The organism is Streptomyces sp. NPDC050439, assembly GCF_040655335.1.
In the GTDB taxonomy this organism is placed as follows: Bacteria; Actinomycetota; Actinomycetes; order Streptomycetales; family Streptomycetaceae; genus Streptomyces.
Genome location: NZ_JBFAJT010000014.1, coordinates 86658 through 140775, shown reverse-complemented (window position 1 = coordinate 140775; position 54118 = coordinate 86658). Strand labels below are relative to the sequence as shown.

The 54118-nt window shown below is 69.6% G+C and carries 60 protein-coding genes (2 of these 60 only partly in view); 22 read left to right on the top strand and 38 right to left on the bottom strand.

Annotated features, from left to right (window positions below; genetic code table 11):
• The 12 genes from AB0I66_RS41150 to AB0I66_RS41095 form a co-directional block, all read right to left on the bottom strand.
• Nucleotides 1-272, bottom strand: partial view of an ABC transporter permease gene (locus AB0I66_RS41150; RefSeq protein WP_363213212.1) — the start only. It extends 547 nt beyond the left edge of the window; only the first 272 of its 819 coding nucleotides appear in the window; the start codon lies at nt 270-272; its stop codon lies beyond the left edge, outside the window.
• Entirely contained in the window at nt 269-1207 is a 939-nt protein-coding gene (locus tag AB0I66_RS41145) for an ATP-binding cassette domain-containing protein (protein WP_363213211.1), read from the bottom strand. The genes AB0I66_RS41150 and AB0I66_RS41145 overlap by 4 nt, the downstream gene beginning before the upstream one ends.
• A gap of 119 nt (nt 1208-1326) precedes the next feature.
• A complete protein-coding gene (locus AB0I66_RS41140; protein WP_363213210.1) occupies nt 1327-2871 on the bottom strand; it encodes a type IV secretory system conjugative DNA transfer family protein in 1545 nt (514 codons plus the stop codon).
• 3 nt (nt 2872-2874) lie between these two features.
• Nucleotides 2875-4299: an ATP-binding protein gene (locus AB0I66_RS41135; RefSeq protein WP_363213209.1), complete on the bottom strand. Its 1425-nt coding sequence runs from the start codon at nt 4297-4299 to the stop codon at nt 2875-2877.
• An 18-nt stretch (nt 4300-4317) separates the two neighbouring features.
• The gene (locus tag AB0I66_RS41130; protein WP_363213208.1) at nt 4318-5877 is read right to left on the bottom strand and encodes an SCO6880 family protein; all 1560 of its coding nucleotides are present in this window, start codon (nt 5875-5877) and stop codon (nt 4318-4320) included.
• The gene (locus AB0I66_RS41125) at nt 5874-7235 is read right to left on the bottom strand and encodes a hypothetical protein (RefSeq protein WP_363213207.1); all 1362 of its coding nucleotides are present in this window, start codon (nt 7233-7235) and stop codon (nt 5874-5876) included. Before AB0I66_RS41125 ends, AB0I66_RS41130 begins: the two co-directional genes overlap by 4 nt.
• Nucleotides 7225-8061 (bottom strand): hypothetical protein, encoded by an 837-nt coding sequence (locus AB0I66_RS41120; protein WP_363213206.1) that lies wholly within the window; start codon nt 8059-8061, stop codon nt 7225-7227. Before AB0I66_RS41120 ends, AB0I66_RS41125 begins: the two co-directional genes overlap by 11 nt.
• A gap of 196 nt (nt 8062-8257) precedes the next feature.
• Nucleotides 8258-8566, bottom strand: a complete 309-nt coding sequence (locus AB0I66_RS41115) for a hypothetical protein (RefSeq protein WP_160505898.1) — start codon at nt 8564-8566, stop codon at nt 8258-8260.
• 236 nt (nt 8567-8802) lie between these two features.
• Entirely contained in the window at nt 8803-10761 is a 1959-nt protein-coding gene (locus AB0I66_RS41110) for a tetratricopeptide repeat protein (protein WP_363213205.1), read from the bottom strand.
• Between the two features lie 332 nt (nt 10762-11093).
• On the bottom strand, nt 11094-11366 hold the full coding sequence (locus AB0I66_RS41105) for a hypothetical protein (protein ID WP_363213204.1): 273 nt from the start codon (nt 11364-11366) through the stop codon (nt 11094-11096).
• Between the two features lie 65 nt (nt 11367-11431).
• Nucleotides 11432-12052, bottom strand: coding sequence for a putative T7SS-secreted protein (locus AB0I66_RS41100; RefSeq protein WP_363213203.1), 621 nt, complete (start codon nt 12050-12052; stop codon nt 11432-11434).
• Nucleotides 12049-12375, bottom strand: coding sequence for a hypothetical protein (locus AB0I66_RS41095; protein ID WP_363213202.1), 327 nt, complete (start codon nt 12373-12375; stop codon nt 12049-12051). The genes AB0I66_RS41100 and AB0I66_RS41095 overlap by 4 nt, the downstream gene beginning before the upstream one ends.
• 319 nt (nt 12376-12694) lie before the next feature.
• On the opposite strand from AB0I66_RS41095, the gene AB0I66_RS41090 reads away from it, so the two are divergent.
• Nucleotides 12695-13330 (top strand): NAD(P)-binding domain-containing protein, encoded by a 636-nt coding sequence (locus AB0I66_RS41090; protein ID WP_363213201.1) that lies wholly within the window; start codon nt 12695-12697, stop codon nt 13328-13330.
• 34 nt (nt 13331-13364) lie between these two features.
• Here the strand turns inward: AB0I66_RS41090 and AB0I66_RS41085 are convergent, their stop codons facing one another.
• Entirely contained in the window at nt 13365-14063 is a 699-nt protein-coding gene (locus AB0I66_RS41085) for a DUF4232 domain-containing protein (RefSeq protein ID WP_363213200.1), read from the bottom strand.
• 454 nt (nt 14064-14517) lie between these two features.
• On the opposite strand from AB0I66_RS41085, the gene AB0I66_RS41080 reads away from it, so the two are divergent.
• Complete coding sequence (locus AB0I66_RS41080; protein WP_363213199.1) at nt 14518-15093, top strand: hypothetical protein; 576 nt, start codon at nt 14518-14520, stop codon at nt 15091-15093.
• Here AB0I66_RS41080 and AB0I66_RS41075 read toward each other — a convergent pair.
• From AB0I66_RS41075 to AB0I66_RS41060, 4 genes are all read right to left on the bottom strand, one after another.
• Nucleotides 15090-15446: a hypothetical protein gene (locus AB0I66_RS41075; RefSeq protein ID WP_363213198.1), complete on the bottom strand. Its 357-nt coding sequence runs from the start codon at nt 15444-15446 to the stop codon at nt 15090-15092. The two genes, AB0I66_RS41080 and AB0I66_RS41075, sit on opposite strands and share 4 nt — an antisense overlap.
• Nucleotides 15443-15706 (bottom strand): DUF397 domain-containing protein, encoded by a 264-nt coding sequence (locus AB0I66_RS41070; protein WP_363213197.1) that lies wholly within the window; start codon nt 15704-15706, stop codon nt 15443-15445. The genes AB0I66_RS41075 and AB0I66_RS41070 overlap by 4 nt, the downstream gene beginning before the upstream one ends.
• Nucleotides 15707-15851: 145 nt before the next feature.
• Nucleotides 15852-16040: a DUF397 domain-containing protein gene (locus AB0I66_RS41065; protein ID WP_363213196.1), complete on the bottom strand. Its 189-nt coding sequence runs from the start codon at nt 16038-16040 to the stop codon at nt 15852-15854.
• Between the two features lie 11 nt (nt 16041-16051).
• Complete coding sequence (locus tag AB0I66_RS41060; RefSeq protein ID WP_363213195.1) at nt 16052-16903, bottom strand: helix-turn-helix transcriptional regulator; 852 nt, start codon at nt 16901-16903, stop codon at nt 16052-16054.
• Nucleotides 16904-17111: 208 nt separating this feature from the next.
• Between AB0I66_RS41060 and AB0I66_RS41055 the strand changes: the two genes are divergently transcribed.
• From AB0I66_RS41055 to AB0I66_RS41045, 3 genes are all read left to right on the top strand, one after another.
• Entirely contained in the window at nt 17112-17570 is a 459-nt protein-coding gene (locus tag AB0I66_RS41055; protein ID WP_363213194.1) for an ATP-binding protein, read from the top strand.
• Between the two features lie 38 nt (nt 17571-17608).
• A complete protein-coding gene (locus tag AB0I66_RS41050) occupies nt 17609-18607 on the top strand; it encodes a bifunctional lytic transglycosylase/C40 family peptidase (RefSeq protein WP_363213222.1) in 999 nt (332 codons plus the stop codon).
• 199 nt (nt 18608-18806) lie between these two features.
• Nucleotides 18807-19505: a phosphatase PAP2 family protein gene (locus AB0I66_RS41045; protein ID WP_363213193.1), complete on the top strand. Its 699-nt coding sequence runs from the start codon at nt 18807-18809 to the stop codon at nt 19503-19505.
• A gap of 363 nt (nt 19506-19868) precedes the next feature.
• Here AB0I66_RS41045 and AB0I66_RS41040 read toward each other — a convergent pair whose 3' ends face one another.
• Both AB0I66_RS41040 and AB0I66_RS41035 read right to left on the bottom strand, forming a co-directional pair.
• Nucleotides 19869-21455 (bottom strand): FAD-binding oxidoreductase, encoded by a 1587-nt coding sequence (locus tag AB0I66_RS41040; protein WP_363213192.1) that lies wholly within the window; start codon nt 21453-21455, stop codon nt 19869-19871.
• Between the two features lie 111 nt (nt 21456-21566).
• Nucleotides 21567-21722: a hypothetical protein gene (locus AB0I66_RS41035; protein WP_363213191.1), complete on the bottom strand. Its 156-nt coding sequence runs from the start codon at nt 21720-21722 to the stop codon at nt 21567-21569.
• 119 nt (nt 21723-21841) lie between these two features.
• Here AB0I66_RS41035 and AB0I66_RS41030 point away from each other — a divergent pair, with 119 nt between their 5' ends.
• Nucleotides 21842-22663, top strand: a complete 822-nt coding sequence (locus tag AB0I66_RS41030) for a hypothetical protein (protein ID WP_363213190.1) — start codon at nt 21842-21844, stop codon at nt 22661-22663.
• Between the two features lie 120 nt (nt 22664-22783).
• Nucleotides 22784-22966, top strand: a complete 183-nt coding sequence (locus AB0I66_RS41025; RefSeq protein ID WP_363213189.1) for a hypothetical protein — start codon at nt 22784-22786, stop codon at nt 22964-22966.
• Between the two features lie 64 nt (nt 22967-23030).
• Here AB0I66_RS41025 and AB0I66_RS41020 read toward each other — a convergent pair whose 3' ends face one another.
• Nucleotides 23031-23384 (bottom strand): metal-sensitive transcriptional regulator, encoded by a 354-nt coding sequence (locus tag AB0I66_RS41020; RefSeq protein ID WP_363213188.1) that lies wholly within the window; start codon nt 23382-23384, stop codon nt 23031-23033.
• Nucleotides 23385-23607: 223 nt separating this feature from the next.
• Between AB0I66_RS41020 and AB0I66_RS41015 the strand changes: the two genes are divergently transcribed.
• A complete protein-coding gene (locus AB0I66_RS41015) occupies nt 23608-24228 on the top strand; it encodes a DUF47 family protein (RefSeq protein ID WP_363213187.1) in 621 nt (206 codons plus the stop codon).
• A 9-nt stretch (nt 24229-24237) separates the two neighbouring features.
• Complete coding sequence (locus AB0I66_RS41010) at nt 24238-25236, top strand: inorganic phosphate transporter (RefSeq protein WP_363213186.1); 999 nt, start codon at nt 24238-24240, stop codon at nt 25234-25236.
• A 138-nt stretch (nt 25237-25374) separates the two neighbouring features.
• On the opposite strand, the gene pstB is transcribed toward AB0I66_RS41010, so the two are convergent.
• From pstB to mshD, 11 genes are all read right to left on the bottom strand, one after another.
• Entirely contained in the window at nt 25375-26151 is a 777-nt protein-coding gene (pstB, locus tag AB0I66_RS41005; RefSeq protein ID WP_363213185.1) for a phosphate ABC transporter ATP-binding protein PstB, read from the bottom strand.
• Nucleotides 26152-26227: 76 nt separating this feature from the next.
• The gene (gene pstA / locus AB0I66_RS41000) at nt 26228-27277 is read right to left on the bottom strand and encodes a phosphate ABC transporter permease PstA (protein WP_363213184.1); all 1050 of its coding nucleotides are present in this window, start codon (nt 27275-27277) and stop codon (nt 26228-26230) included.
• Nucleotides 27274-28296 (bottom strand): phosphate ABC transporter permease subunit PstC, encoded by a 1023-nt coding sequence (gene pstC / locus AB0I66_RS40995; protein ID WP_363213183.1) that lies wholly within the window; start codon nt 28294-28296, stop codon nt 27274-27276. Before pstC ends, pstA begins: the two co-directional genes overlap by 4 nt.
• 117 nt (nt 28297-28413) lie before the next feature.
• Nucleotides 28414-29544, bottom strand: a complete 1131-nt coding sequence (gene pstS, locus AB0I66_RS40990) for a phosphate ABC transporter substrate-binding protein PstS (RefSeq protein ID WP_363213182.1) — start codon at nt 29542-29544, stop codon at nt 28414-28416.
• Between the two features lie 235 nt (nt 29545-29779).
• Nucleotides 29780-30202: an NUDIX hydrolase gene (locus AB0I66_RS40985; RefSeq protein ID WP_363213181.1), complete on the bottom strand. Its 423-nt coding sequence runs from the start codon at nt 30200-30202 to the stop codon at nt 29780-29782.
• Nucleotides 30199-31272, bottom strand: a complete 1074-nt coding sequence (locus AB0I66_RS40980) for a CHAD domain-containing protein (protein ID WP_363213180.1) — start codon at nt 31270-31272, stop codon at nt 30199-30201. Before AB0I66_RS40980 ends, AB0I66_RS40985 begins: the two co-directional genes overlap by 4 nt.
• Entirely contained in the window at nt 31253-33496 is a 2244-nt protein-coding gene (locus tag AB0I66_RS40975) for an RNA degradosome polyphosphate kinase (RefSeq protein ID WP_363213179.1), read from the bottom strand. The genes AB0I66_RS40980 and AB0I66_RS40975 overlap by 20 nt, the downstream gene beginning before the upstream one ends.
• A gap of 212 nt (nt 33497-33708) precedes the next feature.
• Complete coding sequence (locus AB0I66_RS40970; RefSeq protein ID WP_363213178.1) at nt 33709-34680, bottom strand: ABC transporter permease; 972 nt, start codon at nt 34678-34680, stop codon at nt 33709-33711.
• Entirely contained in the window at nt 34677-35582 is a 906-nt protein-coding gene (locus tag AB0I66_RS40965) for an ABC transporter ATP-binding protein (RefSeq protein ID WP_363213177.1), read from the bottom strand. Before AB0I66_RS40965 ends, AB0I66_RS40970 begins: the two co-directional genes overlap by 4 nt.
• The gene (locus tag AB0I66_RS40960; RefSeq protein WP_363213176.1) at nt 35579-36007 is read right to left on the bottom strand and encodes a GntR family transcriptional regulator; all 429 of its coding nucleotides are present in this window, start codon (nt 36005-36007) and stop codon (nt 35579-35581) included. The genes AB0I66_RS40965 and AB0I66_RS40960 overlap by 4 nt, the downstream gene beginning before the upstream one ends.
• 103 nt (nt 36008-36110) lie before the next feature.
• On the bottom strand, nt 36111-37034 hold the full coding sequence (gene mshD, locus AB0I66_RS40955; protein ID WP_363213175.1) for a mycothiol synthase: 924 nt from the start codon (nt 37032-37034) through the stop codon (nt 36111-36113).
• Nucleotides 37035-37328: 294 nt separating this feature from the next.
• Here mshD and AB0I66_RS40950 point away from each other — a divergent pair, with 294 nt between their 5' ends.
• On the top strand, nt 37329-39170 hold the full coding sequence (locus tag AB0I66_RS40950) for a bifunctional metallophosphatase/5'-nucleotidase (RefSeq protein WP_363213174.1): 1842 nt from the start codon (nt 37329-37331) through the stop codon (nt 39168-39170).
• Between the two features lie 97 nt (nt 39171-39267).
• Complete coding sequence (locus AB0I66_RS40945; RefSeq protein ID WP_363213173.1) at nt 39268-40578, top strand: DUF2993 domain-containing protein; 1311 nt, start codon at nt 39268-39270, stop codon at nt 40576-40578.
• 4 nt (nt 40579-40582) lie between these two features.
• On the opposite strand, the gene AB0I66_RS40940 is transcribed toward AB0I66_RS40945, so the two are convergent.
• The 6 genes from AB0I66_RS40940 to AB0I66_RS40915 form a co-directional block, all read right to left on the bottom strand.
• Nucleotides 40583-41956: a HAMP domain-containing sensor histidine kinase gene (locus AB0I66_RS40940; protein WP_363213221.1), complete on the bottom strand. Its 1374-nt coding sequence runs from the start codon at nt 41954-41956 to the stop codon at nt 40583-40585.
• A gap of 26 nt (nt 41957-41982) precedes the next feature.
• Nucleotides 41983-42723, bottom strand: a complete 741-nt coding sequence (locus AB0I66_RS40935; protein WP_363213172.1) for a response regulator transcription factor — start codon at nt 42721-42723, stop codon at nt 41983-41985.
• Between the two features lie 44 nt (nt 42724-42767).
• Nucleotides 42768-42995 (bottom strand): hypothetical protein, encoded by a 228-nt coding sequence (locus AB0I66_RS40930; RefSeq protein WP_363213171.1) that lies wholly within the window; start codon nt 42993-42995, stop codon nt 42768-42770.
• Nucleotides 42996-43031: 36 nt separating this feature from the next.
• Nucleotides 43032-44057 carry a trypsin-like peptidase domain-containing protein gene (locus AB0I66_RS40925; RefSeq protein ID WP_363213170.1) on the bottom strand — a complete coding sequence of 342 codons (1026 nt, stop codon included), beginning with the start codon at nt 44055-44057 and terminating at the stop codon, nt 43032-43034.
• 104 nt (nt 44058-44161) lie between these two features.
• Complete coding sequence (locus AB0I66_RS40920) at nt 44162-45184, bottom strand: LacI family DNA-binding transcriptional regulator (protein ID WP_363213169.1); 1023 nt, start codon at nt 45182-45184, stop codon at nt 44162-44164.
• Between the two features lie 23 nt (nt 45185-45207).
• Complete coding sequence (locus tag AB0I66_RS40915; protein ID WP_363213168.1) at nt 45208-46032, bottom strand: response regulator transcription factor; 825 nt, start codon at nt 46030-46032, stop codon at nt 45208-45210.
• 243 nt (nt 46033-46275) lie between these two features.
• Here AB0I66_RS40915 and AB0I66_RS40910 point away from each other — a divergent pair, with 243 nt between their 5' ends.
• The 8 genes from AB0I66_RS40910 (at nt 46276) to AB0I66_RS40875 (ending at nt 51503) form a co-directional block, all read left to right on the top strand.
• Nucleotides 46276-47142 (top strand): alpha/beta fold hydrolase, encoded by an 867-nt coding sequence (locus AB0I66_RS40910; RefSeq protein ID WP_363213167.1) that lies wholly within the window; start codon nt 46276-46278, stop codon nt 47140-47142.
• Nucleotides 47142-47396, top strand: a complete 255-nt coding sequence (locus tag AB0I66_RS40905) for a MoaD/ThiS family protein (RefSeq protein ID WP_160505846.1) — start codon at nt 47142-47144, stop codon at nt 47394-47396. The genes AB0I66_RS40910 and AB0I66_RS40905 overlap by 1 nt, the downstream gene beginning before the upstream one ends.
• An 8-nt stretch (nt 47397-47404) precedes the next feature.
• On the top strand, nt 47405-48637 hold the full coding sequence (locus AB0I66_RS40900) for a hypothetical protein (RefSeq protein WP_363213166.1): 1233 nt from the start codon (nt 47405-47407) through the stop codon (nt 48635-48637).
• 111 nt (nt 48638-48748) lie between these two features.
• On the top strand, nt 48749-49498 hold the full coding sequence (locus AB0I66_RS40895) for a DUF2993 domain-containing protein (RefSeq protein ID WP_363213165.1): 750 nt from the start codon (nt 48749-48751) through the stop codon (nt 49496-49498).
• 250 nt (nt 49499-49748) lie between these two features.
• Nucleotides 49749-49829, top strand: coding sequence for a putative leader peptide (locus AB0I66_RS40890; RefSeq protein WP_351007875.1), 81 nt, complete (start codon nt 49749-49751; stop codon nt 49827-49829).
• 158 nt (nt 49830-49987) lie between these two features.
• Nucleotides 49988-50833 (top strand): sulfurtransferase, encoded by an 846-nt coding sequence (locus AB0I66_RS40885; RefSeq protein ID WP_363213164.1) that lies wholly within the window; start codon nt 49988-49990, stop codon nt 50831-50833.
• A gap of 30 nt (nt 50834-50863) precedes the next feature.
• Complete coding sequence (locus AB0I66_RS40880; protein ID WP_160505842.1) at nt 50864-51151, top strand: DUF1416 domain-containing protein; 288 nt, start codon at nt 50864-50866, stop codon at nt 51149-51151.
• Nucleotides 51152-51242: 91 nt separating this feature from the next.
• The gene (locus tag AB0I66_RS40875) at nt 51243-51503 is read left to right on the top strand and encodes a DUF3099 domain-containing protein (protein ID WP_190083710.1); all 261 of its coding nucleotides are present in this window, start codon (nt 51243-51245) and stop codon (nt 51501-51503) included.
• Nucleotides 51504-51544: 41 nt separating this feature from the next.
• Here the strand turns inward: AB0I66_RS40875 and AB0I66_RS40870 are convergent, their stop codons facing one another.
• The gene (locus tag AB0I66_RS40870; protein ID WP_363213163.1) at nt 51545-51907 is read right to left on the bottom strand and encodes a DsrE family protein; all 363 of its coding nucleotides are present in this window, start codon (nt 51905-51907) and stop codon (nt 51545-51547) included.
• Nucleotides 51908-52190: 283 nt separating this feature from the next.
• On the opposite strand from AB0I66_RS40870, the gene AB0I66_RS40865 reads away from it, so the two are divergent.
• The 3 genes in view from AB0I66_RS40865 to AB0I66_RS40855 are tightly spaced (at most 34 nt apart) and all read left to right on the top strand, a layout consistent with a single transcriptional unit that may run on beyond the window.
• Nucleotides 52191-52763: an FABP family protein gene (locus tag AB0I66_RS40865; protein ID WP_363213162.1), complete on the top strand. Its 573-nt coding sequence runs from the start codon at nt 52191-52193 to the stop codon at nt 52761-52763.
• A 31-nt stretch (nt 52764-52794) separates the two neighbouring features.
• Nucleotides 52795-53244: a transcriptional repressor gene (locus AB0I66_RS40860; RefSeq protein ID WP_363213161.1), complete on the top strand. Its 450-nt coding sequence runs from the start codon at nt 52795-52797 to the stop codon at nt 53242-53244.
• Between the two features lie 34 nt (nt 53245-53278).
• Nucleotides 53279-54118, top strand: the 5' portion of a protein-coding gene (locus AB0I66_RS40855; RefSeq protein WP_363213160.1) for a folate-binding protein. The gene runs 126 nt beyond the window's last position; 840 of the gene's 966 nt are visible here — the first part of the coding sequence; its start codon is at nt 53279-53281; its stop codon lies beyond the right edge, outside the window.

Below are 54118 nucleotides of genomic sequence, written 5' to 3'. Positions count from 1 at the left end.
ACCGCGACGGCGACCTGGCCGATCTGGTTGCCGAGCAGGGCGTAGGTGACCGGGTCGATCTCGTCGCCGGAGTCGGGTGTGTAGGTGGCGCCGACGATCATGCCGAGGATGACGGTGAGGACGCTCGCGAGGCCGAGCATGATCCAGGTGGAGCGGAGCGTCCACAGCTTGTGCCACTCGGAGCGGAGGACGCCGCGTGAGGTGAGGCGGTAGGGGGCGGAGGAGGCGGTGGTCGTGGGGGAGGTCGTCGCGGTGTTCATGCCGCTGCTCATGCCGCTGCTCCTTCCGGGACGGTGGCTGCGGACACGGAGGCGACGTACTCGACCGATTCCCGCGTCAGGTCCATGAACGCCTGCTCCAACGAGGCGGCGTGCGGGGTCAGTTCGAAGAGCGGGATTCCGTGTCGCGCCGCCGTGCGGCCGATGTGTTCGCCGTCGGTGCCGCGTACGTCGAGGACACCCGGCATGTCACTCGTGATCTGTACGCCGGGCTGGGCGAGCAGGTCGCCCAGGAGTCCCGCCTCGGGCGTGACGACCTTGACGGAGCCGGTGCCCGAGTCGCGGACGAGCGCCTCGACCGTGGTGTCCGCGAGGAGCCTGCCGCGGCCGATGATGATCAGGTGCTCGGCGGTCAGCGCCATCTCGCTCATGAGGTGCGAGGAGACCAGGACCGTACGGCCCTCGGCGGCAAGGGACTTGAGGAGGTTGCGGATCCACAGGACGCCCTCGGGGTCGAGACCGTTCACCGGCTCGTCGAGGACGACCACCGCGGGGTCGCCGAGGAGCGCGGCGGCGATGCCCAGGCGCTGGCCCATGCCGAGCGAGAAGCCTTTCACGCGCTTGCGGGCCACCTCGTGGATGCCCACGAGGTCGAGGACCTCGTCGACCCGGCGGCGTGGGATGCCGTGGGTGTGGGCCAGGGCCATCAGGTGATGGAAGGCGGTGCGGCCCGGATGCACGGAGCGGGCCTCCAGGAGCGCGCCCACCTCGTGCAGGGGTGCGGTGTGCGTCGCGTACGCCCGGTCGCCGACGGTGGAGCGGCCCCGGGTCGGGGCGTCCAGGCCGAGGAGCATGCGCATGGTGGTGGACTTGCCCGCGCCGTTGGGGCCGAGGAAGCCGGTGACCGTGCCCGGGTGGACGGTGAAGGACAGGTCCTCGACGACGGTCTTCTCGCCGTAGCGCTTGGTGAGTTCGTATGCCCGAATCATGCTTCTGATGCTGGCGCGCGCGGGGCCGCGGGGCGTCGGACCGTGGGCGGGAGCCGGGCGGGTGGGGGTAGTACCGGGGTAGGACGGCGACCCTGAGAGGCGGCCCGGGGGTGCCTGGTCTAGCCGGGGAGTTCCGCGTGCGGCCAGCGGGTGCGGGCCTGTTCGCGGGAGCGGAGGAGGGCCAGGGTGGGCAGGCCGCGGTCCGCGCCGGTGGACAGGAGCTCCGGGAGCTGGGGGAGCGGGGCCACGGCGGCCACGTCGTCCAGGACCAGCGTCATTGGTGGGTCGAGCCGACCGGAGGATGACCGTTCGGCCATGCGCCGGCCGTGCTCGACCACGCTTGAGGCGAGTGCCGTGAGGAGCGGCATCGCGCCGGGTCCTTGGGGCGACTTGGGGTCCTCGATGGGTTCACCCACCACAAAAAGCGTGCCCCCTTCATCGATGAAGGAATCCAAGGTGAGGGCATCGGTTCGGTTCGGGGTGCACGATTCCCGTACGTTCAGGGTGAAGAGGGCGGAGAGCGCCCGTGCCGTCAACTCCTGCGCCATGTCCCGCCGTTCCGGGTACGCCGTGAGCGCTGCCTCCAGTTCGCCCGCGGCCCCCGAGGCTGCCTTCTGGTGCGTGCGGAGGACCCGTACGGCGTCCTGGACCCCGGACCCCTGGGCCCACCGGTGCACGTGCTTGATGGGGCGGCCGTCCACCGCCGCGGCGTGCAGGAAGCTGCGGAGGAGCGTTTCCGCTGTGTCGGCCACCGTGCTGTCCAGCTTGGCGCTGGGCCTTATGGCGGCCAGCAGGGCGGTGGCTCTCTGGGCGGCCACCGCCTTGTCCTCGCAGGCGGAGGTGGGGGACCAGTGCATTCTTGCGGGGGTGTCGCAGAGGTGGGAGGGGTCGTAGACCAGGACGGGGCCGAGCTTCGCTCTGGCGTCCTTTGTCTCTTCCCAGAGGGTGGGGTCCGAGGTGAGGACCAGGGCTGCGCTTTCCGCGTCGCGGATGGCCTGGATCGCGTGCTCGCGGCGGGTTTCGGCGGGGCCGAGCACCAAAGGCGTACGGGGGGTGGGGACGGGGAGTTTCTCTGTGCTCGGGGGTTCGGTGCTGTGTCCCTCTGGGGGGCCGGGGTCCGTGTCAGTCGCACCCGCCGTTGTGGGCTGTGCCCACCCGTCCCGCCCTGCGGGACGATTGCCCACAGCGGGGGCGGCCTGACGGGTGTCCTCCACCGGCACGGGTGTGGGGGAGGACGCCGGGGCAGGTGCCGTCTCAGCCGGCGCCTCGCGCCTGGCTCTTCGTACCGCTCGCCAGCGCGTCACCGTTCCCATGACGAAGATCGTCAGGACCACCAGGACCATCAGCTGGCCGATCAGCAGGCCCCAGAACAGGCCGTAGCCCGTGAGTTGTGCCGCGGGGGTGGCCGGCCAGGCGCCCGCGATGTCGTGCGGCTGCTGGACCAGGTGCCGCATCGCCACCGGTGTATTGCCGAAGGTGACGTTGTTCGGCCAGGAGCCGTGCGAGAACAGGCCCGCGAGGCCCGTGGCCGACCAGACGAGGACCGTCAGGCCGAGCACGAAGGCGAGGCCGCCCACTAGGAGGCCGTCGGGGATGCCTCGCTCCCGAGACTCGCGCCGTCCGCCCCGGTCGCGGTACTCGGGCTCAGGCCCCCGGTATGCCATCGCTCACGCCACCCCGTAACGCGACGACGACGAAGGATCGTTCATCTGCTGCTCCATGTACGCCGCTCGCTCCTCCGCCTCCAGTTCCGCCGCGCGCAGGGCGTCGTCGGCGAGGAGCTGGTCCGCCGAGGACTCCGTCATGGCGCGGTCGGTGAAGACCAGGGGGCGTTCGGTCTCGGTGATCAGGTGCTTGACCACCTGGACGTTGCCGTTGACGTCCCATACGGCGATGCCGGGCGTGAGGGTGGGGATGATCTCCACCGCCCAGCGGGGCAGGCCGAGCACCCGGCCCGTCGCTCTCGCCTCATCCGCCTTCTGGGCGTAGATCGTCCTCGTGGAGGCCATCTTCAGGATCGCGGCCGCTTCCTTGGCCGCCGCTCCGTCCACCACGTCGCTCAGGTGGTGGACGACGGCCACGAAGGAGAGCCCGAGGCGTCGGCCGAACTTGAGGAGCCGCTGGAAGAGCTGGGCCACGAAGGGGGAGTTGATGATGTGCCAGGCCTCTTCCACCAGGAAGATGCGCTTCTTGCGGTCCGGGCGGATCCACGTGTGTTCGAGCCAGACGCCCACGATCGCCATAAGGATCGGCATGGCGATCGAGTTGCGGTCGATGTGCGAGAGGTCGAAGACGATCAGCGGGGCGTCCAGGTCGATGCCCACCGTCGTCGGGCCGTCGAACATGCCCCGCAGGTCACCGTCGACCAGGCGGTCCAGGACGAGCGCGACGTCCAGACCCCACGCCCGTACGTCGTCTATGGCGACGTTCATCGCTTCGGCCGACTCGGGCTCCGGGTGCCTGAGCTGCTCCACGATGTCCGTGAGGACGGGCTGGCGCTCCACGATCGTCTCGTTCACATACGCGTGGGCGACCTTGAGCGCGAAGCCCGAGCGCTCGTCGAGCCCGTGCCCCATCGCGACCTCGATGATCGTTCGGAGCAGGGCGAGCTGACCCGTCGTGGTGATCGAGGGGTCCAGCGGGTTGAGGCGGATGCCCATGTCGAGCGCGGCCGTCGGGTCCAGGCGGATGGGGGTTATCCCCAGCTCCTGGGCGATGAGGTTCCATTCACCCACGCCGTCCTCGCCCTGCGCGTCCAGGACGACGACCTGCCGGTCCTTGAACCTGAGCTGCCGCAGGACGTACGTCTTCTCGAGCGCCGACTTGCCGTTGCCCGACTCGCCGAGCACCAGCCAGTGCGGGGCCGGGAGCTGCTGGCCGTACAGCTGGAACGGGTCGTAGATGTATCCCTTGCCGGAGTACACCTCGCGCCCGATGATCACGCCGGAGTCGCCGAGGCCGGGGGCGGCCGTCGGCAGATAGACCGCCTGGGCCTGCCCCGTCGACGTACGCACCGGGAGTCTGGTCGTCTCCACCTTCCCGAACAGGAAGGACGTGAAGGCGTCCGTGAGGATGGTCAGCGGATCCCGCATGGTTGGCAGCCCTCAGCTCTAGCGTCGGATGCCGGTCGCGAACGGCAGCGTGTTGACGAAGGCCCTGTGGTGCTCGCGGTCGCACCACTCCAGCTTCAGATACGACTTCCCGGCCGAGGCCCGGATGGTGCGCTTGTCGCGTGCGAGGGCTTCGGGGGAACGGGACGAGACGGTGATGTAACCGACCAGATTGACGCCGGCCGCGCCGCTCGCGAGGTCCTCGCCGCGCTGGTCCAGACGGGAGTTCGACGCGATGTCGCGGGGGTCGACCGTGCGGTTCATCTTGGCCTGGCGGCTGGCCTCGGCCTCGTCGTTCGTCTTCTCCGTCAGCATGCGCTCGATGGCGACCTCGGTGGGTTCGAGGTCCATGGTCACCGCGACCGTGCGGATCACGTCCGGGGTGTGGACGAGCAGCGGGGCGAGGAAGTTGACGCCGACCGGGGTCATCGGCCACTCCTTCACCCAGGCCGTGGCGTGGCACCAGGGGGCGCGGGTGGAGGACTCGCGGGTCTTGGCCTGGAGGTAGGTGGGCTCCATGGCGTCGAGTTCGGCGGGCCAGGCGTTGCGCTTGGTCATCGCCTGGATGTGGTCGATGGGGTGGTCCGGGTCGTACATGGAGTGCACGAGCGAGGAGAGCCGCCCCTGACCGAGGGGCTGGCGCACCCGGATGTCGGCTTCCTGGAGCCGTGAGCAGATGTCGGTCAGCTCGCGCGCCATGACGACCGCGAGACCGGCGTCCTTGTCGAGCTTCCGGCCGCCGTGCGGGCGGCTGGCGCGCGCCATCGCCTGGGCCTCGGCGGCCAGGTCGCGGGAGTAGTGCATGCAGGCGACGAGATACGCGCGGTGCTGCTCGCTGCTGGTGGACACCATCGACTGGAGCTGCTCGTACGACTGCTGCAGCCAGGGCAGTGCCCGGTCGTCGCCTCGTACGGTGACGTCCTTGGCGTGGGCGTCGGGGTCGGCGGGAAGCGTGCGCGCGAGCATCTGCAGCCGCGTCACGAACCCGTCGCCGTTGGCGACGTGCTTGAGCAGCGTGCCGAAGCGGTCTACGAGGGCCTCCTGGTCCTCGGAGTCCCTCAGCCCGACGCCCGGGCCCTCGATCTCGATGGCGGCGGTGACGGTCCGCCGGTCGGCGTGCAGCAGTACGGCGATCTCATCCGGCCCGAAGGGCGCGGCCAGCCAGCTGATGCGGCCGATCCCGGGCGGCGGGCCGACCTCGACCTCCCTGCCGTCGAAGCGGATGCCCGCCTCGGGGGTGGCGGAGCGGTAGGCGGTGCCGCGCTTGAGGGAGCGCTTGAAGCTGCGGTTGATCTCGAACCACTTGAAGAACGTGCGGCCCTTGTAGGGGACGTAGACCGCGGCGATCGCCAGCATCGGGAAGCCCATGAGCAGCACGATGCGCAGGGAGAGGACAGGGACCAGGAGTCCGCACATCATCCCGATGAAGGCGCCGACGATGATCAGTGCGATCTCGCCGGTCTCCCGGTTCTTGCCGACGATCGCGTTCGGCCGCGCGCGGCCGATCAGATATGTACGGCGGGGCGCGACCGGATGGGACACGTGGGACTGGGTGGTCATGAACGCCCTTCACCTCCCGAGCGATTGGTAGTGCCAGTGGAACCTGTGGAGCCGTTGCCCGAGCCGCGGTTGCGCGCGTGCGGAGTGCTGGTCGCGCTGCCCCGGGGCGGGGGTGCGGCGGAGGGGACAGATCCGCCGCCGTTCGATGAGCCGCCGCCGCCTCCGCTTGGGCGGCTGCTGTGGGCGGCGACGCCGCCGCTGGCGGGGTTGGAGGGCCGGGCCTGGTTGTTGCCGCCTCCGCCGCCGCCCCCACGGGAGCTGTGGGTCTTGATGCCCTGGGAGACGAGGGACGCGGGGGAGGTGATGACGGCCGCGGCGCGGTTCTCCGCACCCTGGGAGATGCGGTTGTTCCGGGAGTTGGCGATCTCGTCGCCGAAGCCGGGGACGAAGCGGTAGATCATGGCGCTCGCGAAGATGGCGAGCAGGATGATCGAGAGCCCGGAGACGACCGCCGAGAAGGCGTCGGGCCCGTCGTCGGCGGAGAGCGCGCCGGCGAGGCCGAGGACGATGACGATGATCGGCTTGACGAGGATGACGGCGATCATGATGCCCGCCCAGCGGCGGACGTGCGTCCACAGGTTCTTGTCGACCAGGCCCGCGTACACGACGGTGCCCAGCAGGGCGCCCACGTAGAGCAGGGCGGCCCGGATGACGAGCTCCAGCCACAGGACGCCGGCCGCGAGGATCGACACGAGCGAGACGACGATCAGCATGATCGGCCCGCCGCCGAAGTCCTCGCCCTTCTTCAGGGCCTCGGAGAACGTCCCGAAGAAGGTGTCCGTCTGTCCGCCGGTGGCCTTCGCGATGACGTCCGTGACGCCGTCGGTCGCCGAGACGACCGTATAGAGGATCAACGGCGTGAAGGCGGACGCGAGGACCGTCAGCCACAGGAACCCGATGGCTTCGGTGAGCGCGGTGGTGAGGGGGACGCCTCTCACTGCGCGTTTGGCGACGGCGAGGAGCCAGAGGAGCAGGGTCAGGATGGTGGACGCGGCGAAGACGACCGCGTACTGCTTGAGGAAGCTGGGGTTGGTGAAGTCGACCTCGGCGGTCTCCTTCACGGCTTCGGAGAGCTTGTCGACGGTCCAGGACGCGGCCTCGGCGCAGCCCTTCGCCAGGGAGGAGAGGGGGTCGGCGGTGGAGTCCAGGGGGGCGTCGGTGGGGTACTTGCCGCTGCTGTCGCCGCTGCCGCTTTCTTGGCCTTTTTCGCAGTACTTTTTGGCGGGGCCGACGATGAGGTCGCATTTGTCGTCGTCCGGCTCGGGCGCCGCGTAGGCACGCGAGGCCAGCAGGAGAGCCGCGGACTGCACGGCCGCAGCCGCGGCCGTGAGCTTCATGGCACGTCGGCTAGCGGGCATACGTGAACCCTCCGTACTCCTGGACGGCCTTGGCGATCTCGTCGGCCGTGGAGACCTTGTTGTCGCCGTTCACGGGAGCCGGGCCGTCCTTCGATGAGTACCGCTCGACCTTCCAGTCCCCGCCGGTCCACCGCAACTTGAACGTCATGGTGAACCAGTCGTTGCTGACCGGGTTTGTCGTCTTCTGACCGGCTGTGCCGAAGGCGCCGGTGCACCAGACCTGGACGGTCGCCGAGCTTGCCGCGTACGCGGTGGTCTTGGTGCCGACCGGCACGGTGCGAGAGACGTAGGTCTCGCCGCGCGCGGGGTTGCCGTTGGCGTCCAGACCGACCTTGTCCAGGAATTCCTTGGAGTACGTCTTGGCGAAGTCCCGCTCAAGCGCGTCCACCCTGTCGGGGACAAAGATCTGGCGCACGATCTGGGCCCTGCGGGCGGGCTTGAGGATGTCGGCTGAAACCAGCGCCACCGCGTAGTTGGACGCGGCGCTCTGCACCCCCTGCTCACTCTTCGCGAAGCCGGAGGGGATGCCTGATGTCTTGCCGTCGACAGGTTTTTCCCCGGACGCGGCCGTGGGATCAGCCGCCGTCTTTTTCCCGTCCCCCTCTCCGGAGGAGGACCCGCTGTCGCCGCGGTTCGCGAAGGCGATGGCGGCGATCAACAGCACCACCACACCGACCACCGTCACGAGACTCCGTGACGAAGAACGGCCGGATCTGCGCCCTCCTCCGTACACGTCCTGGCCGCCCCCCTCGCCCTCGGGGAGCCGTGTCCGGGTCTCGCCCGAGCCGCCGTAGAGGCCGCCGTTTCGCTCGTCGTCGAGACTCATGCCGCGTACGCCCCCTCAACCTCTCGGTGTACCGCCACGTACGACGGTAGCCGTGCTGGTTCCCGCGCGGGCGCGGTGTGGTGACTCGACATCAGGGAGTTGCAACCTCAGCCGGTGGGCACGACGGATGGGTGGGTCGGAGGGGGACAGGGGGTGGGGGGACGGGGACGTATGTGACGTAAGTGGGTGGCGGGGGCTAGACCGCCATGCCGTACACGATGGTGAAGACCGTGCCGAGCGATCCGATGATGAAGACACCGGTCAGGCCCGCGATGATCAGGCCCTTGCCCTGCTCCGCGCTGAAGGTGTCGCGCAGCGCCGTCGCGCCGATGCGCTGCTTCGCCGCGCCCCAGATCGCAATGCCGAGACAGAGGAGGATGGCGATCGCCATCACGACCTCGATCATCACCCGTGCCTCGTTGCCCAGGCTCCCGAAGGGACCCCAGTCGGGGGCGATCCCGCCGATGATGGTGGTGATGTCGCCCTTTTCGGCTGCCATAAGCATGTGTAACTCACCGCCCCTAGTGGGTTGTTCCGTCACCTCTGCCTACCGCAGTACAGAGGACAGCTCATTCTCGCCGACAAATGGGCCAGTGCATGTCGACTTGGCGTCATTCGTTGGCTGAAACGTATGGTCACTCTGTGTATCACGGTGAGTGACGCCGGGCAATGACGGCCCGGCGAGCCCTCTGACCAGGTCTCATTCTGACCGGGTCCGGTGACGGAGACTCACATCATCGGTCATGTACGCCCGTCGGGGCCATCCGGGCCACGGAGGTCGTTCGCGTCATCGAGTCCGTCGAGCCCGTCGAGGCCGTCAAGCCCGTCGAGATCCCCCAGGCCGCCTCCTGTCACGACGTACGAGCAGTCGGTGTAGCGGTAGCCGGGCTGGATCTTGCTGCCCTCGGTGTTGTTGCGGACGCTTCCCACGCTGCTCGTGTCGCGCTTGTAGAGGAAGTGGTAGTCGCCGGGGGGCAGCCGGAGTGTCTTCTGCGGGTAGCCGTTGCCCGCGAGGCAGGCCTTCTTGCCCTGGGCCCTGCTGGTGTACGTCTTGCAGTTGCCGCACGCGGCGAGCTTGATGCTGCCGGTGGTCGGGCCGGTGTAGAGGACCTCGAGCGGGCCGGGGCCGCCGTTCTCGACGACGTACGTGAGCCTCGCGCCGCCCGGGGACTTCGTCGGCGGCAGGCTGCCGCCCGCCGCCGGGCGGGCCGCGGCGATCTCGGCGGCGATGGCGATGTCCTTGGCGCGGTCGCGCTTGCCGTTGCTCTTGTAGGTCCCGGTGAAGTCGTTGAGGGTCTTGGCGGCCTGGCTGTATTTGCCGTCCTTGAACTCATCCACGCCGCACGCGTACACCCCCGACTCCACCGCGTTCGCGGCGTCGTCGGAGAGGCCGTCGCCCGTGCCGTCGGGCAGGGCCTTGGCGGTGGAGCCGATGCCGCGGAGTTCCTCGGTGGCCTTGCAGGGGTCGGAGCCCTTCAGGTCCGAGGAGCGCGCGTCGATGGCGTCGCGGATGGCCGGCTCGACCTTGCCGGCCTGGTCGGAGTCGGGGAACGTGCGCAGGAGCTCGCCCAACTCGCCGCCGTCCGCGCCTCCGGCGGCCGCCGTGGAGCTGGTTCCGAGGCTTTGGCTGCCGCATTCGTAGAGGGAGGTGGCCAGGCGGTCGTCGGGCCAGGTGGCGAGGGTGCCCACGCGGTCCTTGCCGAGGGTGCCGGGGAGGGAGCGGAGGTACTTCAGGGGTTCGAGGGCGTCGCAGTACTTGCGCTCGTCGTACGGGGCGGCGACGGACTTGTAGTACGTGGCGAGGCTGTCCGGGACGCGTTTGGCGGCCTTCGAGTCCGGGTGGTCGTCGCCCAGGTCGCGGTAGATGGCGAGGGCGGAGCGGTAGTCGTCCTCGGCGGCGTCGAAGGTGCGGCCGTCGGCGGCCGTGACGATCTTGTCGGCCTTGTCGAGCCGGTCCAGCAGCATCTGCTCCACGGCCTCGTCGCGCGCGGCGTCGTACGCGATGACGCCGCCGGCGGGCACGGCGAGCAGGACGAGCCCGAGCCCGACGGCGAGCGGTGCGCGCAGCGGCCAGGTCTGGTGGGTACGGAGGGCGCGGCGGGCGCCGTCGGCCGCCGCGAGGGCGAGGAAGGCCACGAACCCCACGACTACGCCGCCGGGGACGCCGTCGACCTCGGCGGGGAGCGCCACGAAGAGGAGCGCGGCGGTCGCGGCCCAGCAGAGGGCGGCCAGGAGCCAGCGCTTCAGGAGGACGTAACCGAGGCCGAGGCCGGTGAGGTTCAGGAGGGCGGCGGAGAGGGCGCGGAGGGGGTCGGGGTCGGCTGGGGGAGCGGGTGGGGGTGGGGGAGGGCTTACGGGCGGGCCGTAGGCGGGTGGGGGTGGGGGAGGGCTTACGGGCGGGCCGTAGGCGGGTGGGGACGCGGGAGGCGGTGGCGGGGGAGGCGGGAAAGGTGGTGGCGCGGAGGGCTGGGGCGTCGCGGGCGGTGCCATGGGGGGCGGGGGCCCGAACTGATTCCCTCCGGGGGCCTGCGCCTGACCTGCCGGTGGCGTACTCGGCGCCGCCGGGCGCTGCTGCTCGCCCGAACCGGCGTCGTGGCCCGCGCGTTCCCCGCTCGCCGGGCCCGGGTCGCTGGGCCCCGGACCGCCGGGCACGGCGTCGTTGGGCTCTGCCCCCGTGGCGTGCTCGTCCCCAGGTTGCATGTTCGGCTCCCCCCAGCCGTCACAACGCAGCGCCTTGATTTGCGCTCAATTCCCCAACGATCGGGGAAAGTTGGACACCCGTCAACAGCACGCGCAGCGCTGAGCCCACGACCTCGCCCTCAGCCACGCCGACCGAGAGCCTTCGCCTGTGAGTGGGACCAGCCGGTCAGGAGTAGGCCGCCGGAGAGTGCGACGACCCCTGGCCTGGACGCGCAGGGGGAGGCCGACCTGCTGGTGGCAGCGGCGGTCGGTCTGGGCGGGGACGTACTGCACGGGCGCCCGCACGCTGGATGACGTACGCGGCACGCTGGACTACTACCTGGACAAGATTTTTAGCCCCGTCCGGCCGCAGCACGCCTGATCGCCTCGGCTTCGAGCAGCGGGTTCTCGAAGCTGACGTTCTCGGCGATGTGGTGCAGCAGACTCCGGTACTCCGCGCGCCGGTTCACTGCGGTGGTGCCCAGAGTGAGGGTCACCAGGCGTTTTCCGTCCGGGTGGGGGAGGTGGGCGAAGACCTGGAGGAGCGGGGTCTGCGGGGGAGCGGAGTCCGACTTCGGGACGCGGACGAGCTCGCTGAACGACGCCGGCCCGCAGGGCAGCTCCAAGTACTCGATGTTCGTGTGTCCCTCGGCGCCTGTGACGGCCCGGGCGGCGGTGACGGCGGGCGCCGCTACGGCGATGTCCCGCCAGGACAGGGTGAAGAGGGAGAACAGGTAGGTGACGCTGCTCTCACCGCCGTCGACATGGTCGCGCGGTGATCGGACCTCTCGCCGTGCTCGTGCTCCAGGCTCCGCGCCCTGCCCAGGATCCGGTCCAGCTCCGCCTGAGCGTCCTCGACCTTCCCGTTGGCCAGCTTCAGTGACTTCTTCGCGTCGTCCTGCTTGCTGCCCTTTTTGTCCAGGTCGGGATCATCGCCGGCAGTGTCGGCGTGGCCCTGCGCGGCCTTCAGCGCCTCCCGGGCGTCCTTGGCCTTCCCGTCCAGAGCTCTTGCCCGACGCTGGAAGTCGTCCAGGTCCCCTTCCCAGCGATCCAGCTGCGTGGCGGCTTTCTCGATGGAGCGTGCGGCGTTCTTCAGGTTCAGGGACAGTGGCCCGTCTTTGACGGCCTCGCGAAAGGCTACAGCTGCGTCGCCTTCCCAGTAGCTGCCGTCCATCAGCTTGGTGACGACTTTCCGGGTGTCGCGCAGGACAGTGACGCAGTCGCCCAGCTTCTTGCGCAATTCCTTGACGGTGTCGCAGTCTCCGGGGGCCGGATCGAAGCCGAGGTCCGGGTAGGCGGAGGCCTTTGTCACTTCGGCACCTCGACCATGTCGTCATTGGTCTTCCCAGGCTTGTGCAAGGCCTTCACCAGCGCGTCCTCGACCTCGAGGAACGCGTCCTTGCTCTGCTCGATGATCTTGCTCAGGTCCTCCGCCTGCTCGCCGATCTGCTGCGCGCCGTACTTCCAGTCCTCCTGGAAGTCCTCGCAGGCCTTGTCGAGGTCGTCCGTCCCGAGGCCGCCCACGGTCGCCCCGGAGAGGGCGTTGCGCAAGCCCTTCAGGGACGTCACTGAGCCGTCGAGCAGCTTCATGAATCCTTCGAGCTCGACTGCGTCGAGCCTCAGCCTCTCGGCCATTCCTGCCCCTGGGGTCCAGTCGGCGTGATTCACGATCGGACAGATCGTGTGCCGCGTTCGAATCCCGGTGGGGGCTACGGCGGTCTTGGATCACCGACGTTATCTACGGGGTGCATGGTTTCGCTAGTGCGAAGTTTGCTTCACGGAGGCATGAACCTGCACGGGCCAGGCGGAACGGGGCGAATTGCCTTCGAGGTGTGAGGCCCGGGGCCCTGGGGCCCGGGTCGCGCCTCAGGCTATGGGCGTACGTCGATTTACCCAGGGTGGGCGGGGCCCCCGGCGGATACGTTTTCGGGGGGTGATGCCTAGCTTCTTGCTCATGCGAATCGGACTGCTTGGGACCGGGAATGTTGCTCGTGCGTTGGCAAGTGGCTGGCGCGGGGCGGGACATGACGTCGTGCTCGGGTCGCGGGACCCGAAAGAGCGGGGGGAAGCGGAGGAGCTGAAGGGGTTTGTCGTACGCGGGTTGCGGGAGGTCGCGGGGCATGGGGACGTGCTCGTCAATGCCACGCCCGGTACCGCCTCCATGGACGTGCTGAACGAGATCGGTGCCGCCGCGCTGGACGGGAAAGTCCTGGTCGACATCGGGGTCGGGTTCACCGGGGACATGGAGCTTTCCCACCCCAACTACAGCCTCAGCGAAGAGATTCAAGCCACCTTTCCCGACGTGGCCGTGGTCAAGACGCTGGCCACCGTCGACTCCGTCGTCATGAAGGACCCGGGGAGTCTGGAGGAGCCGGGGACCATCTTCCTCTCCGGGGACGATGCCGCCGCGAAGCGGACCACGCGGCAGTTGCTGAGCGACCTCGGATGGGCCGATGCCTCCCAGTTGGACCTGGGAGGCATCCGGACCGCGCGCGGTCAGGAGCACGCCGCGTATCTGTTCATGGGCGTGGCGGAGGCGATCGGCTCGTACGGGTTCGGCTTCAAGGTGGTCCGTCCGCGGGCTGCCTGAGCAGGTGACGGGGGCGGGGCCGGGGCCGGGGGTTTCAGCCCGCCGGGGAGTCGCTGACCTTGCCGACCGGGCTGATCTCCAGCTTGACCCCGCTCTCGCCGTCGGAGACCGGGAGCGTGCCCGCGGGCCAGTCGAGCGTGACGTGCTTGGTCTCGTTCGGGGGCGTCACGACGAGGCTGGTGATACGGACGCCGGAGCCGCCCGAGTTGTTGTACGGGAACGTGATGTTGAAGGCGGCCGACTCGCCGTCCTTCAGGACGCCGGGCGTGGGCTGCTCGCCGTTGCGGCTCACGGAGAGGGTGTCGCCGGTCGACGCCGTCAGGTCCACCCCGGCGTACCCCTTGATGGTGCAGTCGCGGCCGCCGCCGTTCTTGAAGACGACGGTGACGACGCCTTCCGTCTTATCGGTGGTGTTGTCGGTGGCGTTCACCTCGAGCTCGTCGGTGCGGCAGATGCCGGTCTTGGCCGTGTCGGCGCCGGTGTCGTCCGTGTCGTCCGTGTCGTCTGTGCCCGCGCCGCCGGAGGCCTGCCCGCCGCCGTCGCCCGACGATTCGCCGCCGCCGGAGCCGTCACCCGTGCCGTCGTCCTGTCCCGCCGAGTCCGAGTCCGAGGCCGTGGCCGACGTGCTGGGCTTGGTGTCCGCCGACGCGTTGTCGTCGCCGTTGCACGCGGTGAGCGAGAGAGCGGCGACGAGGCCGACGACTGCTGCGACGGCCTTACGGGTGTGCTTCATGGGATTCCCCCGGAGTAGTGCTCGGCTGTGGTGATCACAGCTAAGGGGGCGGGGTTTGGAGCGGGCAAGGAACACCGCGGCATGCGGGACGCTGGAATGGTTGCAGGGCTGTGACCTGCGCGAATGTGTCTTGCCTGGGACGGTGAGGTGGGACGTACAGCGGGGGGTTTGATCATGGACATGCAGGTGATCTAGGGTCCCGGCGTCACTACTCGGCGGGGGAACGGATCACACCATCATGCGTACGCGTACGCCCTTGAGGCTGGCCGCAGTCGTCGCCGCCTCGGCTCTCGCTCTGACCGTGACCGGATGCGAGGGTGGTGACGGCGATGACGGCGGGGGTGCCTCTGCGTCGAGGGACGGGGACAGGGGCGGCGTCGGAGCCGGCGTTGTCGCGGGGGCGGATTCCGGTACCGGTACCGGTACCGACGCCGACTCCAGTGCCACGCCCAGCGTGAGCCCGGACGACGGCTCCGACACAGACTCCGGCTCCGACCTCGCCCCCGCCCGCAACGGCGGCACCAGCGGTGGTCCCGAAGTCCGGCAGAAGTGGATGCTGGAGAACCTGCCCCAGGCGGGAACCGTCATGGCCGCGGGCGAGTACCTCCAGCGCTTCACCACGTGCGAGCGCTACAGCATCGATCCGGCCGACGAGCGCTACTACCCCATGGACGAGAAGTTCGACATGACCTGGGGCGTGCAGTTCCGCGGTACCTGCGACGACGGTGACGACGGCTGGATCCGGGTCTTCAAGACCAGCGACATGAAGCAGTTCCAGACCGCCTACAAGGCGGAGATCACCGAGCGGATGAAGACCGACGAACGCGCCGGGATACGGGGCGGCTTCGCCATCGGCAAGGACTTCGCCGTGATCGTGCCGGACGACGAGACGCTCCGGGATCTCTCGGGGTCGTCGCTCCTGGAACTCAACTGCAACCCGAACTTCGAGCCGCAGGGCGATGTGTCCACGGCACCCGCGCTGATCGACGGCTGCCTGCTGACCGACGAGTTCGTGGAGGGCGAGTCTTAGTCGTTCTGCATGTCCTCTGCCTCATGCGTACTCGAGCGACGGCTGCGGAGGCGTTCCAGGACGGCGCCGCCGAGCAGCACGAGCCCGAGGGCGACGACCTTGCTCCCGTGGTAGCCCGCCACCAAGTCGTCCGCGTCGCCGAGCCCCAGGGTCCCCCAGAGCGCCCACGCGATCCCGGCGAGGATGAGGAGACCGGCCCCGATCGGGCCAATCCCCCACCACCATGGCGCCTGGGGGTGCGCGTCGGAGGCCGGGGAGGCGACGGAGGCATCGGGCTTGTCGGGTTCGTCGTGCGGGTCCAGGGGGTTGGGGTTGCCGGGCGGTGATGTCTGGCCGGGGTGGGGCGTTGTCATTCCACGCCTTCCACGAAGTGGTCGAACTCGCCTGCCTGGACGCCCAATACGAAGACGTCCCACTTCTTCCGCGTCGTCGTCACGACGTTCTCGGGGTCACTGGTTTCCCGTAGGTAGACGGCGTCGTCCGGGCCGTATGCGATCTCGATCCAGGGGCCCGGGCCTTCCTCCCCCTCGGGGGCGGCTCGGATCCAGTCGAGGTTGGGGGGGATCTCGGGGGTGGGGCCCGAGCCGGGGGCGGGGGGCGGGGTGTCGGTCACGGTCGAATTCCTTCGTGGGAACTTTGTGGCATGGGTGAGGAGAGGAGGGGGCGGTGTGCTGGTATGCCCATGTTTGGGCGGAGGGTTGGGGTGCGGAGTGCAGGAAAATCCCACTCCAGCCGCTGATCCGCCCAGACCGTGCTCCTCAAACGCCGGCGGAGCCAAAGGATCGAAGCAGGGCCGCGAAGGCTGCGGGTCGTGCGGTGAGTATCGCTCCGGTGGGATCGGCGCTTTCGGTTAGCTGGATCACCGTTCCGGTGGGGGCGGCGGCGACATGTACGCAGGCGTCGCCTTCCTGGCAGTAGGACGACTTCTGCCAGCTGTGCGTGAGCATGTGGGTTCCCTTCACAGGTCTTGGGCGATGCTGCGGATCAGGTCCCGTGACTTCTCGGGGCCGAGTGCGGTGTCCTCGACGACATCGAGCAGCCGTCGGTACTTCTCCAAGTGGGCTTCGGAGTCCAGGAGCACAGGGCCGTGGAACTGGTCCAGTTGGGCGGTGTCGAGTCGTGGAACCGGGCCCTGCAAGTAGTTGATCGACTGGCCCGACCCTGGGAACGCTCCGACGTCGAACGGGAGTACTTGGACCGAGATGTGGTCCCGCTCACTCATGTCGAGCAGGTGCTGGAGCTGAGCGTGTGCCACGTCGCGTCCGCCGACCTGCATGCGTAGGGCGGCTTCGTGGATGACGGTTCCGTAGGGGAGCGGATTCGCTCGGTAGATGACGTCCTGCCGCTTGATCCGGTGCGAGACGCGGTGCTCGACCTCGGGAGGTGTGGGGGCCGGGATGACGTGGCGGAAGATCTCGCGTGCGTGGTCGGCGGTCTGGAGCAGCCCGGGGATGTGTGTCGTGTACGCGGTGCGTACAGCAGTGGCGTGGTGTTCCAGTTCCGCGAGGTCGAGCAGTCCCGAAGGGAGCACCTCGCGGTATGTCTCCCACCAGCCCAGCGTCTTGTCCGTCGCCATGTCGATCAGGGCATCGATGTATGCCTGGTCGGGGCAGTCGTACAGGCGGGCCATGGCCCGGACTCGTTCGGGGCTCACCCCGAACCGGGCCGTCTCCACGTTGCTGAGCTGACCGGAGCTAGTGCCCAGTTGCTTCGCTGCCTCCGTGGAGGTCATCCCCACGCGCTCCCGAAGCTTGCGTAGCTCGGTGGCGATACGGATGCGGCGGGCCGTCGGTGCTGACCTTGCTGCCATCCAACTCCTCCTACAACACACCCTGTTGAGCTCGTCACTCACACGAGGGAACCCGCATCGATTTTCTCGAATAGTAACAAAGATACTTTGCGTTGACCCTAGTGTGTGTCTCAGGCCACCCGCCCGGAAGCACCCCGCTCGACGGAGCGACAGCGTCACCGGGCACACGCGCGAACCCGGCAACTCCCCACCCCGAACGGAGACTTCCATGCTGCCGTCAACCGTATCCCCGCCCTGGACCTACACCCTCCAACTCCCGCACGACCCCCGCGCCCCCGGCATCGCCCGTGCCACCCTCCGCACGGTTCTCGCCACGTACGGCCTCTCCGAACTCGCCCCCACCGCCGAACTCCTCGCCGCGGAGATGCTCAACAACGTCCACTGCCATACCCAGGGTCCCTACGCCCTCCGTCTGCGTCACTCCTCCCCGCAGGGCGTCCGCGTCGCCGTGTGGGATTCCAGCCCGCAGATCCCGCCCGGGTTCGGGCAATCCGGTATCTCGCCCGCCCCGGCGGCAGATGCCGAGAACGGACGGGGGCTGCATCTCGTGCAGGCCTGTGCCGACTCCTGGGGTGCCTACTCGCTCGGCGCCGCACGAGGCGGCAAACTGCTCTGGGCGGAGCTTGGCGGTGATCCCCCGAAGGCACAGGTGCCGCCTCTAGACTGAGCGAGGGTGGACTCCCGCGCGATGAGGGGTGGTTGACGGTGCGTAAGGCGTGGCTGGCCGCGGCCGTCGGCATCGGTGGGGTGATGAGCTTCATCGCCCTGCTCGTCGTGGGGACGTACATGGCCGCGGGGAGTATGACGAACGGCGGCGGCGGGGGCAACGTGGGCCTCGCGAAGGGCGCCGTACCCGCCACCTATCAGCCGCTCGTGCAGAAGTGGGGCAACCTCTGCAAGGCGATCAACCCCGCCCTGCTCGCCGCGCAGCTGTATCAGGAGAGCGGGTTCAACCCGAAGGCGAAGAGCCCGGCCGCCGCCCAGGGGATAGCGCAATTCATCCCCGGGACCTGGGCCACGCACGGGGTGGACGGCGACGGCGACGGCGACCGCGACGTCTGGGACCCGAAGGACGCCATCCCGTCCGCCGCTTCGTACGACTGCAAACTCGCCGGTTATGTGAAGGACGCCCCGGGAAGCCCGACGGAGAACATGCTCGCGGCGTACAACGCGGGTGCGTACGCCGTCATCAAGTACGGCGGCGTTCCCCCTTACCGCGAGACCCAGAATTACGTGAAGACCATCACGGACCTGGAGAAGAGCTTCGCCAAGCCCATCGGCAGGGTGCAGCCCTCTGAGCAGGCGGCGGGCGCGATCTATTACGCGCAGAAGAAGCTCGGCACGCTGTATCTGTGGGGCGGCAATGGAACCGCCGAACAGAACGGCAGGTTCGACTGCTCCGGTCTTACTCTCGCCGCCTATCGCAGCGTCGACATCGATCTGCCGCGTGTCGCCAACGACCAGTACAACGCCGGACCACATCCGAAACGGGACGAACTGCTCCCGGGTGACCTGGTGTTCTTCTCGGACGACCTCACCAATTCCCGTGCCATCCGGCACGTCGGGATCTATGTGGGCGGGGGCTACATGATCAATGCCCCGCGGCCCGGCGCGGTGATCCGGTTCGACCCGATCGACACACCGGATTACTTCGGTGCGACTCGCGTCACCGAGGACGGTGCGGAGGCCGTTCGCGGGGCGTGACGTGGCTTGAACTCTCCGTCAGTACACTTCTCTGAGCTGCGGTGATGTGTCTCTCTTCGATAACGTCTGCGTGATCATTCGGTGGAGAGCGGAACGTGGGGAAGGGGACCGGGCGTTCCCTTGACTGTAGCCACGGGGGTTGACGGAAGGACGCACGGCAAGGTGCGTCCGAGGCGAGGAGACAAGGGGCCGCAGCACCATGGCTGGACTCGACACCACAGGGTCGAACCCCGACGTCAGCCTGCTCTATGACATCAACGGCCTTGCCGAGGATTCACCGGCCTGGCTGGCGAAGTCGATCGCATTCGTCGGCGAGTACGGACTCCTGCTCGCGCTTGTTCTGCTGGTCCTCTGGTGCTGGTGGGGGCAGCGAAAGCGCGAGACGCTGGATGATGCCGCTTCTTCTGTCGCCGCTGTTGTCTGGGCGCCCTTGGCGGCCGGGATCGCCGTCATGGTGAATGTGCCGATCCGGGGATTCGTCGAGCGCCGACGGCCTTTCAAGGACCACGACGGCCTTGAGATCCTCGTGCACGGAAAGACCGACTTCTCCTTCGTGAGCGACCACGCGACGCTCGCGATGGCGCTGGGCGTCGGGCTTTTCGTGGCGAACCGGAAGTTCGGTCTTGTCGGCATCGCCGTCGCCTTGTCCGAAGGTTTCTGCCGGGTCTTTATGGGCGTGCACTATCCGACGGACGTCGTCGGCGGATTCGCGCTCGGAACGGCTGTCACGCTGCTGCTCTCGCCGCTGGCGATGGCCCTGCTCACGCCCGTGGTCAAGGCTGTCGGGCGGACGGGGCGGGGCGCTCGGCTGGTGTGGGCGGAGCCGCGGGACGAGGCTGTGGCCGAGCTTCCGCAGCGGGCGGCGTCGGGGCCGGACGAGCGGAAGCTCGCGGCGTAGCGGGCGGCTCGACGCCTTCACGGTGAACGCCCTCGCGGCGACGCTTCAGGAGCCACCAGCCTGTGCCGGCCGCCGCCACGGTCACGCCCGCGGAGATGGCGGCCAGGGGGCCTGCCTGGGGGTGCGTGGCGGCGTCGGCGGCGTGGGCCGCGGGGGCAGTCAGCGCCAGCAGGGCGGCGGTGGACGCTGCGGCTGTCGCTATTCGCGGGTTCATACCCTCAGAGCAGCCGGGTGCCGTGGAGTGGGCCACCCGAGGGCGTGTCGGGCAGGGCCGTTCGGGTTGCCGGGGACGCCGTCCGGGGTAACGGAGGGTTCAGGGCGGGGCCCGCCCGAATGCCCGGACGTCAGAGAGCCTGCGCGAAGTCAGAGAGCCTGCGCGTAGTCGAAGAAGCGCTTCGGGTCGTACTGCTTCTTCAGCTTCTTCAGGCGGGGGGCCGCCGGACCGTAGTAGGCCTCACGCCAGTTCTTCAGGGTCGGGTCCGCGTAGTTCTGGTACGCCGCTCCGGACGCGTACCGGCCCATCGCCCCATGAGCCGTTTTCAGCCAAGCCTGGGCCGGCTTGCCGGACGTGCCCGGGCGCCAGGCCGCGATGTACTGCGCCAGCATCCGGGAGCGGCGGTGCACGAAGGCGGTGGCCGTCGGGTCGACCCGGTTGATCGCGCCGCCTAGGGCGGTGAGGGCGATGCTGCCCGCGCTCGCGCCGGTCACGTTCTCCACCTGGGTGAGGAGCGTGCGGATGCCGGCCGCCGACAGCGACCGGTCGAAGAAGTCCGAACTCGCCGCGTACGTCTCGCGGTTCAGGGCGCCTTGCGGGCTGCGCCCCGGCGTCGTGCCGGGCAGATGGCACTGGGCGTCCGACGAGAACGACGAGCAGCCCGCGTACACCTCCATCGACTCCTCGTACGAGCGCCGCTTCAACGACACGCTGCGGGCCGGGGCGCCGATCTTGTCGGCCAGGCGGTCCACCGCGTTCTGGAGTTCGCCGTACGTGCCCAGGGAGAAGCACGCCACCGACACCGTGGGCGTCCCGCCCGGCGTGTTCGCCAGGTGTGCCGACGACCAGATCTCGTCCGGCTGGGCGGGGCCCCACTCCTGCCACGCCTTGATGACCGCCGCCGCCTTCGACCAGGGCCAGCTCATGTACGCGGAGACGCCCTGCGGGGCCGCGTGCGTGCGGAACCGGAGCTCCGTCACCACGCCGAAGTTCCCGTTGCCCGCGCCCCGCAGCGCCCAGAACAGGTCCTTGTTCTCGCTCTTGCTGGCCGTCAACTGCTTGCCGTCAGCCGTGATCAGCGTCGCCGACGTCAGGCTGTCGCAGGTCAGGCCGTACGCCCGCGAGACCACCCCGTGGCCGCCGCCGAGGGTCAGGCCCGAGACGCCGACGGTCGGGCAGGAGCCCGCCGGGATCGTCACGCCCTTAGCGGCGAGCGCGCGGTAGACGTCGATCAGCTTCGCGCCCGCGCCGACCGTGGCCGTCGAACCACTGGCCCGCGTCTTGTTCAGCTTCGACACGTCGACGATCAGGCGTCCCGTGCCGGACGACCAGCCCCCGTAGGAGTGGCCGCCGTTGCGTATGGAGACCGGGACGTCGTGCGCGCGGGCGTAGGCCAGGGTCGTGCGGATGTCGTCCGGGTTCGCCACGTACGCGACCGCCGTCGGCTTCAGGCTGTCGTAGCGCGTGTTGTAGAGCTGCCGGGCCGCCGCCCACTGGGCCTCTCCCGGCTTGACCAGGGCGCCGTCCAGGTCCTTGGCGAGGGCGGTGAGGTTCGCCGCCGCCGACGCGGCCGCGCTCGACGTACGGATGGGGGTGCCGGAACGGGAGCCGTCCGCGCTGCGTGAGGTCGCGCCGCTGCCGGTGCCGCCTGTGCCGGAGCCGGACCCGGAGCAGCCCGCCGCCGCGAAGGCCGCCGCGGCCGCCGCCGTGGTGCCGATGAACGTACGCCGTTCCATGTCGCCCCTCCCGTTGCTTTCCCGGAGTACGAGACGGCGTGCGGGACCCATGGGTTCCGTCGAGCGGCAAGGGGAGTTGTGCGGAAAGCGGCAAGGCGGCCGGGTGGCGGGCTATTCGTGGGAGGAGTGGGACTCCGCGTCCGTCCTGGCCTTGCTGCGCGCTCTGCGGGCCGGGCCGCGCCAGCCGCAACTGCACCTGGCCGCGCAGAAGCGGCCCTGTTCGACCGTCGTCGTGCGGTGGGGTTCGTCCTGTTGCTCCTCTGCCACGGACCCACGGTACCCATGCCGGGTTAACGCTCTTCCGCGTGACGGGTCAACGTACCGGTCGTTACACGGAACGACAGGGGGCTACAAACCTCGCGGGAAGGCTTGGGGGTAGTCGGGCGATGGGTCAGCAGCGAAGGCGCACGGGCGGAACGGCCGTCACGGCCGCGGCGGTGGGTCTCATGGCCGTCGCCACGGGCTGTGCGGGCGGCGGAGCCGCGGCCGACGACGGGCGCAGCTCCCCCCAGGACGCCGTCGACGCGGTGCGGGACTCCGCCGACGCCCTTGTCCGCGCGGGCAGTTCCAAGGCGCGTACGTCCATGGAGATGGCCAGCGGCGGGACCCGCGTGACCATCCGTGGGCAGGGTGCGTACGACTTCAGGCGGCAGGTGGGGCGGTTCGTGGTGGTGCTGCCCAAGGACCCCGCCGGGGACGAGGAGCACCGGCCCATCACCGAGCTGATGGCGAGCGGCGCGCTCTACATGAAGAACCGCGGAGCCGGGGTGCCCGCCGACAAGTGGGTGCGCATCGACACGGCGTCGCTCTCGGACGGCAACCTGGTCACGGGCGGCGCCACCGATCCGCTCGCCGCGGCGGAGCTGCTGCGGGGCGTGAGCAAGGCGTCGTACGTCGGGGAGACCGCGGTGGCGGGCGTCCAGGTGCGGCACTACCGCGGGACCGCCGACCTGCCGGCTGCCGCGAAGTCCGCGTCAGAGGGGCAGCGGCGGGCCCTGGGCGCTGCGGCGAAAGGGTTCAGCAAGGGCGGGGTGCCGTTCGACGCGTACCTCGACGAGCAGGGGCGGCTGCGCAAGCTGCGGCAGCACTTCAGCGTCGCGAACGCCGAGGTCGCATCGACCACGCTGCTGTTCGACTTCGGGGTACGGGTGGACGTGCGGCTTCCGGCGAGCGAGGACATCTTCGCGGGGAAGATCGCCGAGAAGTAGGGTGCACGGCTAGTCGCGCCCGGGGGTATGGAAATGGTCCGTCCGTGCCATGCGCGGTGTGTAGGCCGCTCCCTACTCTAGGAAGTCGGTACCGGCAGGAAGCAAGGTCAGGAAGAGGTGATGAACGTGGCTCTGGTGCGCGGTACGACTGTTCAGGACCACGTTGCCCTTGCCGAGATCGAGCTGTGCGGTGAACTCATCATCGCGGCGTCCGCCGCCGCGGAGCGTTTGAGCGCCGACCGCATTGACGAGGTCCTGAACGTCTTCAGCGACGTGGAGCAGCTGGGCAATAACCGGGACTAGACCCGGGCCCCCGGTTTCCCGGGGTGCGGAGCGCGGCCCAGCCCCTGCCGCGTCACGCGAAGGATCAGGTGCGCATCATGCGGGCGATGGCCTTGGTGGCCTCCTCGACCTTCGCGTCGATCTCGTCGCCGCCCTTGACCGCCGCGTCGGCCACGCAGTGCCGCAGGTGCTCCTCGAGGAGTTGGAGGGCGAAGGACTGCAGGGCCTTCGTGCCGGCCGAGACCTGGGTGAGTATGTCGATGCAGTAGGTGTCTTCCTCGACCATCCGCTGCAGGCCGCGGATCTGCCCCTCGATGCGGCGCAGCCGCTTGAGGTGCTCGTCCTTCTGCTTGTGGTAGCCGTGGACGCCCTGGTCGTGGCCGGGCTCGGAGGGCGCCTCGGTGTTCATGGCCACACCGGCCGCATCGGTGGTCGTCATCGCGTCCTCCTGCTTGGACAGTCACTTCGCTGGGCAGTGATAGGAAAAGCCACTGGCTCGCCTGGCTTCCTATACCCCTAGTGGGTATAGGATACTCGATTGCTCGGGGGGCGTGCTGATCACTGTGCCTGATGGGCGACACTGGGGTCTGGCCGGTTAGCCGTGGCCGGATGATGCGCCTAGCATCAGCCTGACCGAATCCAAAGCACCCCGAGGACCCCACGTGCGCTTTCGTCTGACCCCCAGGGAGACGAGCTTCTACGACATGTTCGCCGCATCCGCGGACAACATTGTCACGGGCTCGAAGCTCCTGATGGAACTGCTCGGGGCTGACGCCTCCGCCCGAGCCGAGATCGCAGAGCGTATGCGGGCCGCGGAGCACGCTGGAGATGACGCCACCCACGCGATCTTCCACCAGCTGAACTCCTCCTTCATCACGCCTTTCGACCGCGAGGACATCTACAACCTCGCCTCGTCCCTCGACGACATCATGGACTTCATGGAGGAGGCCGTCGACCTGGTCGTCCTTTATCAGGTCGAGGAACTCCCCAAGGGCGTCGAGCAGCAGATCGAGGTGCTCGCGCGGGCCGCCGAACTCACGGCGGAGGCGATGCCCAATCTGCGGACGATGTCCAACCTCACCGAGTACTGGATCGAGGTCAACCGCCTGGAGAACCAGGCCGACCAGATCCACCGCAAGCTTCTCGCCCAGCTCTTCAACGGCAAGTACGACGCCATAGAGGTGCTGAAGCTGAAGCAGATCGTCGACGTGCTCGAAGAGGCGGCCGACGCGTTCGAGCATGTCGCGAACACGGTGGAGACCATCGCGGTCAAGGAGTCCTGAGGCCTCTCCATGGACACCTTCGCTTTGGTCGTGACCATCGGCGTCGCGCTCGGATTTACGTATACGAATGGCTTTCACGACTCTGCGAATGCCATTGCCACTTCCGTCTCCACGCGTGCGCTGACGCCTCGCGCGGCACTCGCGATGGCCGCCGTCATGAACCTCGCCGGTGCCTTCATGGGCAGCGGGGTCGCCAAGACGGTGAGCAAGGGCCTGATCGAGACGCCCGAAGGCAACAAGGGAATGTGGATCCTCTTTGCCGCCCTGGTGGGCGCCATCGTGTGGAACCTCATCACCTGGTATTTCGGGCTTCCTTCCTCCTCGTCCCATGCCCTTTTCGGCGGAATGGTCGGAGCCGCGCTCGCCGGTGGTATCGGGGTGATCTGGTCCGGAGTGCTCGACAAGGTCGTCATTCCGATGTTCATCTCGCCCCTTGTCGGTCTCGTCGCCGGTTATCTGGTGATGTGCGCGATCATGTGGATGTTCCGGAAGTCCAACCCGCACAAGGCCAAGCGCGGATTCCGTATCGCGCAGACGGTCTCGGCGGCCGGAATGGCGCTCGGACACGGTCTGCAGGACGCGCAGAAGACCATGGGCATCGTGGTGATGGCCCTGGTCATCTCCGATGTGCAGGACGCCGACGCGCCCATTCCGATCTGGGTCAAGATCGCCTGTGCGCTGATGCTCTCCGCCGGTACGTACGCGGGTGGCTGGCGCATCATGCGTACGCTCGGACGCAAGATCATCGAGCTGGACCCGCCGCAGGGATTCGCCGCGGAGACCACCGGCGCGGGCATCATGTTCACCACCGCCTTCATGTTCCACGCGCCGATCTCCACCACGCACGTGATCACTTCCGCGATCATGGGTGTGGGGGCCACGAAGCGGGTCAACGCGGTGCGGTGGGGCGTCGCCAAGAACATCATCCTGGGCTGGTTCATCACGATGCCGGCCGCGGCGATTGTCGCTGCGCTGAGTTTCTGGCTGGTCAATCTCGCGTTCTTGTAGCAATGCGGTGCAGTGAGACAGCGGTGAACTGAGACAAAGGAAAGGCCCGCCCCCCGGGAGCCAGGGGGCGGGCCTTTCTTGTTGCCCCTGCGGTGGCACCGCCATGCAGCACCGCGGGGAGTCTGTGCTCTGCCGGAATTATCCGAAGCGGCCCGAGATGTAGTCCTCGGTCGCCTGTACGGACGGGTTGGAGAAGATCCGTTCCGTCTCGTCGATCTCGACGAGCTTGCCGGGCTGGCCGACCGCCGCGAGGTTGAAGAAGGCCGTGCGGTCCGAGACGCGCGCCGCCTGCTGCATGTTGTGCGTGACGATGACGATCGTGAAGCGCTCCTTCAGCTCACCGATCAGGTCCTCGATCGCGAGCGTGGAGATCGGGTCCAGGGCCGAGCAGGGCTCGTCCATGAGCAGGACCTGCGGCTCGACCGCGATCGCACGCGCGATGCACAGGCGCTGCTGCTGGCCGCCGGAGAGGCCGGAGCCGGGCTTGTTCAGGCGGTCCTTGACCTCGTTCCAGAGGTTGGCGCCCTTCAGGGACTTCTCGACGATGTTGTTCAGCTCGTTCTTCTTGTACGAGCCGTTGAGCCGCAGGCCCGCCGCCACGTTGTCGAAGATCGACATCGTCGGGAACGGGTTGGGGCGCTGGAACACCATGCCGATCGTGCGGCGCACGGCGACCGGGTCGACACCGGGACCGTAGAGGTCCTCGTCGTCCAGGAGCACCTTGCCCTCGACGCGGCCGCCGGTGGTGACCTCGTGCATGCGGTTGAGGGTGCGCAGGAAGGTGGACTTGCCGCAGCCGGAGGGGCCGATGAAGGCCGTCACGGAGCGGGGCTCCACGGTCATCGAGATGTCCTCGATGGCCTTGTGGGCACTGTAGTAAGCGGTCAGGCCCGATACGTCGATTCGCTTGGCCATGTGGATCACTGCCTTAAGGGGATTGCGAGAGGGTCGCTGATGTGGCCTCCGTCGGCGGAGCCGACTCATGGATGCCTTAGCGACCCGTCTTGGGGGCCTTCCAGCGGGCTACGCCGCGGGCCGCCAGGTTGAGGATCATGATGAAGCCGATGAGGGCGAGCGCGGCCGCCCAGGCGCGGTCGTAACCTGCCTGGTTGCCGGCCCCGTACTGCTGGTAGATGTACAGCGGCAGGGAGGCCTGCGAGCCCTCGAACGGGTTCGTGTTGATCATGGGGTTCACCCAGACCAGGAGCAGCACCGGCGCGGTCTCGCCCGCGATACGGGCGACCGCGAGCATGACGCCCGTGGTGATGCCGCCGATCGCGGTGGGCAGGACCACCTTGAGGATGGTCCGCCACTTCGGGATGCCGAGGGCGAGTGACGCCTCCCGCAGCTCGTTCGGGACGAGCTTGAGCATCTCCTCCGTGGAGCGCACGATCACCGGCATCATCAGGATGGCGAGCGCCATGGCGCCGGCCCAGCCCGAGAAGTCGAAGCCCAGGATCAGGATCCAGAAGCTGAGGACGAACAGGCCCGCGACGATCGACGGGATGCCGGTCATGACGTCCACGAAGAACGTGACGACCTTGGCGAGCTTCCCGCGCCCGTACTCGACGAGGTAGATCGCGGTGAGCAGGCCGATCGGCACGGCGATGGCGGAGGCCAGGAGCACCTGCTCCAGGGTTCCGATGATCGCGTGGTAGATGCCGCCGCCGGGCTCGTCGTCCGCGACGACGCCCATGGAGTGGGTCAGGAAGTAGCCGTTGAAGACGGTCGAGCCGCGCTCGACGGTCTCGTAGATCAACGAGGCCAGCGGGACGACCGCCAGCAGGAACATGACCCACACCAGCGAGGTGGCGAGCCGGTCCTTGGCCTGCCGGCCGCCCTCGACGGTGACCGCGGCGGCGTACGAGACGCCGATGAAGAGGATGGCCGCGATCAGGCCCCACTGAATACGGCTCTCCAGGCCGGCCCCCACGCCGATGCCGACGGCGACGGCGGCGGAGCCGAGCGCGACGACGGCCGGCGTCCAGCGCGGCAGGCGGGCGCCCCGCAGGCTCGCGGGCTTGGTGATGGTGGCGCTCATGCGTTGGCCCCCGAGTACTCCTTGCGGCGCGCGATGATCATGCGGGCCGCGCCGTTGACCAGCAGCGTGATGATGAAGAGGACCAGACCGGAGGCGATGAGCGCGTCACGGCCGTACTCGGTCGCCTCGTTGAACTTGCTGGCGATGTTCTGCGCGAAGGTGCCGCCGCCGGGGTCGAGCACGGACGCGCTGATCAGGAAGGTCGGGGAGAGCACGGTGGCGACGGCGATCGTCTCGCCGAGCGCGCGGCCGAGGCCCAGCATCGAGGCGGAGATGACGCCCGAGCGCGCGAAGGGGAGCACCGACATGCGGATGGTCTCCCAGCGCGTGGCGCCGAGCGCGAGCGCGGCCTCCTCGTGCATCTTCGGGACCTGGAGGAAAACCTCACGGCTGACGTTCGTGATGATCGGCAGGATCATGATGGCGAGCAGGATGCCGACCGTCATCAGGGAGCGCGGGGCGCCGCCCTGGTACTCGAAGATCCCGGTCCAGCCGAAGTAGTCGTCGAGCCAGCTGTAGAGACCGGTCAGGTTGGGTGCGACCACGAGGGCGCCCCAGAGGCCGTAGACGATCGACGGCACGGCGGCCAGCAGGTCGATCACGAAGGCGATGGGGGTCGCCAGCTTGCGCGGCGCGTAGTGCGAGATGAACAGCGCGATGCCGATGGCCACGGGGACGGCGATCACCAGGGCGATCACCGAGCTCACCACGGTGCCGAAAACCAGGACCGCAATGCCGAAGAACGGCTTGCCACCGGTGGTGGCACCGGCCGGGTCCCATTCGAAGGTGGTGAGGAAGTTGCCCGTGTTGTCCGCGAGGGCCAGCGTCGCGCGGTAGGTCAGGAAGGCCGCGATGGCGGCCATGATCACGAGGAGCGTGATGCCGGAGCCGCGCGAGAGACCGAGGAAGATCCGGTCGCCGGGGCGGGTCGCGCCGCGGCGGGGGCTCTTGGGGGTGATGCCCGAGGGCTTCACGTCATTGAGGGGTGGGGGTGCTGTCGTACTGCTTGGTATATCCATAGGATTCTCCGGTCTGCGGAGCCGATCACCGCTTCTGCAGCGGGAGTTGCTCCTGGCGGCGGTGCACCGGACGGTGCGGCCGGCCCTGGAAAGCGGGGCCGGCCGCACTCGGTTCGACTAGCTCAGGCCCGCGACGGTCGTGCGGACCTTGGAGATGATCTCGGCCGGGATCGGCGCGTAGTCGTTCTCCTTGAGGACGTTCTGGCCGTCCTCGCTGGCGATGTAGGTCAGGAAGGACTTGGTCGCGGCGAGGGTCTCGGCCTTGTTGCCCTTCTCGCACAGGACCTCGTACGTCACCAGGGTGATCGGGTACGCGCCCTCGGCGGTGGGCTTGTAGTTCAGCTCCAGGGCGAGGTCGTTGCCCTTGCCGACGACCTTGGCCTCGGAGATGGCCTTGGAGGCGTTGTCGACGGTGGCCTTCACCGGCTCCTTGGCGTCGGTCTGCAGGTCGACCGTGCTGATGCCGTCGGAGGCGTAGGAGAGCTCGAAGTAAGAGATGGCGCCGGCGGTCTGCTTGACCTGGCCCGCGACACCGGAGGAGCCGTTGGCGGACTGGCCGCCCTTGGCCTCCCAGGACTTGCCGGGCTCGTACGACCAGGCGGAGGGGGCCGCCCCCTTGAGGTACTTGGTGAAGTTGTCCGTGGTGCCGGACTCGTCGGAGCGGTGGAACGCCTGGATCTTGGTGCCGGGGAGCTTGGCGTCCGGGTTCAGCTTCTGGATGGCCTTGTCGTCCCAGGTCTTGATCTTGTCGTCGAAGATCTTGGCGAGGGTCTCGGCGTCCAGGACGAGGTTGTCCACGCCGGGCACGTTGTAACCGACGGCGATCGGGCCGCCGACCATCGGCAGGTCGATGGCCTGGCTGTTCTTGCAGACCTTCTTCGACGCCGCGATCTCCTCGGGCTTCAGCGCCGAGTCGGAGCCCGCGAAGGCGGTCTGGCCCTGCATGAACGCGGTGATGCCGGCGCCGGAGCCCGTCGGGTTGTAGTTCAGCTGAACGTCCTTGCAGGCGGTCGAGTAGACCTTGCGCCAGGCGTCGATGGCGTTCTTCTGCGCGGACGAACCGGAGGCCGCGAGCTGACCCTTGGCGTCGTCGCACTTGATGTTGGCGTTGGCGTTGGTCTCCTTGCCGGTGCCACCGCTGCCGCCGCTCGTGTCGTCGGAGCCGCACGCCGTGAGGGCCAGGGCGCCGGAGACGGCGATGGCGCCGAGGGAGAGGGCGCGGAGCCGGTTCTTGCGCTGAAGCTTCACTTTCGGGTCTTCCTTCCGGGAGCCGCCGGCCCTTTGCTGGCGGCGTGCGAGGTCTTCGTCGTTCCGGTGCTGCGGTCGTGCTGTCCTGCGGCCGTGCTGTCCTGCGGTCGTACGTTGTGTTGTAAGGCTGAAATTAGGCAGGGCAGGTGAAGCGGCCGATGGGCATGAGTGAACGGCGGGTGAACCTCGGCGGTCGGCCTGGTTAGGCAGGGTGTCACGGAACGTGGTGGATCTGTCACGCCACGTTAAGGGTGCCGAGCAAGGCGTCGACCAGCTGCTGGTCGCGGAGCTGTGTGAGGCGGTTGCGGGCCGCGGTCGGCGAGAGCCACAGGATGCGGTCGACCTCGCTGTTCGGCGTGAAGTGGCCGTCCGTCGCCTCGGCAGCCCAGTAGCTGACCTCTTTGGGGCGGCCCTGGGCCACATAGCGGACCGTGGGGAGCCGGGCGCCGGGGTCGCAGCGGTGGCCGGTCTCCTCCTCGACCTCGCGCAGGGCGCCGGCCAGGGGAGTCTCGGCTCGCTTCAGCTTGCCCTTGGGGTGCGACCAGTCGTCGTACTTCGGCCGGTGGACCAGGCAGATCTCCAGGCGGCCGTCGAAAGGGGAGTGGCGCCACAGGACGCAGCCCGCGGCGCGGACGACCTCGCCCTCGGGGCGCGTCACCGGGTACTCGCCCCCTCCGTCTCCCGGAGCCAGGCCTGGTGGAACGCGAAGCGGGCCGCTTCCACCTCGTGGCGCTGGTCGGCGTGCAGGACACCGAGGGCGTACGCGGTCGCCGGGGCGATGCGGGGGGTGCGGGCGGCCGTCGCCGCGGCCGACGCGGCGTCCGCGGCCTCGCGGTGGCGGTCGAGCGCCCGCCCGGCGTCCGCGAGGCGCAGGTCCCCGCCCGGGCCGCCGGTGAGGACCTCCTGGGCGTACCTGTGCAGGCGAAGGAGGGCGCGGGTCGTCAGCCAGGGGGCGTCCTGCGCCTCGGGGGCGGTGTCGGCGGCGAGGCCGTGCGTCAACGCCTCCGCGTTGTACGGGTGGCCCGCCTGGCCCAGGGGGAGCGCGGCGACGGCTTCGGCGAGGTTCTCCTCGGCGGTTGCGGCCAGCGGTTTCAGGTCCTCCGTCGCCCGGGTCAGCGGGACCTCGCTCGCCAGTACGGCCACGTTGTCCGCCACGGCGTGGAAGCGGGAGGAGCCGAACGCTTGCAGCGCGGCGGAGTGGGCCCGCGTGCGGGCGAGGGTCAGCTGGCGCTCCAGCAGTGCTGCGGCCTTGGCCGCGCCTACCGTCAGGCCCCGCGGTGCGCCGCCCCGTTCGTCGGCGCCCGGCGGTGTGGGCTGCGCCCACCCGTTCCGCCGTGCGGAACGCCTGCCCACGGCCAGGACGTCATGGCCCCCCGGTGCCGGCACCCCCGGCGTACCCGAAAGGCGGTGCAGCGCGTCCAGCAGGCGCTCCAGGCGGGTCGCGAACGCGTGCTCACTCGCCAACGTGCCGGAGAGCCATGCCAGTTCGGGCCGCAGCCCCGCCGCCCACTCCTGGTCGAGCAGCGGGCGGAAGGTGTGCAGGGTGCCGCCGATGCGGCGGGCGGCGCGGCGCAGGGCGCGGGCCGCCTCCAGGGACTCCTCCGCCCCCTGCGCGTCCGTCGACGACTCGCGGTGCAGCCGCAGCGAGCGCAGGAACTCCGTGGCCTGGCCCTGCAGATAGGCCGACAGGACGTCGCCTGTCGTCGTCTCATGGTTTAGCTGTGCCACGCCGGCGCCTCCGGGCGTCAATGAGCATCTCCTGTACGTTCCGCAGGGGCTGGCCCTCCGGATCCAGCGCGTGCCGGGTCCAGTTGCCGTCGGCGCCCAGGTGCCAGGAGGCGGTGGTGTCCGACATGCCGGTCTCCAGGAGCCGGCTCAGCGCCGCCCGGTGTGCCGGGTCGGTGACCCTGACCAGCGCCTCGATACGGCGGTCGAGATTGCGGTGCATCATGTCGGCGCTGCCGATCCACACCTCGGGTTCGCCCGCGTTGCCGAAGGCGAAGACCCGGGAGTGCTCCAGGAAGCGGCCGAGCACCGAGCGCACCCGGATCGTCTCCGAGAGCCCCGCGACGCCGGGCCGCACCGCGCAGATCCCGCGTACCCACACGTCCACCGGCACACCGGCCTGCGAGGCGCGGTAGAGCGAGTCCACGACCGCCTCGTCGACCATCGAGTTGACCTTGATGCGCACATAGGCGGGACGGCCCGCACGGTGGTGCTGGATCTCCTTGTCGATGCGCGAGATGAGCCCGTCGCGCAGGGACTTGGGGGCGACCAGGAGGCGGCGGTAGGTCTCGCGGCGCGAGTACCCCGAGAGCCTGTTGAAGAGGTCGGACAGGTCGGCGCCCACCTCCTGCTTGGCGGTGAGCAGCCCCAGGTCCTCGTAGAGCCGGGCCGTCTTGGGGTGGTAGTTGCCGGTGCCCACGTGGGAGTAGCGGACCAGCGAGTCGCCCTCCTGGCGGACGACGAGCGAGAGCTTGCAGTGCGTCTTCAGGCCGACCAGGCCGTAGACGACGTGGCAGCCCGCCTCCTCCAGCTTGCGCGCCCACTTGATGTTCGCCTGCTCGTCGAAGCGCGCCTTGATCTCGACCAGGACGAGCACCTGCTTGCCCGACTCGGCGGCGTCGATCAAAGCGTCGACTATGGGGGAGTCGCCCGAGGTCCGGTACAGCGTCTGCTTGATCGCCAGGACGTCCGGGTCGGCGGCCGCCTGCTCCAGGAAGGCCTGCACGGACGTCGAGAACGAGTCGTACGGGTGGTGCAGCAGCACGTCACGCTCGCGAAGGGCGGCGAAGATGTCCGGCGCGGACGCGGACTCCACCTCGGCGAGGTCGCGGTGCGTGCCCGCGATGAACTTCGGGTACTTCAGCTCGGGCCGGTCCAGGGACGCGATGCCGAAGAGCCCGGTCAGGTCGAGGGGGCCCGGCAGCGGGTAGACCTCGGCCTCGCTGATCTTCAGCTCGCGTACGAGCAGGTCGAGGACGTTCCGGTCGATGGACTCCTCGACCTCGAGGCGCACGGGCGGCCCGAAGCGGCGCCGCATGAGCTCCTTCTCCAGGGCCTGGAGGAGATTCTCGGCGTCGTCCTCCTCCACCTCCAGGTCCTCGTTCCGGGTGAGCCGGAACATGTGGTGCTCCTGGATCTCCATGCCCGGGAACAGCTCCGCGAGGTGCGCGGGAGCGGCGATGACGTCCTCGATGGGGACGTAGCGCTGGGGGGAGGCCTCAAGGAAGCGGGAAAGGAGCGGCGGCACCTTCACCCGCGCGAAGTGCGTGTGCCCCGACACCGGGTTGCGCACGACCACGGCGAGGTTGAGCGAGAGCCCCGAGATGTACGGGAAGGGGTGCGCCGGGTCGACCGCGAGGGGGGTCAGGACGGGGAAGATCTGCTGCCGGAAGAGCGTGAAGAGGCGGGACTGCTCCTTCTCGGTCAGCTCGTTCCAGCGGACCAGGTGGATGCCCTCGTCGGCGAGGCCGGGGGCGACGTCCTCCTGGTAGCAGGCGGCGTGCCGGGCCATGAGTTCGCGGGAGCGGTTCCAGATCAGTTCCAGGACCTCGCGGGGCTGCAGGCCTGAGGCCGAACGGGTGGCGACGCCGGTCGCGATGCGCCGCTTCAGCCCTGCCACCCGGACCATGAAGAACTCGTCCAGGTTCGAGGCGAAGATCGCCAGGAAATTGGCCCGTTCGAGGAGCGGGGTGTTCGGGTCCTCGGCGAGCTCCAGGACGCGCTCGTTGAAGGCGAGCCAGCTGCGCTCCCGGTCCAGGAAACGGCCCTGCGGCAGCTCCTGGCCGTCGTGTCCCACCTGGCCGTCCTCGTCGTACGCGTCGAGATCGGCGTCGATGTCGGGGTCGAGGTCGGACACCGCCGCCGACAGCGTGTGCGGGCGGTGCGCGGCGATGGAGCCCACGGAGGGCTGGGCGTGCTGGACACCTTGCGTGCTGGGCTGGCTCATGGCCCCATTCTTCCGCGCGGGGACCCCGATGGGCGCGTCGGAGAGTGCCGGGGCGATGACGAGCTTCCCGTTCATGGGGGGAGGGTCGGGCACGGCGGGCTGCATTGAGCGAGGGTCGCAAGCCAGTCTGAATCACTGGTTACGGCGACATGACGTGCGGGACATGTGCGGGAGACCCCCGGACGTCTACACGTCCGGGGGCGATGCGCAACTCAGGCGGCGCGGCGCCGCAGCACGCGGAAAGCGGCGTAGGCGACTGCGGCGGTGAGGGCGAGGACGATGCCGGTCTCGATCAACTGGACGTACCAGAAGTGGGAATGGGGGTGGACGTCGGCGTACCAGCCGGCGACCTTGGTGTCGGACGGGCAGGGGAAGTTGGCCTTCAGGTCCGGGGAGCACTGTCCGGTGAGGAAGCGTTCCCCGGCGGCGTTGTGGACCCCCATGTCGATGATGAGGGAGTCCACGGGGACCTCGTGCATCGTGTAGTCCGTGGACGTGCCCGACGCGGGCCCGGAGAGGGTCTTCACCGGGAACAGCTGCCAGCGCACATTGCCCATGAGCAGCAGTACGAGCCCGGTGACGAGGCCTCCGGTGGCCAGCGCCACCAGCGTGCGACGCATCAGGAGACCGGCGAGTGCGCCGACCATGACGCCGAGCAGGCAGTACGCGACGAGGACCGGGCCGATGGACTCGTAGACGCCGCGGTCGGCCCACCCCAGGTCCCACATCCCGCCGATCCCGGACCGGCCGCCCCAGAAGACCGCCATCAGGGCGAGGCCGCCGGCCACGCTCGTCACGGCGAAGACCGTGAGCTTCGACATCAGCCAGCGCGCGGGCGACACCGACTGGGTCCAGGCGAGCTTGTGGGTACCCGACTCCATTTCGCGGGCGATGACCGGGCCGGCGACGAAGGCGCCTATCAGGACGGGGATCAGGAGCATCCCCAGGGAGTAGTTTTTCAGGAACTCGTACAGCAGTGTCCGGGCGCTGGAGAAGCCGAGGAAGGTGTCGCAGGTGCCGTTGGAGGTGCAGGGGCCGGTCGGCTCGGGGTAGGCGTAATTCGCCCAGCGGAGAAAGCCCGTCACCACGGCGGCGAGAACGACGAGACCGAGGCCTGTGCGCAGTGCGCCGCGGTGCACCCGGACGTCGGCCCAGCGGGAGCCGCGCAGCAGAGGGGCGCTCATGCCGTCACCTCGCGCTGACGCGAGACGGGCGCGGTGCTCGGCGTCAGTAGTTCAGGCGCGTCCGGCGAGCGCAGATGTGCCAGCAACAGTTCCTCCAGGGAAGGTTCTTCCAGCTCCCAGTCTTCGGTGACCCGGCCCTCCGGGCGGATCAGTGCGGTCAGGCCGCGCCCGGTGGCCCGGGATTCGACGACCGTGTGCGGGGCGAGCTCCTCGACCGGGCGCCGCCCGGTGACCAGCGCGTGCGCGGCCACGAGGTCGTCGATGCCCCCGCCGAGCCGCACCCGCCCCCCGGAGACAAGCAGCAAGTAATCGCAGGCGTCGGCCAGTTCGCCGACTATGTGCGAGGACATCACCACGGTGGTGCCGTGCTCGGCGGCCTCGGCCATCAGCGTCCCCATCAGCTGATGCCGGGCGAGCGGATCGAGGTCGGCCATCGGCTCGTCCAGGAGCAGGAGTTGGGCCCGCTTGCCGAGCGCGAGGGCGAGCGCGACCCGCGTGCGCTGCCCACCGGAGAGCGTCCGCACGCGCAGCTTCGGGTCCAGGTCACCCTCGCGTACGACACGTTCGGCGAGGGCGGCGTCCCAGCGCCCCGGGTTCAGCTCGGCGCCAAGACGCAGCGTGTCGGCGATGCTGAGCTGCGGATAGAGCGGCTTGTCCTGGGCGACGTACGCGATGTGTTCCCGCGCGGCGGCCGGGTCGGTGCCGAGCACGGTGAGCGTGCCCCCGGTCGGCCTCATCAGCCCGGCGGCCAGGGCGAGCAGCGTCGACTTGCCCGCGCCGTTGGGTCCGACGACCGCACAGATCCTGCCGGCGGGCAGCCGGAAGGAGCAGTCGCGCAGGACAGGGCCCTGCCGCCCGTAACTCTTGGCCAGCGCGGCCGCCTCGATGGCGGTGTCGGTCATGCGGGGTCCCCCTTGGTCACGTGCTGCTCCGAGTGCGTTGCGTGCTCTGACTGCGTGAACTGCTCTTCCAGCACGGCGCCGAACAGCGCCGCGACGTCGTCCCTCTCCAGACCGGAGGCGCGGGCACGGGCGGCCCACTGGCTCAGCTCGCCGCGCAGCGGTGAGTCGGCGGGCGCGGAGCCCAGCGACTTCCGTACGAAGGTGCCGAGTCCGCGGCGGGCCTCCACCAGGCCCTCGCGTTCCAGTTCGCGGTAGGCCTTCAGGACCGTGTTCGGGTTGATGGCCGTCGCCTCGACGACCTCACGGGCCGTGGGCAGCTTGTCGCCCGGTTCCAGCAGGCCCAGGCGCAGGGCCTGTCGGGTCTGCTGGACGATCTGGAGGTAGGTGGCGACGCCGCTGCGCCGGTCGATACGGAACTCGACCATGCCCTTGCACCACCCTTTCACTAATTGAGTAGTGAAAGGGTGGTGCAAGAAAAGGGCGGCGTCAAGTGACGCCGCCCCTGTGGGAGTTCGCTCGCGGGTACGCCTACGACTCCGTGCGGTACATCAGGTCCGTCTCGTGCGTGACGAACCCGAGCCGCTCATAGACGCTCACCGCCGCCTTGTTGTCCGCGTCCACGTACAGCATCGCGGTGGGCAGGCCCGCCGCCGCCAGGTGGTCGAGGCCGATCGTCGTCAGCGCCTTTCCGAGGCCGCCGCCCTGCGCGCCGGACCGTACCCCGAGGACGTACACCTCGCCCAGGCCCTCGTCCGCGTGCACCTTGGTCCAGTGGAAGCCGACGAGCTCGCCGTCCTTCTCCGCCAGGAAGAAGCCCGCCGGGTCGAACCACGGCTCGGCCTTGCGGTCGTCCAGGTCGCGCTGGGTGAGCGAGCCCTGCTCGGGGTGGTGGGCGAAGGCGTCGGCGTTCACCGCGAGCCAGGCAGCGTCGTCCTGACCGGGGACGAAGGGGCGTACGGAGACACCCTCGGGAAGGACAGGTGCGGGCAGGTCCAGGTCACTCAACGACCGGCGCATCTGACGCAGTTCGCGGAAGAGGGTCAGGCCCAGGACCTGCGCGAGGTGCCGCGCGGCCGAGTGGCCGCCGTGCGCCCAGATCCGCAGCCGGCGGCCGGACTCGGCGAGCAGCGCGGTGCCAAGGGCCCGGCCGTGCCCGCGGCCGCGGTGCGCGGGGTGCACGACGAGCTCGGCCGCCGGCGCCTCGATGGGGTCGGTGTCCTCCAGCTGCGCGTACCCGACGAGATCGCCGTTGAGGCCGAGCAGCAGGTGCCGCACCCCGTCCCGCGCGCCGCCCCGCAGCTGCAACCGCCCCTGCTCGGACACGGCCTGCTGGCCGTCCGAGCGGGCCGCTTCCGCGATGAGGCCGAGCACGGCGTCGGCCTGGTCGGAGGTGAGGGCGGCGACGGTGTCGATCTGCCGCATGGTGGCGGGAGGCTGCTGCTCGTCAGTCATGGAGTCGAGGGTACGGCGGCGGCCGGTCGAGCAGCAGATCACGGACGTACTCACGGCTCGCGGGGGAGTGCACGACGGCGTGCGCGCCACTGTCGCCGCACCCGGCCGGCTTCGCCCCCGTACGCCCCTGCGCGACCGCCCGAAGTGACCGAAGTGTCCGCAACGCCCCCGACGTGCCCCCTGACGGCAACCACCTCGTAACCCGTAACCCCCTGTCGCGCTACGCGCGTTGACCTTAGGCTGCGCGGTGTTTCACCACCCTCAGCCCGTCTCAGACCTCTCCCAGGGGGACACGTGCCAGTCACTCCTCAGCCGCGTCGGCCAAGACGCCGCGCCACCCGTGTGCTCGCCGCCGCGGCCGGTCTCGCCACGCTCGGTGCGCTGGTCGCCGCGCTGCCCGCGAACGCCGGGCAGTCCGCCGGACAGGACGCGGCGGGCGCGGCGGGTGCGGGGGGCAAGAAGCGCACCGTCGACGTGCAGCTGCTGTCCTTCAACGACTTCCACGGCAATCTGCAGCCCCCGGCCGGGTCCTCGGGCCAGGTGACGGAGAAGCAGGCCGACGGGACCGAGAAGAAGATCGACGCGGGCGGCGCCGAGTACCTCGCCACGTCCCTTCGTACGGCCCGCAAGGGAAAGCCCTACAGCGTCACGGCGGCCGCCGGTGACCTGATCGGCGCGAGCCCCCTCCTGTCCGGCCTCTTCCACGACGAGCCGACGATCGAGGCGATGAACAAGCTCGGCCTGGACGTCACCAGCGTCGGCAACCACGAGTTCGACGAGGGGGCCAAGGAGCTGGCCCGCATGCAGAACGGCGGCTGTCACCCCAAGGACGGCTGCTTCGAGAAGGGCAAGAAGTTCAAGGGGGCCGACTACCCCTACCTCGCGGCCAACGTCACCGACGAGAAGACGGACAAGCCCGTCCTCAAGCCGTACTGGGTGTGGAAGCACAAGGGCGTCAAGGTCGGCTTCATCGGCGTGACGCTGGAGGGCACCCCCGACATCGTCTCCGCCGACGGCGTCAAGGGCCTGAAGTTCCACGACGAGATCGAGACGGTCAACAAGTACGCCAAGATCCTCGACAAGCAGGGCGTGAAGTCGATCGTCTCGCTCATCCACGAGGGCGGCGCCCCCGCGAGCCAGACGTACAACTACAACTGCGACTCGCCGGGCGCCGGCGACGGCATCTCCGGCCCGATCACCACCATCGCCAAGGGCATCTCGCCCAAGGTCGACGCCCTGGTCACCGGGCACACGCACTCCGCGTACGTCTGCACCATCCCCGACCCGTCGGGCAAGCCCCGCATGGTCACGTCCGCCTCGTCCTACGGGAAGCTCTACACGGACACGACGCTCACGTACGACCGCAAGACGAAGGACATCGTCCGTACGTCGGTGAAGTCGGCGAAGTCGGCGAACCACGTGGTCAGCCGTGAGCAGGCCAAGGCCAAGGACATGACCTCGCTCATCGGGCGCTGGAACAAGCTGGCCGAGCCCGTCGCCAACAAGCCGGTCGGCTACATCTCCGCCGACATCCCCGGCCGCGGCGCGTCAGTGCCCGAGGCGCCGCTCGGCGACCTGATCGCGGACGCGCAGCTCGCGCACGGCAAGTCCCTCGACCCCGAGACGGACCTGGCGCTGATGAACCCCGGCGGCATCCGCTCCGACCTCGTCCACAAGGCGAGCGGGAGCGAGGGCGACGGCGTCGTCACGTACGGCGAGGGCTTCACCGTCCAGCCGTTCAGCAACACCGTCAATCTGGTCGACCTGACCGGCGCGCAGCTGATCACCGGTCTGAAGCAGCAGGTGAGCGGGTCGAACGAGGCATCGCCGAAGATTCTGCAGATCTCGGACGGCCTGACGTACACGCTCGACATGACGAAGTCCGGCGCCGACCGTGTGGTGACGGACTCGATCAAGCTGGGCGGTTCGGCGATCGATCCTGCCGCCACGTACCGTGTGGCGATGAACTCCTTCCTCGCGGGCGGCGGCGACGGCTTCGCCGAGCTCGGCAAGGGCACGAAGCCGCTGGTCGGCAGCGATGACCTGAAGGCGTTCAACGACTACCTGACCGCCAACTCCTCGGCGGACAAGCCGATCGCGCCGCCCAAGGCGGACAGGATCACCGTCGTGAAGTGAATGACGCGTTAACAGACGCACTCAGAAGGCGGCCCAAATCGGTCGTTACTGGGCGTAAGGCTTGGGGTGGGGTGTGAACGTATGGTGAAATCAGCTGATGCGTTCCCCCCACCGCATAGCCACGCTTCCGCCCGATCACAACCAGGCTAATCCGTCTGATGGTTGGCACGCCGAATCGGTTCCCCCCGAAGCAGCTCCAGCGGCGGCAGAGACGACCGCCCCGCTCAACCCGTACGACGAGCTCGGCGCCCTCGCCTCGCCGAACCCGCTGGAGGACTTCCTCCGCGACACGGACGACGACGACAGCGCGGCCGGCGCCGACAAGGCCGACGCCCCCTGGCAGCCCCCGAACCACCGCCGCGGCAGCCGCCGCCGCGTGAACCGGTTCGCCGGGCTCCCGCTCGCCGCGAAGGCCGTCGTGGCGCTTCTGGTCGCCACCGCGTTCCTCGGGCTCGGTGACCGCTGGGCCCTGCTCTACGCCGAGCACGAGGCCGCGGAGAAGCTCAAGGACACCCTGCACCTGAGCGCCACCCCCGAGGTCGACATCGAGGGCTTCCCCTTCCTGACCCAGGTCGTCGACAAGCGCGTCGACAAGGTCAAGGTCACCGTCCCGGACGTCGCGGCCGACCGGATCTCGCTCGCCCAGGTCTCCGCCACCGCCGAGGACGTGACGATCACCGGCGACGGGCCCACCGACATCAAGGGCGCCCTCATCCGCGAGATGAAGGGCGAGGTGCTGCTCTCCTTCGACGACCTGAACCGTGAACTGGGCGCGTCACAGGTCACGTTCACCGGCCACGGCAGCGACCAGGTCCTCGCCCGCGGCACGCTGCCCGTCGCGGGCCACGACCTGAAGCTGCGCGCGGACGCCCGCATCCAGCGCAACGGCGACCGCGGCATCTCCACCGACATCGGCAGGATGAGCCTGCAGATCGGCGACCTGGCGACCTACCGCCCCGGCACCCGCGAGTCCGAGGGCCTGCACCTCAGCAAGAAGTCCGCGGACCGCCTCGCCGAGGAGACCGCCAAGGCGAAGGCGCTGCTCTCCGTGCCGTCGATCGTCAAGCGGCTCGGTGTCCCGGACTCCGTGGTCAGCGGCGCCCTGAAGAGCGACACCAAGCTCCACGATCTCGTCGGATCGCCCCGCTTCATCAACGACGTGATGGGCCTCAACCTCATCGACGTCGCGATGGGCCACCCCGAGCTCCTGAAGAAGCTGGGCCTGGACCCTGGCCTCCTCAAGGGCCTCGCCGGGCTCACCCGCCCCGTCCTCACCGACCGCCTCACGCTCGCCTTCCAGCTGCCGAAGCTGCCGGGCAAGGGGAACGTCTGGCTGCAGGACGTGAGCGTGCAGCAGGACGGCATCCGGGTGCGGCTGAGCGGTACGGGCCTGGGGATCGGCAAGTAGCGGCTCACACGGCGGTGGGGGGCGGGGTCGGCGCTCCCGGCAGGCGGACCGTCGCCACGGTCCCGCCGCCCCCGGCGGGCCGGAGCTCCACCTCGCCGCCCGACTGGTGCACGGTGCGGGCCACGATGGACAGGCCGAGGCCCGATCCGGGGAGGCTGCGGGCCGACGGGGAACGCCAGAAGCGGTCGAAGACGTGCGGGAGTTCGTCGGTGGGGATGCCGGGGCCGTGATCGCGGACGGTCAGCGCGCCGCCCTTCAGGGCCACCTCGACGGAGGAGCCCGGGGGGCCGAACTTCACCGCGTTGTCCAGGATGTTCACGATGGCCCGCTCAAGGGCCGCGGGCTCGGCGCGTACGTACCAGGGGGCGAGGTCCGCCTCGAAGGTCAGCTCGGGGCCACGCAGCCGCGCCCGCTCGAGGGCCGCGTCCACGACTTCGTGCAGGGCGACGACCTGCACCTTTCCGCTCTGCCCGCTGTCCGTGCGGGACAGCTCCTGCAAGTCGCCGATCAGCGCCGCCAGTTCGGTCATCTGCGCGGTCACGGAGGCGAGCAGCGCCTTGCGGTCGTCGGGCGGGATGGCCCGCCCGGTCTCCTCGCTGCGGGCGAGCAGCTCGATGTTCGTACGGAGCGAGGTGAGGGGGGTGCGCAGCTCGTGCCCTGCGTCGGCGATGAGCTGCTGCTGGAGGTCGCGGGACGAGGCGAGCGATGCGGTCATGGAGTTGAAGGAGCGGGAGAGCCGGGCGATCTCGTCGTCGCCCTCGGCGGGAATCCTGAGGTCCAGGTCCTCGGTGCGGGCCACGTGCTCGACGGCCGCGGTGAGCTCGTCGACGGGGCGCAGGCCGGTGCGGGCCACCCAGAGGCCGGCGGCGCCCGCACCGATGACGCCGATGCCCGCTGCCGCGGCGAGCAGCAGCGCGAGCCTGTTCAGGGGGGCGTCGACCTCGGAGAGCGGGCGGGCAAGGGACACCGTGAAATCGCCCTGCATCTGCGTCAGGACGCGCACCGACTCGCCGTCGTCGGTCTCGCCGTCGTGCAGGGTCTGCTCCCGAAGGCCCCGGGCCACCTGCAGATCGTCGCCCTCCACCACGACGGGTGTGGAGCCGCGCCCCACGCAGCGCGTGCCGTCCGGCTGGACGACCTGCACGAAGACCGTCGTGGTGCCGGGCGCCGTCTCGTCGTTGGGGGAGCTGTGCGTGTCACGACAGGGAGCGACCGTGTCCGCGAGGTAGGGCCCGCCGACGTTGAGGCTGCGCAGCGAGTCGTCCATCTGCTCGCGCAGCTGCGAGCGGGTCAGGAGCCAGCACGACACCGCGACGGCGGCCACCGCCAGTGCCACCGCGCACGCCACCAGCAACGCGAGCCGCGAGCGCAACGGCATCGTGCGGTAGCGATGGAAGAACCCGCTCACTCGCCGACCCCGGTGGACCCCGGCCGCAGCACATACCCCACGCCCCGCACCGTATGGACCAGGCGAGGCTCGCCCCCCGCCTCCGTCTTGCGGCGCAGGTACATGACGTACACGTCCAGGGAGTTGGAGGACGGCTCGAAGTCGAAGCCCCAGACCGCCTTCAGGATCTGCTCCCGCGTGAGCACCTGACGCGGATGCGCGAGGAACATCTCCAGGAGGGTGAACTCCGTGCGGGTCAGCTCCACGGTCCGGGCCCCCCGCGTGACCTCCCGCGTCGCGAGGTCCATCCGCAGGTCGGCGAAGGCGAGCGTGTCGCCTTCCTCGGCCTGCCCCGCTCCGGCGGCGTACGAACTGCGGCGCAGGAGCGCCCGGATGCGGGCGAAGAGCTCGTCCAGCTCGAACGGCTTGACCAGGTAGTCGTCGGCGCCCGCGTCGAGCCCCGTGACACGGTCACCGACGGTGTCGCGCGCGGTGAGCATCAGGATGGGCGTCAGGGAGCCGGTCGCGCGCAGGCGCCGGGCGGCGGTGAGGCCGTCCATGCGGGGCATCTGGATGTCGAGTACGACCAGGTCGGGGCGGTAGGCCGCCGCCTTCTCCAGCGCGTCGGCGCCGTCGACGGCGACCTCCGTCCCGTACCCCTCGAAGGCGAGACTGCGCTGCAGCGCCTCCCGCACGGCGGGCTCGTCGTCGACGATCAGGATGCGCAGCTGTTCGCGGTCGCCTTCGGCGGGGCTCATCGGCTCGTTACTTCCTCGGGTGCGGGCGGTGGACGGGGCCGGTATCAGCCTCGCACGCGCGCGCGGGGCTTGCGGCGTGCGGCGGGCCGGGAGGACGGTGCCGTGGCCGTGGCCACTTCGGGGGCGCGGGACGCGGAGGCGCCGTGCAGTTCCCCGGCCACGGCGAGCGGGAGGCCGAGGCCCGCCGGATCGGTGTCTGGCGTGCTGCCCCAGCCGAGGGTGGCGGCCAGGGCGTGCCGGGCGCGGTTGACGGTGATCAGGGGTCCGGGCATGGCGGCCTCCAGGTGCTCCGGGGGGAGTGGTCGGGGTCAGTCGGTCGAGCCGGCCCGCAGGGTGTCCAGGTCGGCCTTGACCGTGTTGATCGGGATGGCGAAGCCGAGGCCGACGCTGCCGGAGCCCGACTCGGAGCCGGCCTGCGACGAACTGGGCGAGTACATCGCGGAGTTGATGCCGACGATGTTGCCGTTCATGTCGATGAGGGCGCCGCCGGAGTTCCCCGGGTTGAGCGAGGCGTCGGTCTGCAGGGCCTTGTACGTGGTCTTCGACGAGCCGGTGTCGCCGTTGAACTGCTCGCCGCCGTACTCGAAGGGCCAGTTGCCGCCGCCCTGCTGTTGCTGCTGCTGTCCCTGGTCCTCGTCGGTCGAGACGGTGACGTCCCGGTCGAGGGCGGAGATGATGCCGCTGGTGACGGTGCCGGTCAGGCCCTCGGGGGAGCCGATCGCCACGACGTCGTCGCCGATCTTGACGTTGTCGGAGTTGCCGAGGCTCGCGGGCTTGAGCCCGGAGGCGTCCTTGAGCTTGATCAGCGCCAGGTCCTTCTTGCTGTCGGTGCCGACGACCTCGGCGTCGTACGTCTTCCCGTCGTTCGTCGTCACCTTGACCGACGAGGCACCGGAGATCACGTGGTTGTTCGTGATGATCTCGCCGTCCTTCGTGATGATCACGCCGGAGCCGGTGGCCTCGCCCGAACCGGACTTCGCGCTGATCTCCACGATGCTGGGGCTGACCGCCTCGGCGACACCGGCGACGGTGCCCTTCTGGCTGGTGGGCACGACGTTCGTGTTGGTCGCGCTGCTCGACGTGCCGTCCTTGCCGGTCAGCTCCTGGAAGGCGTACGCGGTGCCGCCGCCGACGGCCGCCGCCGCGATGGCGACCGCGGCGAGCAGGGCCATGGGTCCCTTGGCCCGTCGGCGCGGCGGCTTCGGGGGCCGCGGCTCTTCCGATGCGAAAGCGGGCGGGGGCGGGTACGCGCCCTGCGTACCGCCATGGTGAACAGGCGCTGACGACTGCTGCTGCTGGGGGTACTCGCCGCTGTGGCGGAAGGTCTCGGTCATGGGTTCAAGGCTGCGCGGCGTTCATGAGAGGCGGCTGAGTGCGCCCTGAGAACACCGGTAGAAGTGCGTATGCCCCATATAAAGCCGCCCGGGGCGGGGGTACGTCAGTTGCAGCCGCAGGACTGCCGGACCACGAGACGCGACGGGAACAGCTTCAGGCGTTCCCGGCGCGAACCGGCGACCCGAAGCCCGTCGTCCAGGACGAGGTCGACCGCGGCGCGCGCCATCGCGGGGCGGTCCGAGGCCACCGTCGTCAGCGGCGGGTCCGTGAGCCCCGCTTCCTTCACGTCGTCGAAGCCGGCCACGGCCAACTGCTCCGGCACATCGATCCGCAGCTCACGAGCCGCCCGCAGGATGCCGATCGCCTGGTCGTCGGTGGAGCAGAAGATCGCCGTCGGCCGGTCCGGCCTGGCAAGCAGCTCAAGCGCCATCAGATACGCGTCGTACCGGTTGTACGGAGCCTCGAAGAGCCGTCCCTCGACCGAGCGCCCGGCCTCCCGCATCGCACGCCGCCAGCCCTCGACGTGGTCGGAGACGGGGTCGCCGACGGTCGGGGTGTCGGCGGTGCCGCCGACACACGCCACGTACTCATGGCCGTGTTCGAGGAGGTGACGGGTGGCGAGCTGCGCGCCGCCGAGGTCGTCCGTGACGACCGCGACGTCGTCGATCGCCTCGGGCCGCTCGTGAAGCAGCACGACCCGCGCGTCCCACGCGTCGATCTCGGCGGCGGCCTGATCCGTCAGACCGTGGCTGACGAGGATGAGACCGGAGACCCGCATGCCGAGGAAGGCCCGCAGATAGTGGGCCTCGCGCTCGTCCACGTAGTCCGTGTTGCCGACGAGCACCATTTTTCCGCGCTCGGAGGCCGCCTGCTCCACGGCATGCGTCATCTCCGCGAAGAACGGCTGCCGCGCGTCCGGCACGATCATGCCTATGAGGTCGGTCCGCCGCGACGCCATGGCCTGGGCGACCCGGTCGGGCCGGTAGCCCAGCTCCTTGATCGCGGCGAGTACACGCTCGCGCGTGGCCGGGGCAACCGGCCTAGGTCCGTTGTTGATGACATAGCTGACGACGGCGGTCGAAGTACCCGCAAGTCGCGCAACGTCATCCCGAGTCACCTTGGCCACGCGCGGAGTCTACGCGGATGGAACTACCGCTGGGCAGGGCGTACGGCAGCTTCCTTCGGCGCGGAGTTCGCGGCGGACGCGGCAGGTGCCGCCGCGCGCGTCGGGATCTCCCGGTGCTCGCCCTCGGCCGGCGGAGTCGCCGCCTTCGCCCTCTTCTCGTCGGCAGCGCGTTCGACCTTCTCCGGCGTGACGAAGCGGTAGCCGACATTCCGGACGGTGCCGATCAGCGACTCGTGCTCCACGCCGAGCTTCGCGCGCAGGCGCCGTACGTGGACGTCGACCGTCCGCGTGCCGCCGAAGTAGTCGTAGCCCCACACCTCCTGGAGCAGCTGGGCCCGCGTGAAGACGCGCCCGGGGTGCTGCGCCAGGTACTTGAGCAGCTCGAACTCCTTGAAGGTCAGGTCCAGGACCCGCCCCTTCAGCTTCGCGCTGTACGTCGCCTCGTCCACGGAGAGATCGCCGTTGCGGATCTCCATGGGGGAGTCGTCGGCGGTGATCGACTGGCGGCCCATCGCGAGCCGCAGCCGCGCCTCGACCTCGGCGGGACCCGCGGTGTCGAGAAGGACGTCGTCGATGCCCCAGTCGGCGGTGACGGCCGCGAGGCCGCCCTCCGTGACGACGAGGACCAGCGGACAGCCGGGTCCCGTGGAGCGGAGGAGCTGGCAGAGGCTGCGGACCTGCGGGAGGTCACGGCGGCCGTCGATCAAAATGACGTCGGCACCAGGGGTGTCGACGAGGGCCGGGCCTTCGGCGGGGGCCACCCGCACGTTGTGCAGCAGCAGGCCGAGGGCGGGAAGCACCTCCGTCGACGGCTGAAGGGCATTCGTGAGGAGCAGCAGAGAACTCATCGCCGCCCACCTGCCTGGGTCGTCATACGGTTGTGCACGTTTCGCTCGCCCATAACGTCGGTTCCTCCTCGGTCCCTGCGAGGACGTTTACGGCACTGCTTCGTACTGTTACTACCTGGTACTGCCGTGATTCCGGGGCCCGCGCCCTGGGCCCTGGCGCGCTGTGGATCACCACGCGTCTGAAAGCACGAAAGGACCCGGGGGCTTCGCTGCCCGGATCCTCTGCCAAGGAGAATAGCCCACATGAGTTCCGGTCCGGCAGGTCAAGTCGCGCGATCTTCTGTGCCACCGATCACTCACGTTCAGCGGAGCGCAACGCTCCGTACACGGGACGGAGTCGCGATCGACGCCCTGTACGAGCCCGGTCCGGACCCCGGGACGGACCTCGCGATCGTGATCGCGCACGGCTTCACGGGAGATCTGGACCGGCCGCACGTGCGCCGTGCCGCGAAGGTCTTCGCCAAGGCCGCGGCCGTGATCACGTTCTCCTTCCGGGGCCACGGGGCGTCCGGCGGCCTCTCCACGGTCGGCGACCGCGAGGTGCTCGATCTGGCGGCCGCGGTCGAGTGGGCGCGGTCCATCGGCCACACGCGCGTGGTGACCGTGGGTTTCTCGATGGGCGGTTCCGTGGTGCTCCGGCACGCGGCCCTCGCCGGGACCGCGCACGGGGGGCGCACGGAAGCGCGGGTTGACGCGGTCGTCGCGGTGAGTGCTCCGGCCCGCTGGTTCTACCGGGGGACGGCGCCGATGCGGCGGCTGCACTGGGTGGTGACGCGGCCCGTGGGGCGTGTGGTGGGCCGGCTGGGCCTGCGCACACGAATCCACCCGCACGAGTGGGACCCCGTCCCGCTCTCCCCGGTGGAATCCGTCCCGCTGATCGCGCCCACGCCGCTGCTGATCGTGCACGGAGACCGCGACCCGTACTTCCCCGTCGACCACCCCCGGATGCTGGCCGCCGCCGCCCGCGGCGGGGCGGAACTGTGGCTGGAGACGGGCATGGGGCACGCGGAGAACGCGGCGGACGACGTCCTGCTCGGTCGGATCGCCGGGTGGGCCACGGCATCATGGACGTCGGCAACCGCCGAAGGAGCCGAAGGAGAGGAGCTGTGATGGTGAACGGCACCATTCGTTACTGGGCCGCGGCCAAAGCAGCCGCAGGTGTCGCGGAGGAGCCGTACGCCGCGACGACGCTGGCCGAGGCGCTGGACGCGGCACGCGAGCGACACCCCGGTGAGCTGGTCCGTGTACTGCGGCGATGCTCGTTCCTCATCGACGGCGACCCCGTGGGTACCCGTGGGCATGAGACGGTACGGCTGGCCGAGGGCGGCACGGTCGAGGTGCTCCCGCCGTTCGCAGGAGGGTGAGCAGCGACATGAGCGATCCGCGTTACGACGGGTACGGGGAGCATCAGTACGGGGACCAGCAGTACGGGGACCAGGACCCGTACCGGCAGGAGTACCCGCCTGCACCCGAGCAGCAGCAGGCCTACTCTCCCGAGCAGCAGTACGCCCAGCAGCAGTACCAGCAACAGCAGTACGCGCAGCAGCAGTACGCGCAGCAGCAGCATCAGCACCAGTACCCGCAGCCTCAGCAGCAGCCGTACTCCCAGGACGCGTACACCCAGCAGTGGGAGGGGCAGACCTGGGACACCCAGATCCAGCCCTCACCCGCGGTGGACGTGACGGAGACGGCCTATCTGCCGCCGCAGGGGTACGGGCAGCCGCAGCAACCGCAGCCGCACCCCCAGCAGCCCCAGCCGCCGGTCGCCGCAGCGGCAGCGGCAGCGGACGAGGCGGCCGAAGCCGACCCCGCCACCTACGGCCCCGCCACCACCACCGGCAACCCCCGCGTCACCGACGCCCAGCGCGCCCGCGCCGAAGGGCGGTCGCCGATCATAGAGCCGGGCATCCAGCCCGCCGCGCTGACCGCGGTCCTCGGGCTGCTGCTCGCCGGTACGGCCGCCGTCGGGCAGTACGCACTCCTCGTACCGCTCATCCTGCTGCAGGCCGTCACCGCCGCCGGATGGTTCCGGCTCAACGGGATGTGGCCCGCCCGGCAGGGCATCGCGCTCGCCTTCCTGGGCGGCGTCGTCGCCGACATCGCCCTCCTCGTCACCGGCAAGGAGAACGCGCCCGCCGCGATCCTCGGCACCCTCGGCGTATGGGTGCTGCTCGTCCTGGTGCTCCAGCTGCGCAGCCGCGCCTCCGCCGACGAGCGGATGGCCGGCCTGATGGCGACCGTCGCGTCCGCCGCGCTCGCGATCATCGCGACCGGGCACCTCGCGGCGTCGGACGACGCCGTGACGGTGGGCGGCATCGCCGTCGCGGTCGCCGTGATCGCCCGCGCGCTGCCCCTGCCGACGCCCGCTTCCGTCGTCGTCGCGCTGCTCGCCGCCGCTGGCGCCGGTATCGCCGTCGGCGGCATGACGGACTTCGGCAGCAAGGGCGCGCTGCTCGGCCTCGGCGCCGGTGTCTGCGCGCTGATCGGCCACCGGGTCGCCAGCTACGACTACCCGTCGCGCTTCGTGCACATGACGGCGGGTGTCGCGCTGCCGCTCGCCGCCGCCGCCCCGGCCGTCTACCTCCTGGGCAGGGCCATCGGCTGATCGTCACAGCTGATCGACAGGTCCCCGGCCGGGCACTGTGGCCGGGGACCTGTCCTTTAGGCTCGCGGCAACGACAGCCAAGCGGGGGTACAAGGTGGGGGAACACCGGACATGAAGCGCTCCGTACGAATACTTCTGATCGTCCTCGTGATCCTGGGGGGTCTCTTCGTCGGCGCCGACCGCCTCGCGGTGGGTTTCGCGGAGGACGAGGCGGCGGAGAAGCTGCGTACCAGCGAGGGGCTCAGCGAGACGCCCGACGTCTCCATCAAGGGCTTTCCCTTCCTGACCCAGGTCGCGGGCGGCACGCTCGACGACGTCGAGATCGGCATCAAGGACTACGACGCAGCCTCCGGCTCCGACAAGATCCGCATCGCCGACCTGAACGCCCGGATGCAGGGCGTCGAGTTCTCCGGCGACTACAGCTCGGCCACCGCCGACAAGGCCACGGGCACCGCCCACATCTCGTACGACGAGCTGCTCAAGCAGGCCCAGGGCGAGCCGGTCGAGCTGCCGCTCGGCGCCACCGGCAAGGTGGTCGGGCTCTCGGACGGCGGCGGCAACAAGATCAAGGTCGAGGTCGAGGTGAGCAAGGGCGGCGCGAAGCTGCCCAAGCCGGTGCACGTGCTGAGCTCGGTGACGGTCGACGGGGACACGATCAAGGTGAACGCCGACGAGATCCCGAAGAAGTTCGAGGTCATGGGCGTCTCGATCCCGCTCCCCGAGGGCATGGTCCGGGACGTGACCGACTTCGAGGAGAAGGTCAGCGGGCTGCCGGGCGGCATCAAGATCGACGGGGTGGAGCCGGCGCAGGACGGCGTGGACATCTCGGTCAAGGGCACGAACGTGAAGCTCGCGGGCTGAGGCCCGCGGCGGCCGCCCTGACGGCCGCCCTGACGGCCGCCAGGATCGGCCGCCAAGAGCGGCCGTTCCGCAGTGCGAGACGAAGCCGTCCGCGCGATGGATGCGACAGGAGCGAACACCGCTCCCCGCCCCCGCGCGGGCGGCTTTTCCGTTGGTCGCATCCACCACGCATCCCACATCGTGGATGATCCCGTCTCACCATCCGACACCCCGGTGACACGGCCGCCCTCGCGTCCTTACGATCGGACGCATGCAGCGACAGGCGGACCTCACGAAGCGGCGGGCAGTAGACCTGTGCCGCGTCGCCGCCATGCTCTGTCGCACCTTCTGAGCGGGAGCTCCGACTCCCGTATCCCCCGGCCCGTTGACACCGTCAGGGCCACCCCGTGCCGCGTACGCCGCGCTACAGCGCAGTCACCGCACGTACCCGTCACGAACCCCTCGTACAGCACCAAAGCCCCGCCGTAACTGCCCCGGAGGAGAAGAAGTATGAGCCGCAGCGACGTCCTGGTAGACGCCGACTGGGTCGAGGCCCACATCGACGACCCGAAGGTCGCCATCGTGGAGGTCGACGAAGACACCTCCGCGTACGACAAGAACCACATCAAGAACGCGATCCGCATCGACTGGACCGACGACCTCCAGGACCCGGTCCGCCGCGACTTCGTCGACCAGGAGGGCTTCGAGAAGCTCCTCTCGGCCAAGGGCATCGCGAACGACACCACCGTCGTCCTCTACGGCGGCAACAACAACTGGTTCGCGTCCTACGCCTTCTGGTACTTCAAGCTCTACGGCCACCAGGACGTGAAGCTCCTCGACGGCGGCCGCAAGAAGTGGGAGCTCGACTCCCGCGACCTGGTCGACGGCTCCGAGGTCCCCAGCCGCCCCGCCACGTCCTACAAGGCCAAGCCGCAGGACGCCTCGATCCGCGCCTTCCGCGACGACGTCGTCAACGCGATCGGCTCGCAGAACCTGGTCGACGTGCGCTCGCCCGACGAGTTCAGCGGCAAGCTGCTCGCCCCGGCGCACCTGCCCCAGGAGCAGTCGCAGCGTCCGGGCCACGTCCCGTCCGCGCGCAACATCCCGTGGTCGAAGAACGCCAACGACGACGGCACCTTCAAGTCGGACGACGAGCTCAAGGCCCTCTACGAGGACGAGCAGGTCGACCTGGCCAAGGACACCATCGCGTACTGCCGCATCGGTGAGCGTTCGGCCCTGACCTGGTTCGTCCTGCACGAGCTGCTCGGCCAGACCAACGTCAAGAACTACGACGGCTCCTGGACCGAGTACGGCTCCCTCGTCGGCGTGCCGATCGAGCTCGGCGCCAACAAGTAACCCACCAGGCCTGAAGGACGGAATCGAAATATGTGTGGAGCGAAGGCCGGCGGCCCCGACGCCTCGACCATCAAGCCCGGCGAGACCACCATCCAGGGCCAGGTGACCCGCGACGGCGAGCCCGTCAGCGGCTACGTGCGCCTGCTCGACTCGACCGGCGAGTTCACCGCCGAGGTCCCCACCTCGGCCACCGGCCAGTTCCGCTTCTACGCGGCCGAGGGCACGTGGACGCTGCGCGCCCTCATCCCGGGCGGCACGGCGGACCGCACGGTGGTGGCCCAGACGGGCGGCCTCGCCGAGGTGGCGATCGCAGTCTGACGGCAGCGGATCACTGACGGCCGGAGGGCCGCACCCCAGGGGGTTGGACGCCACCGGGTCGGGGTGCGGCCCTCCGGCTTACGCTGGACGTATGTACGCGCGAAGGCGGCACGCCTACTTCGCCATGATGGGGACGTGCATCGCCCTCTTCGTCCTGGCGTGGGGCGTCGTGAGGCTCTGGTCCATCCCCGTCGCCGTCGGGATGTGTGTCGTGGCGATGGTGATCCCGCCGGTCGCCGCGATGGTGGCGAACCGGCGCGGCGCCGATGACCGCTGGTGGGACGACCCGTCGGGGGACTCGAAGTCCGACGAGTGGTGGGACGAGCTGGACGGAAAGCGGCGCCGTCAGTGACCGGCGCCGTCAGTGACCGGCGCCGTCAGTGACCGGCGCCGTCAGTAGACGAGCGCCTGGGTGCCGTCCGTCATGGCTTCCTGGACGAATACCTGGGCGCCCGCGATCCGTACTCCGTCGAGCACGTCCTTCTCGGTGATGTCGCGGCGCGCCGCGCACTGTGTGCAGAGCGTGATGCCGCCCGCGGCCAGGATCGAGTCGATCAGGTCGGGGAGCGGTGCCGCGTGCGGCAGTTCGAACTCCGCCGCGCGGCCCGGCAGCGCGAACCACGCGGATTCGCCGGTCAGCCAGAGGGAGACCTCGACGCCGCTGGCCACGGCCACCGCCGCCACCGTGAAGGCCTGCGAGCAGCGCTCGGGGGCGTCGGCCCCGGCGGTCACCTTGATCACGAGCTTCTTCGCCATGCCCGCATCGTATGGCCATCCGCGTGCTCGCCCCGCGGTCACCCGTAAGGCCACCTAGCAGCGAGCGGCGGGCCGCGCACGACTACAGTGGGACCGGCTCTGATACCTGCCCCGATAGCTCACCGAGGAGCACCCCGTGCTTGAGGCCTTCTTCTCCGCCCTGCTGGTTCTGGTCTGCGTCGGCGTTCTCGCGTTCGCCGGTCTGACCGTGAAGAAGCTGTACCAGGGTCAGCGCTGAGTCCCGTACGCCCCGTACGCCACCTAGAGATCGTCTGAGCTTCCCATGATCGAGATTCCGTCCGACCTGCACCCCGACCTCGTGCCCCTCGTTTGGCTCCTCGGCAACTGGGCCGGCGCGGGCGTCACCGACTTCCCCGGCGCCGAGAAGGCGAATTTCGGCCAGGAAGTGTCCTTCTCCCATGACGGGCGAGACTTCATCGAGTACCACTCGCACACGTGGGTGCTCGACGCCGAGGGCAACAAGGTGAAGCCGCTGGAGTCCGAGTCGGGCTTCTGGCGCATCGACAAGGACCGCAAGGTCGAGACCGTGATGGTGCGCGACGACGGCGTCGTCGAGGTCTGGTACGGCGAGCTCGCCGACCAGAAGCCGCAGATCGACCTGGTCACCGACGCGGTCGCCCGCACGGCGGCCTCCGGCCCGTACACCGGCGGCAAGCGCCTCTACGGGTATGTGAAGGGCGACCTGATGTGGGTGGGCGAGAAGCAGACCCCCGAGGTGCCGCTGCGTCCGTACATGTCGGCGCAGCTGAAGAAGGTCGTCACGCCCGAGGACGTCGCCGAGATGGCCAGGGGTCTGGGCGATCTGCCGGACGACGGCATCGCCTTCTTCAAGTAGGCCGCGGCTCCGGCTGGCCTAGACTGCCTGTGTGGCGAGCACCGATTCCGACTGGAAGAGCGACCTGCGACAGCGCGGCTACCGTCTGACGCCGCAGCGCCAGCTGGTCCTCGAAGCCGTCGACACCCTTGAGCACGCGACCCCCGACGACATCCTCTCCGAAGTGCGGAAGACGGCGTCGGGGGTCAACATCTCCACCGTGTACCGGACCCTGGAGCTCCTGGAGGAGCTGGGGCTCGTCAGCCACGCGCATCTGGGGCACGGGGCGCCGACGTACCACCTCGCGGACCGTCACCACCATCTGCACCTGGTGTGCCGGGACTGCACGAACGTCATCGAGGCGGATGTCTCGGTGGCCGCGGAGTTCACCGCGAAACTGCGGGAGACCTTCGGTTTCGACACGGACCTGAAGCACTTCGCGATCTTCGGGCGCTGCGAGAACTGCTCCGGCGCGAAGCCCGAGGGCTCGGGCAAGGAATAAGTACGCGTACCGGCAGGTCGTAGTGTGGGTGAACATGAAGAGCCCCCTCCTGTCCCTGCCCGGCGCCGTCCCCGCCGAGGGCGTGGACGAAGGCGTCGCCGCCCACTACGGCGACCTGTTCCGCGAGCAGCGCGCCCTCGCCGACGGCGCCGGTCTCGTCGACCTCTCGCACCGCGGTGTCGTCACCGTCTCCGGGCCCGACCGGCTGAGCTGGCTGCATCTGCTGCTCACCCAGCATGTGACGGAGCTGCCCGTCGGCCAGGCCACCGAGGCGCTGATCCTCTCCGCGAACGGCCACATCGAGCACGCCCTCTATCTCGTGGACGACGGCGAGACGGTGTGGGCGCATGTGGAGCCCGGCACGCAGGACGCCCTTGTCGCGTATCTGGAGAGCATGAAGTTCTTCAACCGGGTCGAAGTCGCCGACCGTACGGACGAGTTCGCCGTCGTGTATCTGCCGGCCGGTTCGATCGCCCCGGTCCCGGACGGTGTCGTCGTACGCGAGACGCCGCACGGCCGGGACCTCTTCCTGCCGCGTGCGTCCCTTGAGTCGTACGCCGAGGAGAACGGCCCCGCGATCGGCATCCTCGCCTACGAGGCGCTGCGCGTGGAGGCGCACCGGCCGCGGCTCGGCTTCGAGACGGACCACCGCACGATCCCGCACGAGCTGGGCTGGATCGGTACGGCGGTGCATCTGCAGAAGGGCTGCTACCGCGGCCAGGAGACGGTCGCCCGTGTCCAGAACCTGGGCAAGCCCCCGCGCCGTCTGGTCTTCCTGCACCTGGACGGCAGCGAGGTCCATCTTCCGGTGGCCGGTACGGAGCTGCGTCTGGCCTCGGAGGGCGAGGAGGGCCGCAAGCTCGGCTTCGTCACG

Coding starts and splice junctions, on each gene's coding strand:
- AB0I66_RS41145 (WP_363213211.1), bottom strand. CDS start 1,207: ATGATTCGGGCATACGAACTCACCAAGCGCTACGGCGAGAAGACCGTC.
- AB0I66_RS41140 (WP_363213210.1), bottom strand. CDS start 2,871: ATGGCATACCGGGGGCCTGAGCCCGAGTACCGCGACCGGGGCGGACGG.
- AB0I66_RS41135 (WP_363213209.1), bottom strand. CDS start 4,299: ATGCGGGATCCGCTGACCATCCTCACGGACGCCTTCACGTCCTTCCTG.
- AB0I66_RS41130 (WP_363213208.1), bottom strand. CDS start 5,877: ATGACCACCCAGTCCCACGTGTCCCATCCGGTCGCGCCCCGCCGTACA.
- AB0I66_RS41125 (WP_363213207.1), bottom strand. CDS start 7,235: ATGCCCGCTAGCCGACGTGCCATGAAGCTCACGGCCGCGGCTGCGGCC.
- AB0I66_RS41120 (WP_363213206.1), bottom strand. CDS start 8,061: ATGAGTCTCGACGACGAGCGAAACGGCGGCCTCTACGGCGGCTCGGGC.
- AB0I66_RS41115 (WP_160505898.1), bottom strand. CDS start 8,566: ATGCTTATGGCAGCCGAAAAGGGCGACATCACCACCATCATCGGCGGG.
- AB0I66_RS41110 (WP_363213205.1), bottom strand. CDS start 10,761: ATGCAACCTGGGGACGAGCACGCCACGGGGGCAGAGCCCAACGACGCC.
- AB0I66_RS41095 (WP_363213202.1), bottom strand. CDS start 12,375: ATGGCCGAGAGGCTGAGGCTCGACGCAGTCGAGCTCGAAGGATTCATG.
- AB0I66_RS41090 (WP_363213201.1), top strand. CDS start 12,695: ATGCGAATCGGACTGCTTGGGACCGGGAATGTTGCTCGTGCGTTGGCA.
- AB0I66_RS41085 (WP_363213200.1), bottom strand. CDS start 14,063: ATGAAGCACACCCGTAAGGCCGTCGCAGCAGTCGTCGGCCTCGTCGCC.
- AB0I66_RS41075 (WP_363213198.1), bottom strand. CDS start 15,446: ATGACAACGCCCCACCCCGGCCAGACATCACCGCCCGGCAACCCCAAC.
- AB0I66_RS41065 (WP_363213196.1), bottom strand. CDS start 16,040: ATGCTCACGCACAGCTGGCAGAAGTCGTCCTACTGCCAGGAAGGCGAC.
- AB0I66_RS41060 (WP_363213195.1), bottom strand. CDS start 16,903: ATGGCAGCAAGGTCAGCACCGACGGCCCGCCGCATCCGTATCGCCACC.
- AB0I66_RS41055 (WP_363213194.1), top strand. CDS start 17,112: ATGCTGCCGTCAACCGTATCCCCGCCCTGGACCTACACCCTCCAACTC.
- AB0I66_RS41045 (WP_363213193.1), top strand. CDS start 18,807: ATGGCTGGACTCGACACCACAGGGTCGAACCCCGACGTCAGCCTGCTC.
- AB0I66_RS41040 (WP_363213192.1), bottom strand. CDS start 21,455: ATGGAACGGCGTACGTTCATCGGCACCACGGCGGCGGCCGCGGCGGCC.
- AB0I66_RS41030 (WP_363213190.1), top strand. CDS start 21,842: ATGGGTCAGCAGCGAAGGCGCACGGGCGGAACGGCCGTCACGGCCGCG.
- AB0I66_RS41025 (WP_363213189.1), top strand. CDS start 22,784: ATGAACGTGGCTCTGGTGCGCGGTACGACTGTTCAGGACCACGTTGCC.
- AB0I66_RS41020 (WP_363213188.1), bottom strand. CDS start 23,384: ATGACGACCACCGATGCGGCCGGTGTGGCCATGAACACCGAGGCGCCC.
- AB0I66_RS41010 (WP_363213186.1), top strand. CDS start 24,238: ATGGACACCTTCGCTTTGGTCGTGACCATCGGCGTCGCGCTCGGATTT.
- pstB (WP_363213185.1), bottom strand. CDS start 26,151: ATGGCCAAGCGAATCGACGTATCGGGCCTGACCGCTTACTACAGTGCC.
- pstA (WP_363213184.1), bottom strand. CDS start 27,277: ATGAGCGCCACCATCACCAAGCCCGCGAGCCTGCGGGGCGCCCGCCTG.
- pstC (WP_363213183.1), bottom strand. CDS start 28,296: ATGGATATACCAAGCAGTACGACAGCACCCCCACCCCTCAATGACGTG.
- AB0I66_RS40975 (WP_363213179.1), bottom strand. CDS start 33,496: ATGAGCCAGCCCAGCACGCAAGGTGTCCAGCACGCCCAGCCCTCCGTG.
- AB0I66_RS40970 (WP_363213178.1), bottom strand. CDS start 34,680: ATGAGCGCCCCTCTGCTGCGCGGCTCCCGCTGGGCCGACGTCCGGGTG.
- AB0I66_RS40965 (WP_363213177.1), bottom strand. CDS start 35,582: ATGACCGACACCGCCATCGAGGCGGCCGCGCTGGCCAAGAGTTACGGG.
- AB0I66_RS40960 (WP_363213176.1), bottom strand. CDS start 36,007: ATGGTCGAGTTCCGTATCGACCGGCGCAGCGGCGTCGCCACCTACCTC.
- mshD (WP_363213175.1), bottom strand. CDS start 37,034: ATGACTGACGAGCAGCAGCCTCCCGCCACCATGCGGCAGATCGACACC.
- AB0I66_RS40945 (WP_363213173.1), top strand. CDS start 39,268: ATGCGTTCCCCCCACCGCATAGCCACGCTTCCGCCCGATCACAACCAG.
- AB0I66_RS40940 (WP_363213221.1), bottom strand. CDS start 41,956: ATGCCGTTGCGCTCGCGGCTCGCGTTGCTGGTGGCGTGCGCGGTGGCA.
- AB0I66_RS40935 (WP_363213172.1), bottom strand. CDS start 42,723: ATGAGCCCCGCCGAAGGCGACCGCGAACAGCTGCGCATCCTGATCGTC.
- AB0I66_RS40930 (WP_363213171.1), bottom strand. CDS start 42,995: ATGCCCGGACCCCTGATCACCGTCAACCGCGCCCGGCACGCCCTGGCC.
- AB0I66_RS40925 (WP_363213170.1), bottom strand. CDS start 44,057: ATGACCGAGACCTTCCGCCACAGCGGCGAGTACCCCCAGCAGCAGCAG.
- AB0I66_RS40915 (WP_363213168.1), bottom strand. CDS start 46,032: ATGAGTTCTCTGCTGCTCCTCACGAATGCCCTTCAGCCGTCGACGGAG.
- AB0I66_RS40910 (WP_363213167.1), top strand. CDS start 46,276: ATGAGTTCCGGTCCGGCAGGTCAAGTCGCGCGATCTTCTGTGCCACCG.
- AB0I66_RS40905 (WP_160505846.1), top strand. CDS start 47,142: ATGGTGAACGGCACCATTCGTTACTGGGCCGCGGCCAAAGCAGCCGCA.
- AB0I66_RS40900 (WP_363213166.1), top strand. CDS start 47,405: ATGAGCGATCCGCGTTACGACGGGTACGGGGAGCATCAGTACGGGGAC.
- AB0I66_RS40895 (WP_363213165.1), top strand. CDS start 48,749: ATGAAGCGCTCCGTACGAATACTTCTGATCGTCCTCGTGATCCTGGGG.
- AB0I66_RS40890 (WP_351007875.1), top strand. CDS start 49,749: ATGCAGCGACAGGCGGACCTCACGAAGCGGCGGGCAGTAGACCTGTGC.
- AB0I66_RS40885 (WP_363213164.1), top strand. CDS start 49,988: ATGAGCCGCAGCGACGTCCTGGTAGACGCCGACTGGGTCGAGGCCCAC.
- AB0I66_RS40880 (WP_160505842.1), top strand. CDS start 50,864: ATGTGTGGAGCGAAGGCCGGCGGCCCCGACGCCTCGACCATCAAGCCC.
- AB0I66_RS40875 (WP_190083710.1), top strand. CDS start 51,243: ATGTACGCGCGAAGGCGGCACGCCTACTTCGCCATGATGGGGACGTGC.
- AB0I66_RS40870 (WP_363213163.1), bottom strand. CDS start 51,907: ATGGCGAAGAAGCTCGTGATCAAGGTGACCGCCGGGGCCGACGCCCCC.
- AB0I66_RS40865 (WP_363213162.1), top strand. CDS start 52,191: ATGATCGAGATTCCGTCCGACCTGCACCCCGACCTCGTGCCCCTCGTT.